Annotated in this window: 47 protein-coding genes and 1 tRNA gene; 25 read left to right on the top strand and 23 right to left on the bottom strand. The window is 70.7% G+C overall.

Features of this window, described 5'->3' with window-relative positions:
• Positions 1–484 precede the first annotated feature (484 nt).
• Together sigK and BIV01_RS04800 are read left to right on the top strand one after the other, a co-directional pair.
• Positions 485–1,084 (top strand): ECF RNA polymerase sigma factor SigK, encoded by a 600-nt coding sequence (gene sigK / locus BIV01_RS04805; protein WP_071302103.1) that lies wholly within the window; start codon positions 485–487, stop codon positions 1,082–1,084.
• A complete protein-coding gene (locus BIV01_RS04800; protein WP_071302102.1) occupies positions 1,081–1,962 on the top strand; it encodes an anti-sigma factor in 882 nt (293 codons plus the stop codon). The genes sigK and BIV01_RS04800 overlap by 4 nt, the downstream gene beginning before the upstream one ends.
• Before the next feature lie 374 nt (positions 1,963–2,336).
• On the opposite strand, the gene pstB is transcribed toward BIV01_RS04800, so the two are convergent.
• The 8 genes from pstB to BIV01_RS04760 form a co-directional block, all read right to left on the bottom strand.
• Positions 2,337–3,116 carry a phosphate ABC transporter ATP-binding protein PstB gene (pstB, locus tag BIV01_RS04795; RefSeq protein ID WP_070417788.1) on the bottom strand — a complete coding sequence of 260 codons (780 nt, stop codon included), beginning with the start codon at positions 3,114–3,116 and terminating at the stop codon, positions 2,337–2,339.
• A 31-nt stretch (positions 3,117–3,147) separates the two neighbouring features.
• Positions 3,148–4,233, bottom strand: coding sequence for a phosphate ABC transporter permease PstA (gene pstA / locus BIV01_RS04790; protein ID WP_070417789.1), 1,086 nt, complete (start codon positions 4,231–4,233; stop codon positions 3,148–3,150).
• A gap of 13 nt (positions 4,234–4,246) precedes the next feature.
• Entirely contained in the window at positions 4,247–5,194 is a 948-nt protein-coding gene (pstC, locus tag BIV01_RS04785) for a phosphate ABC transporter permease subunit PstC (RefSeq protein ID WP_071302101.1), read from the bottom strand.
• A 145-nt stretch (positions 5,195–5,339) separates the two neighbouring features.
• Positions 5,340–6,449: a phosphate ABC transporter substrate-binding protein PstS gene (locus tag BIV01_RS04780; protein ID WP_071302100.1), complete on the bottom strand. Its 1,110-nt coding sequence runs from the start codon at positions 6,447–6,449 to the stop codon at positions 5,340–5,342.
• A 267-nt stretch (positions 6,450–6,716) separates the two neighbouring features.
• Positions 6,717–7,664, bottom strand: coding sequence for an NUDIX hydrolase (locus tag BIV01_RS04775; protein ID WP_070417792.1), 948 nt, complete (start codon positions 7,662–7,664; stop codon positions 6,717–6,719).
• Positions 7,661–9,826, bottom strand: coding sequence for an RNA degradosome polyphosphate kinase (locus BIV01_RS04770; RefSeq protein WP_071295873.1), 2,166 nt, complete (start codon positions 9,824–9,826; stop codon positions 7,661–7,663). The genes BIV01_RS04775 and BIV01_RS04770 overlap by 4 nt, the downstream gene beginning before the upstream one ends.
• A 90-nt stretch (positions 9,827–9,916) precedes the next feature.
• Complete coding sequence (mshD, locus tag BIV01_RS04765; RefSeq protein WP_071295874.1) at positions 9,917–10,735, bottom strand: mycothiol synthase; 819 nt, start codon at positions 10,733–10,735, stop codon at positions 9,917–9,919.
• Positions 10,735–11,418, bottom strand: a complete 684-nt coding sequence (locus tag BIV01_RS04760) for a winged helix-turn-helix domain-containing protein (protein ID WP_022906634.1) — start codon at positions 11,416–11,418, stop codon at positions 10,735–10,737. The genes mshD and BIV01_RS04760 overlap by 1 nt, the downstream gene beginning before the upstream one ends.
• A gap of 127 nt (positions 11,419–11,545) precedes the next feature.
• On the opposite strand from BIV01_RS04760, the gene BIV01_RS04755 reads away from it, so the two are divergent.
• The 3 genes from BIV01_RS04755 to ygfZ all read left to right on the top strand — a co-directional run bounded on the left by BIV01_RS04755 (position 11,546) and on the right by ygfZ (position 13,678).
• A complete protein-coding gene (locus BIV01_RS04755) occupies positions 11,546–11,827 on the top strand; it encodes a hypothetical protein (RefSeq protein ID WP_083403399.1) in 282 nt (93 codons plus the stop codon).
• A 163-nt stretch (positions 11,828–11,990) separates the two neighbouring features.
• Positions 11,991–12,593 carry an FABP family protein gene (locus BIV01_RS04750; protein WP_071295875.1) on the top strand — a complete coding sequence of 201 codons (603 nt, stop codon included), beginning with the start codon at positions 11,991–11,993 and terminating at the stop codon, positions 12,591–12,593.
• Positions 12,593–13,678 (top strand): CAF17-like 4Fe-4S cluster assembly/insertion protein YgfZ, encoded by a 1,086-nt coding sequence (gene ygfZ / locus BIV01_RS04745; protein WP_071302099.1) that lies wholly within the window; start codon positions 12,593–12,595, stop codon positions 13,676–13,678. The genes BIV01_RS04750 and ygfZ overlap by 1 nt, the downstream gene beginning before the upstream one ends.
• A gap of 119 nt (positions 13,679–13,797) precedes the next feature.
• On the opposite strand, the gene BIV01_RS04740 is transcribed toward ygfZ, so the two are convergent.
• The gene (locus tag BIV01_RS04740) at positions 13,798–14,571 is read right to left on the bottom strand and encodes a methylase (protein WP_070417797.1); all 774 of its coding nucleotides are present in this window, start codon (positions 14,569–14,571) and stop codon (positions 13,798–13,800) included.
• A gap of 56 nt (positions 14,572–14,627) precedes the next feature.
• On the opposite strand from BIV01_RS04740, the gene BIV01_RS04735 reads away from it, so the two are divergent.
• Entirely contained in the window at positions 14,628–15,374 is a 747-nt protein-coding gene (locus BIV01_RS04735) for a phosphoglyceromutase (protein WP_070417798.1), read from the top strand.
• A gap of 66 nt (positions 15,375–15,440) precedes the next feature.
• Here BIV01_RS04735 and BIV01_RS04730 read toward each other — a convergent pair whose 3' ends face one another.
• Together BIV01_RS04730 and phoU are read right to left on the bottom strand one after the other, a co-directional pair.
• On the bottom strand, positions 15,441–15,989 hold the full coding sequence (locus tag BIV01_RS04730) for an AAA family ATPase (RefSeq protein ID WP_071302098.1): 549 nt from the start codon (positions 15,987–15,989) through the stop codon (positions 15,441–15,443).
• A gap of 49 nt (positions 15,990–16,038) precedes the next feature.
• Positions 16,039–16,710 (bottom strand): phosphate signaling complex protein PhoU, encoded by a 672-nt coding sequence (gene phoU / locus BIV01_RS04725; RefSeq protein ID WP_070417800.1) that lies wholly within the window; start codon positions 16,708–16,710, stop codon positions 16,039–16,041.
• A 146-nt stretch (positions 16,711–16,856) separates the two neighbouring features.
• On the opposite strand from phoU, the gene BIV01_RS04720 reads away from it, so the two are divergent.
• Positions 16,857–18,023 (top strand): sensor histidine kinase, encoded by a 1,167-nt coding sequence (locus tag BIV01_RS04720; RefSeq protein WP_070417801.1) that lies wholly within the window; start codon positions 16,857–16,859, stop codon positions 18,021–18,023.
• Entirely contained in the window at positions 18,020–18,700 is a 681-nt protein-coding gene (locus tag BIV01_RS04715; RefSeq protein WP_022906624.1) for a response regulator transcription factor, read from the top strand. The genes BIV01_RS04720 and BIV01_RS04715 overlap by 4 nt, the downstream gene beginning before the upstream one ends.
• Positions 18,701–18,794: 94 nt before the next feature.
• Here the strand turns inward: BIV01_RS04715 and BIV01_RS04710 are convergent, their stop codons facing one another.
• Positions 18,795–19,400, bottom strand: coding sequence for a hypothetical protein (locus BIV01_RS04710; RefSeq protein WP_071295879.1), 606 nt, complete (start codon positions 19,398–19,400; stop codon positions 18,795–18,797).
• 158 nt (positions 19,401–19,558) lie between these two features.
• Here BIV01_RS04710 and BIV01_RS04705 point away from each other — a divergent pair, with 158 nt between their 5' ends.
• Genes BIV01_RS04705 through rlmB form a run of 4 tightly spaced genes read left to right on the top strand, consistent with a single transcriptional unit; the run spans position 19,559 to position 23,732 of the window.
• Positions 19,559–20,041, top strand: a complete 483-nt coding sequence (locus BIV01_RS04705) for a CarD family transcriptional regulator (protein ID WP_017888066.1) — start codon at positions 19,559–19,561, stop codon at positions 20,039–20,041.
• A 49-nt stretch (positions 20,042–20,090) separates the two neighbouring features.
• Complete coding sequence (gene ispD, locus BIV01_RS04700) at positions 20,091–21,266, top strand: 2-C-methyl-D-erythritol 4-phosphate cytidylyltransferase (RefSeq protein WP_083413762.1); 1,176 nt, start codon at positions 20,091–20,093, stop codon at positions 21,264–21,266.
• A 17-nt stretch (positions 21,267–21,283) separates the two neighbouring features.
• The gene (gene cysS, locus BIV01_RS04695; RefSeq protein WP_071302096.1) at positions 21,284–22,693 is read left to right on the top strand and encodes a cysteine--tRNA ligase; all 1,410 of its coding nucleotides are present in this window, start codon (positions 21,284–21,286) and stop codon (positions 22,691–22,693) included.
• Between the two features lie 28 nt (positions 22,694–22,721).
• Positions 22,722–23,732: a 23S rRNA (guanosine(2251)-2'-O)-methyltransferase RlmB gene (rlmB, locus tag BIV01_RS04690; protein WP_070417805.1), complete on the top strand. Its 1,011-nt coding sequence runs from the start codon at positions 22,722–22,724 to the stop codon at positions 23,730–23,732.
• A gap of 124 nt (positions 23,733–23,856) precedes the next feature.
• Here rlmB and BIV01_RS04685 read toward each other — a convergent pair whose 3' ends face one another.
• Both BIV01_RS04685 and BIV01_RS04680 read right to left on the bottom strand, forming a co-directional pair.
• Positions 23,857–25,164 (bottom strand): DUF4032 domain-containing protein, encoded by a 1,308-nt coding sequence (locus BIV01_RS04685; protein ID WP_092385133.1) that lies wholly within the window; start codon positions 25,162–25,164, stop codon positions 23,857–23,859.
• 82 nt (positions 25,165–25,246) lie between these two features.
• Positions 25,247–26,347 carry an ABC transporter ATP-binding protein gene (locus BIV01_RS04680; RefSeq protein ID WP_070417806.1) on the bottom strand — a complete coding sequence of 367 codons (1,101 nt, stop codon included), beginning with the start codon at positions 26,345–26,347 and terminating at the stop codon, positions 25,247–25,249.
• A gap of 243 nt (positions 26,348–26,590) precedes the next feature.
• On the opposite strand from BIV01_RS04680, the gene BIV01_RS04675 reads away from it, so the two are divergent.
• Positions 26,591–27,529, top strand: a complete 939-nt coding sequence (locus BIV01_RS04675; protein ID WP_071302095.1) for a DsbA family protein — start codon at positions 26,591–26,593, stop codon at positions 27,527–27,529.
• Between the two features lie 19 nt (positions 27,530–27,548).
• Here the strand turns inward: BIV01_RS04675 and ypfJ are convergent, their stop codons facing one another.
• The gene (gene ypfJ, locus BIV01_RS04670; protein WP_071302094.1) at positions 27,549–28,448 is read right to left on the bottom strand and encodes a KPN_02809 family neutral zinc metallopeptidase; all 900 of its coding nucleotides are present in this window, start codon (positions 28,446–28,448) and stop codon (positions 27,549–27,551) included.
• Between ypfJ and BIV01_RS04665 the strand changes: the two genes are divergently transcribed.
• Positions 28,447–29,454: a 2-deoxy-5-keto-D-gluconate 6-phosphate aldolase domain-containing protein gene (locus tag BIV01_RS04665; RefSeq protein WP_083413761.1), complete on the top strand. Its 1,008-nt coding sequence runs from the start codon at positions 28,447–28,449 to the stop codon at positions 29,452–29,454. The two genes, ypfJ and BIV01_RS04665, sit on opposite strands and share 2 nt — an antisense overlap.
• 21 nt (positions 29,455–29,475) lie before the next feature.
• Here BIV01_RS04665 and BIV01_RS04660 read toward each other — a convergent pair whose 3' ends face one another.
• Entirely contained in the window at positions 29,476–30,237 is a 762-nt protein-coding gene (locus tag BIV01_RS04660) for an NAD(P)H-hydrate epimerase (RefSeq protein ID WP_139199211.1), read from the bottom strand.
• A 34-nt stretch (positions 30,238–30,271) separates the two neighbouring features.
• Here BIV01_RS04660 and BIV01_RS04655 point away from each other — a divergent pair, with 34 nt between their 5' ends.
• Both BIV01_RS04655 and BIV01_RS04650 read left to right on the top strand, forming a co-directional pair.
• Positions 30,272–31,072: an alpha/beta fold hydrolase gene (locus BIV01_RS04655; RefSeq protein ID WP_071302091.1), complete on the top strand. Its 801-nt coding sequence runs from the start codon at positions 30,272–30,274 to the stop codon at positions 31,070–31,072.
• A 53-nt stretch (positions 31,073–31,125) separates the two neighbouring features.
• Positions 31,126–32,157 (top strand): aldo/keto reductase, encoded by a 1,032-nt coding sequence (locus tag BIV01_RS04650; protein ID WP_071302090.1) that lies wholly within the window; start codon positions 31,126–31,128, stop codon positions 32,155–32,157.
• Positions 32,158–32,339: 182 nt separating this feature from the next.
• Here BIV01_RS04650 and BIV01_RS04645 read toward each other — a convergent pair.
• Positions 32,340–32,415: transfer RNA gene (locus BIV01_RS04645), tRNA-Thr, on the bottom strand.
• Between the two features lie 36 nt (positions 32,416–32,451).
• Entirely contained in the window at positions 32,452–32,856 is a 405-nt protein-coding gene (gene msrB, locus BIV01_RS04640; protein WP_070417813.1) for a peptide-methionine (R)-S-oxide reductase MsrB, read from the bottom strand.
• Between the two features lie 57 nt (positions 32,857–32,913).
• Here msrB and BIV01_RS04635 point away from each other — a divergent pair, with 57 nt between their 5' ends.
• The 7 genes from BIV01_RS04635 to BIV01_RS04605 all read left to right on the top strand — a co-directional run bounded on the left by BIV01_RS04635 (position 32,914) and on the right by BIV01_RS04605 (position 38,790).
• Positions 32,914–33,387 carry a GNAT family N-acetyltransferase gene (locus BIV01_RS04635; protein WP_071302089.1) on the top strand — a complete coding sequence of 158 codons (474 nt, stop codon included), beginning with the start codon at positions 32,914–32,916 and terminating at the stop codon, positions 33,385–33,387.
• Positions 33,387–34,388 carry a DUF2332 family protein gene (locus BIV01_RS04630; protein ID WP_071302088.1) on the top strand — a complete coding sequence of 334 codons (1,002 nt, stop codon included), beginning with the start codon at positions 33,387–33,389 and terminating at the stop codon, positions 34,386–34,388. The genes BIV01_RS04635 and BIV01_RS04630 overlap by 1 nt, the downstream gene beginning before the upstream one ends.
• A 96-nt stretch (positions 34,389–34,484) precedes the next feature.
• Entirely contained in the window at positions 34,485–34,781 is a 297-nt protein-coding gene (locus BIV01_RS04625; protein WP_229085283.1) for a DUF3263 domain-containing protein, read from the top strand.
• Positions 34,778–35,359 (top strand): LytR C-terminal domain-containing protein, encoded by a 582-nt coding sequence (locus tag BIV01_RS04620; protein WP_070417817.1) that lies wholly within the window; start codon positions 34,778–34,780, stop codon positions 35,357–35,359. Before BIV01_RS04625 ends, BIV01_RS04620 begins: the two co-directional genes overlap by 4 nt.
• 180 nt (positions 35,360–35,539) lie before the next feature.
• A complete protein-coding gene (locus tag BIV01_RS04615; protein ID WP_022903461.1) occupies positions 35,540–35,743 on the top strand; it encodes a cold-shock protein in 204 nt (67 codons plus the stop codon).
• Positions 35,744–36,002: 259 nt separating this feature from the next.
• On the top strand, positions 36,003–37,622 hold the full coding sequence (gene groL / locus BIV01_RS04610; protein WP_070417818.1) for a chaperonin GroEL: 1,620 nt from the start codon (positions 36,003–36,005) through the stop codon (positions 37,620–37,622).
• 280 nt (positions 37,623–37,902) lie between these two features.
• The gene (locus BIV01_RS04605) at positions 37,903–38,790 is read left to right on the top strand and encodes a hypothetical protein (RefSeq protein ID WP_071302087.1); all 888 of its coding nucleotides are present in this window, start codon (positions 37,903–37,905) and stop codon (positions 38,788–38,790) included.
• A gap of 130 nt (positions 38,791–38,920) precedes the next feature.
• On the opposite strand, the gene BIV01_RS04600 is transcribed toward BIV01_RS04605, so the two are convergent.
• From BIV01_RS04600 to BIV01_RS04580, 5 genes are all read right to left on the bottom strand, one after another.
• Positions 38,921–40,630: a sensor histidine kinase gene (locus BIV01_RS04600; protein ID WP_070417820.1), complete on the bottom strand. Its 1,710-nt coding sequence runs from the start codon at positions 40,628–40,630 to the stop codon at positions 38,921–38,923.
• Positions 40,631–40,710: 80 nt separating this feature from the next.
• Positions 40,711–41,406, bottom strand: a complete 696-nt coding sequence (locus BIV01_RS04595) for a response regulator transcription factor (protein WP_017888045.1) — start codon at positions 41,404–41,406, stop codon at positions 40,711–40,713.
• A 51-nt stretch (positions 41,407–41,457) separates the two neighbouring features.
• Positions 41,458–43,155 carry a DNA repair helicase XPB gene (locus tag BIV01_RS04590; protein WP_071302086.1) on the bottom strand — a complete coding sequence of 566 codons (1,698 nt, stop codon included), beginning with the start codon at positions 43,153–43,155 and terminating at the stop codon, positions 41,458–41,460.
• Between the two features lie 57 nt (positions 43,156–43,212).
• Positions 43,213–44,973 (bottom strand): helicase-associated domain-containing protein, encoded by a 1,761-nt coding sequence (locus BIV01_RS04585; RefSeq protein WP_071302085.1) that lies wholly within the window; start codon positions 44,971–44,973, stop codon positions 43,213–43,215.
• 28 nt (positions 44,974–45,001) lie between these two features.
• Positions 45,002–45,301 (bottom strand): hypothetical protein, encoded by a 300-nt coding sequence (locus tag BIV01_RS04580; protein WP_071302084.1) that lies wholly within the window; start codon positions 45,299–45,301, stop codon positions 45,002–45,004.
• A 56-nt stretch (positions 45,302–45,357) separates the two neighbouring features.
• Between BIV01_RS04580 and BIV01_RS04575 the strand changes: the two genes are divergently transcribed.
• Together BIV01_RS04575 and BIV01_RS04570 are read left to right on the top strand one after the other, a co-directional pair.
• Complete coding sequence (locus BIV01_RS04575; RefSeq protein WP_022906598.1) at positions 45,358–45,735, top strand: cold-shock protein; 378 nt, start codon at positions 45,358–45,360, stop codon at positions 45,733–45,735.
• Complete coding sequence (locus BIV01_RS04570; RefSeq protein WP_083413760.1) at positions 45,735–46,472, top strand: DUF3027 domain-containing protein; 738 nt, start codon at positions 45,735–45,737, stop codon at positions 46,470–46,472. Before BIV01_RS04575 ends, BIV01_RS04570 begins: the two co-directional genes overlap by 1 nt.
• Positions 46,473–46,514: the final 42 nt, after the last annotated feature.

Below are 46,514 nucleotides of genomic sequence, written 5' to 3'. Positions count from 1 at the left end.
CGCACGCAAGAAGCGGGCACGGAACGCGCACCCGAGAAGCGGGCACGGAACGCGCACGCACGAAGCGGGCAGAGAAGAACCGGGCCGCAGAAGCGCCTCTCGGCGCGAGGCCGCTCGAAGCGGCGAATTTTGGAGCCCGGGGCTTGCTGCGGCCCGGCGACATCGATTCTACGAGACCGCGGCCGCGCACACGACCCTGTTCACTCTCGGTGGACAGAACCGACGCCGGGCGTGCCCCAGCGACAAGCCGTGAGAACCGCTCCAATCCGGTTGGGCGAGGGTGCCGAATCATCACCGTGACAGGCGATGAGCCGGTCACGACAGCGAGGGTCCCGCGAGACCCGGTCCGCTCCCTGGCGGTCAATTCCCTGCGGGTCACGCGGGCCCTCGTGCTGTCCTGCACCACTGTCCCGACCACGAGACCCGAACGCGTGGTCGGACAGGACTCACAGCCAGATCGCAACCGAGAGGAGGGAAACCTGCAATGCTTGCCATCGTGGACAGTGACACCGAGAGCTGGAGCTCGACCGAGCCGGCTCAGGCGTCCCCAGACGACCTCCTCGCCCGCGTGGCGACCGGCGACCAGGCAGCCTTCTCTGACCTGTACGACGTGCTCTCGGGCCGCGTGCTCGGCCTCGTGACGAGGCTCCTCCGGGACCGCGCACAGTCGGAAGAGGTCACGCAAGAGGTCTTCCTCGAGGTCTGGCAGCAAGCCACCCGCTACGACCGCAAGCGCGGCACCGCAGCGAGCTGGATCCTCACCATGGCCCACCGCCGAGCGGTCGACCGGGTGCGGGCATCGCAGTCCTCGCACGACCGTGACACGAAGATCGGCATCCGCGACTTCGAGGCCGGCTTCGACCAGGTCTCCGAGTCGGTCGAGATCCGGATCGAGCACGAACGCGTCAGCCGGGCGCTCGCGAAGCTCACCGAGTTCCAGCGCCAGGCAGTCCAACTCGCGTACTACGGCGGCTACTCGCACAGCGAGATGGCCGACCACCTCGGTGTCCCGATCGGCACCGTCAAGACCCGTCTCCGTGACGGGATGATCAGACTCCGCGACGAGATGGGGGTGACATCATGACCGAACGACACGACGACCCGGCTCTGCTGACGGGTTCACACGCCCTCGACGCGCTGTCGGAGGACGAGCGGGCACTGCTCGACTCGGCGCTCTCCACCTCCCCGGAGCTGCAGGCCGAGACGGACTCGCTGCGCGAGACCGCGCTGCAGCTCGCCTACGCCGTCACCCCGATCGAGCCGCCCTCGTCGCTCAAGGCGTCGCTGATGGCCCAGATCGCATCGACCCCGCAGGCTGCTCCGGTGGCCTCGCGGTCCGAGCCGGCTGCCACGACCGCTCCGGTCGCCGACGCGCCGGTCGGCGATGCCGGCCAGGAGGCGCGGTTCGCCCCCGCCACGGACCTCGCGTCCGCCGGTGGTGCGGCTTCGGAGAAGGCTCGCCGTCGCTGGTTCCAGCGTCCGGCAGCAGCACTCTCCGCCGCAGCCGCCGTCGCCGTGGTCTTCCTCGGCGTCGGACTCGGCGTCGGCACGTCCTTCACGCCCTCGAACGAGCCCGGCCCGGGCACGACGCAGGCGTCCGGCGGACTCGACCGCATCTACGCCGCGTCGGACTTCCAGCGCAGCACCGCCAAGGTCGCGGGCGGCGGGACGGCCACGGTCGTCTGGTCGAACGAGGTCGGCAAGTCCGCGGTCATCCTCGACGGGGTCCCCGCGGCTCCGGAGGGCAAGACCTACGAACTCTGGTACATCGGCTCCGAGGGCACCGGCGGCAAGATCAACGCTGCCGGCCTGATGGACGGGGTGTCCTCCGGGGTGCACTCGGCGGTCCTCAAGGGGTCGCTGTCGCACGGTGCGACGATCGGCATGACGGTGGAGCCCGCCGGTGGCTCGGACCAGCCGACGACGACGCCGATCATGGCGGTTCCGACCACCTCGGCCTGACCCGGGCACTGGTTCGCACGTCTCCCCGCTCGCGTGGCACGGTCCGCGGGCGGGGAGTTCGTCGTGCCCGGCGGGTGGTGGTCGCGCGGCGGGGGCGGGGCGTGGGCGGGCGTGCGCGGGCGGTTCTTGCCCGTGCATCTTCCGACATCGCGCTCGTCGATCGACACGTGCAACGTCGACACATGCACCCGCACCGTCTGCGTGCGCATCGTTCGACGTTCCACCGGTCGATCGACTGGTGGAACGTCGGAACATGCCCGCGCACGAGTGGCCGGCGCCCCGCGCCCCGCGCACGACGGAAGGCCCGGTGCGCTTCCGTGGCGGACGTGCACCGGGCCTCCTGGTCGACCGTCAGCGCGACGGGCGGACGACGATCACCCGAAGCGGCCGGAGACGTAGTCCTCGGTGGCCTGCACGGACGGGTTCGAGAACATCGTCGCGGTGTCGTCGAACTCGATGAGCTTGCCGGGGGCACCGGTGCCGGCGATGTTGAAGAACGCCGTCTTGTCGCTGACGCGCGAGGCCTGCTGCATGTTGTGGGTCACGATGACGATCGTGTACTCCTTCTTCAGCTCCTCGATGAGGTCCTCGATCGCGAGGGTCGAGATCGGGTCGAGCGCCGAGCACGGCTCGTCCATGAGGAGCACGTCCGGCTGCACCGCGATCGCGCGGGCGATGCAGAGGCGCTGCTGCTGGCCGCCGGACAGCCCCATGCCGGGCTTGTCGAGGCGGTCCTTGACCTCGTTCCAGAGGTTCGCGCCCTGCAGGGACCGCTCGACGACGTCGTCCGACTCGGAGCGGGAGAGGCGCTTGTTGTTGAGCTTCACGCCCGCGAGCACGTTGTCCTTGATGGACATCGTCGGGAACGGGTTCGGACGCTGGAACACCATGCCGACCTGGCGACGGACGAGCACCGGGTCGACGCCCGCGCCGTACAGGTCGTCGCCGTCGATCTTGACCGAGCCCTCGACGTAGGCGCCCGGGATGACCTCGTGCATGCGGTTCAGCGTGCGGAGGAAGGTGGACTTGCCGCAGCCGGACGGACCGATGAACGCGGTCACGGTGCGGGGCTCGATCGTCATGTCGACGCCCTCGACCGCCTTGAACTTCGAGTAGTAGACGTTGAGGCCGTCGACCTCGATGCGCTTGGACACTGTGTTCCTTCGGGGTGGGTGGATCCGCGCGTCAGCGCGAGAGCTTGGGGGCGAAGAGGCGGGTGATGAAGCGGGCGAGCAGGTTCAGCAGCATCACGATGAGGATGAGCAGGAGCGCTGCCGTCCAGGCCCGGTCGACGAACGGCACCGGGTTGGCGCCCTGCTGCGAGTACTGCGTGTACGCGAACACCGGCAGGGTCATCATCGGGTTCTTGAACAGGTCGTAGTTCATGCTCGCGGTGAACCCGGCGGTGACCAGCAGCGGGGCGGTCTCGCCGATGACGCGGGCGATCGAGAGCATGACGCCGGTGGTGATGCCGGCGAGCGACGTGGGGAGCACGACCTTGAGGATGGTGAGGTACTTCGGGACGCCGAGGGCGTACGAGGCCTCACGGAGCTCCATCGGCACGATCTTCAGGACCTCTTCGGTGGAGCGCACGACGATCGGGATCATCAGCACCGACAGCGCCACCGAGCCGACCAGGCCGAAGCGGGCGCCCGGGCCGAGGAACAGCGCGAAGAGCGAGTACGCGAAGAGGCCGGCGACGATGGACGGGATGCCCGTCATGACGTCGACGAAGAACGTGATGCCCTTGGCGAGGGCGCCCGTGCCGTACTCGACGAGGTAGATCGACGTGAGCAGGCCGATCGGCACCGAGATCAGGGCCGCGAACAGCGTGATCTCGAGCGTGCCGATGAGGGCGTGCAGCGCGCCGCCGCCCTCGGAGATGACGCCGCGCATCGAGTACGAGAAGAACTCCACGTCGAAGCGGGCGAGGCCGTCCGCCAGCACCGTGTAGAGCAGGGAGACGAGCGGCAGGACCGCGATCACGAACGCCGTGATGACGAGCGAGGTGATGAGCCGGTCGACGGCCTTGCGACCACCCTCGACGATGCGCGAGACGACGACGATGAGGACGTCGAACAGGACCGTGCCGAGGAAGAGCGCCGCGACGACGTTGAAGTCCTTGACCGCGCCGCCGGCGTTGAGCAGGGCGAAGACCAGGATCAGCGCGACCCAGGAGCCGACGAGGAGCAGCCACGGCACGGACTTGTGCAGCTTGCCGTTGGCGTAGACGTTGCCGGCGACGCCGGACTGCCGGATGGCGAGGGACATCGGGTCGTACCTCTCAGCTCACTCGCTTGCGGACGATGTACCGCGCGAGCATGTTGATGACCAGGGTGATGACGAAGAGGATCAGACCCGACGCGATGAGCGCGTTCAGGGCCGTGCCGGACGCCTCGGCGAACTGCAGGGCGATGTTCGCCGCGATCGTCGAGGGGTTCAGCGACGTGAGCATCTGGAAGGTGACGTTCGTCGACACCGACAGCACCAGCGCGATCGCCATCGTCTCGCCGAGCGCACGACCGAGGCCGAGCATGATCGCGGACACGATGCCGGACTTGGCGAACGGCAGGACCGACAGGCGGATCATCTCCCAGCGGGTCGCGCCGAGGGCCAGGGCCGCTTCCTCGTTGAGGCGCGGTGCCTGCAGGAAGATCTCGCGCATGACCGCGGTCATGATCGGGATGGCCATGACGGCGAGGACGATCGACGCGGTGAGGATCGTGCGACCCGTGCCGGACACCTGCCCGGAGAACAGCGGGATCCAGCCGAGGTAGGTGTTCAGGAAGACGTAGAAAGGCTTCACGAACGGCGCCAGCACCACGATTCCCCAGAGGCCGTAGACGACCGACGGCACCGCGGCCAGCAGGTCGATCACGTAGCCGAGCACCGGGGCGAGTCGCCGCGGTGCGTAGTGCGAGATGAAGAGCGCGATCCCGAGGGCGAGCGGCACGGCGATCACGAGCGCGATGAGCGCGGACCAGACGGTACCGAAGACGAGGGGGCCGACGTAGTCCCAGAAGTTCGTGGCGCTGTTCGGCAGCTCGCCGACCTTCGCGGAGAACGCCGGGATGCTCTGCCAGACCAGGAAGGCGGCGACGAGCACCAGCACGAATAGGATGAGCCCGCCGGCGATGACCGACGCGGCGGAGAAGACGCGATCGCCGATGCGGACGACGGGCTTCGGCTTGGGGGTGACGGGGGCCACTGGCTGGGCCGGTGCGGTCGTCATGGGACTCCTGTCGGAGGAACGCCGGGGGAGGCGACGGGTCGGGGGTGTCCGGTGGTGCGCGGTCCGCTCGGAGCGTGGAGCGGACCGGCGAGGGCCCGGACGCCGGTCAGGTGGGTGGGACCGGCGTCCGGGCGCTCAGGGTGTCTTACTTGATGGAGGCGACGGCCTTCGCGGCCTTCTCGGCGAGGTCGGTCGAGAGGGCGGCCGACTTGGCCTCCTTCGCGGCGGCGTCCTGCGCGTCCTTCGAGACGACGTAGTCGAGGTAGCCCTTCACGAGCTTGCCCTTGTCGGCGTCCTTGTACTCCTGGCAGGCGATCGCGTAGGAGACGAGCACCAGCGGCCAGGCGTTCTCGGCCGTGTCGGTGCGGTTGATGTCGATCGCGAGGTCGTTGTCCGCGCGGCCGGAGACCGTCTCGGAGTCCGCGACGACCTTGGCAGCACCCTCGGCGGAGATCTCGGTGGCCTTGTCGCCGACCATGAGCTTCGCCTTGTCGAGGTCACCGGCGCCGGAGTCGTCGATGTAGGTGATGGCGTTCGAGGCGCTGGCCATGGCCGAGGCCACACCCGAGGTGCCCTTCGCGCTGTCGCCGACCTGGTACGGGAAGGTCTGGCTGGGGGCCTCGGTCCAGACGTCCTTGGCGTTCGCCGCGACGTACTCGGAGAAGTTCTGCGTGGTGCCCGAGTCGTCGGAGCGGTGCACGACCGTGATGTTCGCGTCCGGCAGGGTCGCGTCCTTGTTCAGGTCGGCGATCTGCGAGTCGTTCCACTTCGTGATCTTGCCCGAGAAGATGCCCGCGATGGTCTTCGCGTCGAGCGTGAGGTCCTTGACGCCGTCGACCTTGTAGGCGATGGCGATCGGGGAGATGTAGACCGGGATGTCGATGGCCTTCGAGTCCGCGGCACACAGGGCGAACGAGCCCGCGAGCTCCTCGTCCTTCAGCGCGGCGTCGGAGCCGGCGAAGTCGGCAGCACCCGAGGTGAAGTTCTTGCGGCCGGCGCCCGAACCGTCGGGCGAGTAGTTGACCGTCACGCCGGAGGCGACGTTCTGGAAACCAGCGGCCCAGGTGGCCTCGGCCGTCTGCTGGGCGGACGAACCCGAGCCGGTCAGCGTGCCCGAGAGCTTCGAGTAGTCGGTGCCGGAGCTCGAGCTGGACGAGGGCGTGTTGCCCGCGTCCTCGTTCGCCGCGCACGAGGAGAGCACGACCGCGCCGGCGATCGCGATTGCCGCGACCGTACCGATTCGCTTGATGTTCACAGGGGTCCCTTCGGGAATGTCAGTGCAGGTGGGACCGCTGCTGGTCCCGTGGGCCGGTGCTGACCCGGGAGCGACTGTAGGGACGCGAGGTGACGGGGATCACCCGCCCTGGTGAACGGGAGGTGAACGAGGGGTTGTCCTGGACGGGGCGCCGTGCGTCGGAGCGCGCGCGGGTGCAGGATCGGGAACGCCGCGCCGTGCGCGGGCGCATGCGTGTGCATGCACACCGCAGGGGCCTGGAGGCGCGGCTCGGCCCGGGCGCTCGGCCTACGCCGAGACGGGGTTGCGGTGCGTCTCGACGGCCACGAGCCTGCCGCCGGCGATGTGCAGCACCGAGAAGTCGCCGACCGAGAGCATCGCGGCACGGCGGAGGTCGAACCGTCCGGACTCGTCGGCCGTCGCGGTCGCGATGCGGGCGATGATGTCCGGCAGCACGGGCCCGTGCGAGCACAGGACCGTCGTCTTCGCCTTGTCGAGGCGCTTCTGCACGACGCCCTTGACGTCGGCGGCACCCCGGTCGTGGGCGTCCTGGCTGATGTCCGGCGTGCTCGAGACCCCGAGGTGCGTCCGGTCGGAGAGCGGCTCGACCGTCGCGAGGCACCGGGCGGCGGTGCTGCTGACGATCTTCTTCGGACCGAAGGCGGCCACCGGCGACGCGACCGACTTCGCCTGCGACCGGCCGACGGGCAGGAGCGGACGGGTGGCGTCCGGTCCGTTCCACTCCGAGCCGGGGACGGTCTTGGCGTGCCGGAGGGCGATGAGGGCGAAGGTGCGGTGTTCCCCGGCGGCGACGCGGTCGGCGAACCGGTCGAGGATCGCGACGTCGCGCTCGTACGTCAGTCGGTGCCGGGCGTCGTCGAGCGTGACCCACTCGACCGAGGCGACCTCGTCGTTCGGGCGGAACTTGCCGGCGCGCTCGTACTCCTTCGCGGGGACGCGGGCGGACCAGTAGTGCACCACCTTGTCGCGGCCGCTCGGCAGGACGTACTCGGCCGTGCCCAGCGGAGCGCCGAGGTGCACGCGGTAGCCGGTCTCCTCGTCGATCTCGCGCACGGCGGTCGTCGGGACGCTCTCGCCCGGGTCGACCTTGCCCTTCGGGAACGAGACGTCCTTGTGGTGGTCGCGGTGGATGAGCAGCACGAGCGGGACGCCGTCCTGTTCACGCCAGACGACGGCACCCGCAGCGACGACCGGCCCTGAGGAGCCGCCGCTCACCGAGTGGAGCGCTTCCGCGCCGAGATCTTCCGCATGAGGACATTCTGCACGTCATCGAGCGGTCGGCCGTCCTCGTCCGTCGAGTGGCGCGTCCACTCGCCGTCCGACTCGAGGTGCCACGAGCTCGTCGTGTCCGCCATGGCGAGGTCGAACATCTCGTGGACCTCGTTCACGTGGCCGGGGTCGGACAGCCGGACGAGCGCCTCGACGCGGCGGTCGAGGTTGCGGTGCATCATGTCCGCCGAGCCGATGAACACGGCCGGGTCGCCGTCGTTGTGGAACGCGAACGCCCGCGAGTGCTCGAGGTACCGGCCGACGACGCTGCGCACCCGGATGGTGTCGCTGACGCCTTCCATGCCGGGCTTGAGCGAGCAGATGCCGCGGACCCACACATCGATCGGCACACCGGCCTGGCTCGCCAGGTACAGCGCGTCGATGATCTGCTCGTCCACCATCGAGTTGACCTTGATGCGGATCCCCGAGGGCTTGCCGGCGCGGGCGTTGTCCGCCTCGGTCGTGATGCGCTTGAGCAGGCCCTTCCGCAGGTGCAGCGGCGCGACGAGCAGGCGCTTGAACTTCTTCTCGATCGCGTAGCCCGACAGCTCGTTGAACAGGCGCGTGAGGTCCTTGCCCACGGTGTCGTCCGACGTGAAGAGCCCCATGTCCTCGTAGATGCGCGAGGTCTTCGGGTTGTAGTTGCCCGTCCCGATGTGGCTGTAGTGCTTGAGCGTCCCGCCCTCCTGCCGGATGACGAGCACGAGCTTCGAGTGCGTCTTCAGCCCGACCAGGCCGTAGACCACGTGCACGCCGGCCTTCTCGAGCTTGCGGGCCCACGTGATGTTGTTCTGCTCGTCGAAGCGCGCCTTGATCTCGACGAGTGCGAGCACCTGCTTGCCCGCGGCCGCGGCGTCGATGAGCGCCTCGACGATGGGGCTGTCGCCCGAGGTGCGGTAGAGCGTCTGCTTGATCGCGAGCACGTTCGGGTCGGCCGCGGCCTGCTCGAGGAACGCCTGCACACTGGTCGCGAAGGACTCGTACGGGTGGTGCACGAGGACGTCCTTCGCCGCGATCGCGCGGAAGAGGTCCGGCTTCGTGTTCGGTTCGCCCGGCTGGAACTGCACCGGGGTCGTCGGCACGTGCTTCGGGTAGTGCAGGTCCGGGCGGCCGATCTTGGCGATCTCGAACAGGCCGCCGAGGTCGAGCGGCGACGGCAGGCGGAACACCTCCTGCTCGGTGATGTCGAGTTCGCGCACGAGCAGGTCGAGCGTCACCGGGTCCATGTCCTCGGTGATCTCGAGACGGATGGGCGGCCCGAACCGACGACGGAGCAGCTCGCGCTCGAGGGCCTGGATGAGGTTCTCGGCCTCGTCCTCCTCGATCTCGACGTCCTCGTTCCGGGTGACCCGGAACACGTGGTGCTCGAGGACCTCCATCCCGGGGAAGAGGTCGTCGAGGTGGTTCGCGATGAGGTCTTCGAGCGGGATGAAGCGGAGCAGCCCGGAGTCGTCGTCCGGCAGCTTGATGAACCGCGAGAAGTTCTGCGGGACCTTGAGGCGCGCGAACTCCTGCCGCTGCGACTTCGGGTTGCGCACGCGCACCGCGAGGTTGAGCGACAACCCGGAGATGTACGGGAAGGGGTGCGCCGGGTCGACCGCGAGCGGCATGAGCACCGGGAAGATCTGCTCGTTGAAGTACTCGCGCATCCGGAGCCGGTCGGCCTCATCGAGGTCGGACCAGTGCTCGATGTGGATTCCAGCGGCGTCGAGGTCCGGCTTGAGCGACCCGATGAACGCCTGCGCGTGGCGGTCCTGCAGCTCGTGCGCCTTCGTCGCGATGTCGCGCAGCACGTCGCTCGGTGCGCGACCGACGTTGGTCGGCACGGCGATGCCGGTGTCGATGCGGCGCTTCAGGCCGGCGACCCGGACCATGAAGAACTCGTCGAGGTTGGACGCGAAGATCGCCAGGAAGTTCGCCCGCTCGAGGAGCGGCTGCGTGCGGTCCTCGCCGAGTTCGAGCACGCGCTGGTTGAACCGGAGCCAGCTGAGTTCACGGTCGAAGTAGCGGTCGGTGGGCAGCGACTCGTGCTCGATCTCGACGACCTCGTCGAAGTCGTCGAGGTCCGGTGCGACGGAGTCGCCGTCGAGCTGCGGTTCGGTGTCCATGCCCACATCCTGCCACCCGCCCCCTGCGCCAGGAGGGCCGCACGTGGACGCTGTGGAAACGGGCGGTGAACGACGCCGTGTGGAGGAGCGTCAGCCGGCCGCGTACTGGACGTCGATCGCGTGCTGCTCGAACCCGGATCGGCGGTACAGGGCCAGCGCCGGGGCGTTGTCGCCCTCGACGTAGAGCGCCGCGGCGGAGAGGCCCCGGCCGGTCAGGCGTGCCGTCCCCGCGCGCATCAGGACGCCGCCGAGTCCCCGGCCCTGCAGGTCGGGTCGGACGGCCACGGCGTAGAACTCGCCGGTGTCGCCCTCGACCTTGAGCCAGCACGACCCGGCGAGGTCCCCGGAGTCGTCGCGGAGCAGGAGCAGGTCGTCGCCGGAGAACCAGTCGTCGGCCTCGCGGGCGCGCAGGTCGTCGAGCGTCATCCGGCCCTGTTCCGGGTGGTGCGCGAAGGCGGCGGCGTTGAGCGCCAGCCAGTCGGCCTCGTCGGCGGGGTCGCCCGTCCGGAACGACGACAGGGACCAGCCGGCCGGCACCGCGGGGTCGGGGGCGACGGACGCGATCGGGGCGCGGAGCTGCAGGAGCGTGCGGACCGCCGTCCAGCCGAAGCGAGCCGCGAGTGCTCGGGCAGCGGGGTGGTCCCCGTGCGCCCACGCGAGCCGAGGGGCCGGCCCGTCCACGGGAGCGGCCCCGCCGCCCGGGGTGAGCGCCTGCCGGGCGAGGGCGGTGCCGAGACCGTGGCCCCGCGCCTCCTGGGCGACCACGAGTTCCAGCTCGCCGTCACGGACCACGGCGACCCCGCGCTCGTCGCCGAGCACCGTCGCGCGGCCGGCGCGCACGTCGACCAGGGTCTGGTCGGAGAACGGCGGTGCTTCGCCCGGGACGACGAAGCGCGACAGGTCGACCACTACTGGCCCGCGAGCCGGTCGGCCTCGTCGTCGTAGACGTTGAAGCGGTACCCGACGTTGCGGACCGTGCCGATGAGGGACTCGAGGTCGCCGAGCTTCGCGCGGAGGCGCCGCACGTGCACGTCGACCGTGCGGGTGCCGCCGAAGTAGTCGTAGCCCCACACCTCGCTGAGGAGCTGCTCGCGGGTGAAGACCCGCGAGGGGTGCGTGGCGAAGAAGCGGAGGAGCTCGAACTCCTTGAAGGTGAGGTCGAGCGGCCGACCGCGGACCTTCGCCGAGTAGCTGGCCTCGTCGATGACGACACCGGACGCCTGGATCTTCGACCCGGTCTGGTTCTTCGACGCGCGACCGGCCGTGAGCCGGATGCGGGCGTCGACCTCGGCCGGGCCGGCGGTCTCGAGCACGACGTCGTCGACGTTCCACTCGCTGTTGACCGCGGTCAGACCACCCTCGGTGACGACCAGGATGATCGGCGTCGTCGAGCCGCTCGTCGCGAGGATCTTGCACAGGGCCTTGGCGCTCGCGAGGTCCGTCCGGGCGTCCACGAACATGAGGTCGCTCTGCGGGGCGTTGACCAGCTGTGCGGCCTCGGCGGGGACGTGGCGGATCCGGTGGCTCAGCAGTCCGAGGCTCGGCAGGACGTCGCCGGGCGCGGCTGAGGTGAGTACCAGGAGCTGGGCCACAGGACCTCCAGGGCGTGGGGGAGTCGTGCACACATCCTAGTGATGCTCGGGAAGCATCCCTCCCGGCCGGACGGTCGGGGACGCGTTCCGGGCACCTTCGGCACGCGGCCCTGTCATGATGGGGCGCGTGACCGAGCCTGTGCAGCCCACCGACCAGCGCCGCCTCCGGCTGACGTCCGTGCTGCCGGTCTGGCTGCTCGCGGTCGTCGGCGCCGTGCTCGTCCTCACCCTCACCGACAAGGACTCGTTCGCGTGGCTGCTCCTCGTGTTCGTGCTCTGCGTGCTGGTCAGCTTCGTGCTGCAGCTCATCACCGCGACGAAGGACGGGCTGGTCGAGCGGATCAGCATCGCGTCGTCCGGGGCGTTCGTCGTCGTGCTCGTCACCGCGGTGGTCCTGCTGGTGCGTTGACGCGCCGCCGTCCGCCTGGCGTCGTCAGGCGTGACGCGTAGACTCCAGCCATGGATTCGCTGCTTGCGCTCGAGCTCTTCTACGTGGGCCTGCTCGGCCTCGCGTCGCTCGCGATCGCGTTCGTCTCGGTGACCGTCGTCGTGAAGCTGTTCAAGGGTCAGCGTTGATCGAACTGCCGGAGGGCCTCGCGCCCGAACTCGTCCCGCTGTCGTGGCTCGTCGGCGTCTGGGAGGGCACCGGCGTGGTCGAGTACCCCGTCGGTGACGAGGACGAACCCCGGAAGTACGAGTTCGGCCAGCGCGTGAGCTTCAGCCACGACGGTCTGCCCTACCTCAACTACTCCTCCACGACGTGGCTGCTCGACGACGAGCACACCCCGCTCGCGGCCGAGATGGGCTACTGGCGGATCGACCGACCGTCCGAGCCCGGTGACCGCGGCCCGGCAATGCTCCTCGGCGAGGGGCCGACGCCGTTCGGCACCGTCGAGAGCGTCGAGGCGCTGCGGAACACCACGGACGGCTTCGACGTCGAAGCCGCGATCATCCACCCCACCGGCGTCAACGAGCTCTACGTCGGGCGGGTCCGCAAGGGCCGCATCGACCTCGCGACCGACGCCGTGATGCGCTCGCCGAACGCCAAGGACTACTCCGCGGCCACCCGGCTCTACGGCCTGGTCGAGGGCAAGCTCTTCTGGGCGTGGGACATCGCCGCGCTCGGCAAGGAGCTGACCTCGCACGCGTCGGGGCAGCTCGCGAAGGTCGACTGATGTCCGCGTTCGCCGGCCGCGCCGGCTTCGTGGCGACGGACGCCGGCCCCGCCGCGCACTTCGGCAACCCGCTCGGCGAGCAGCGTCTGCTCGCCCGCGGCCACGCCGTCGTCGAGCTCGGCCTCGGTGTCGTCACCGCCACCGGCCCGGACCGGCTGTCGTGGCTCAACTCGATCACCTCGCAGCTCCTCACCGGGCTCGCCGCCGGCGTGAGCACCGAGACGCTCGTGCTCGACCAGTCCGGTCGCGTCGAGCACGCGGCGCGCGTCGTCGACGACGGGTCGGTGGCGTGGCTGCTGACCGTGCCCGCCGACGCGGCACCGCTCGCTGCCTGGCTCGACTCGATGCGGTTCATGCTGCGCGTCGAGGTCGCCGACCGTTCGGCGGACTTCGCGACGATCGGCTGGTTCGGCGAGTCCGCACCGTTCGCGTCGACCGACCTGCCCGAGACCCCGGTCGCCGAGTGGGTCGACCCGTGGGCGTCCGTCACGCCCGGCGGGTGGGGCTACGCCGACCAGGAGGCGCACCCCGCCTCCGACTGGACCCTCCGCATCGCCGTGGTCACCCCCGGCACCGCGGGCGCGATCGCCGCGTCGGACGAACCCGTCGCGGGACTCCTCGCGTACGAGGCCCTGCGCATCGCCGCCTGGCGCCCCTCGCTGTCCGACGTCGACGAGCGCACGATCCCGCACGAGCTCGACTGGCTCCGGTCCGCCGTGCACCTGTCGAAGGGCTGCTACCGGGGGCAGGAGACCGTCGCCAAGGTCCACAACCTCGGGCACCCGCCGCGCCGGGTCGTCATGCTGCACCTCGACGGGTCGGACGGCGTGCTGCCGGCTCCGGGGACGCCGGTCGTGTCCGGCGAGAAGGAGGTCGGGCGTCTGACGGCGTCGGGCATCCACCACGAGCTCGGGCCGATCGGGCTCGCGGTCGTGAAACGTTCCCTCGACCCCGCCGCCACGCTGACGCTCAGCGCCGACGACGTGGTCGTGTCCGCCACGCAAGAGGTCATCGTGCCGCCAGGGGCCGGCGCCACCGCCGACGTCCCGCGCCTGCCCCGCCTCGGCGCCGTCCGCCGCTCCTAGCCCGCCCAGGCCCCCGGCCGCTGGCGCCCGGCCCCGAGTCTCGGCTCCGCGGACACGTTCGCGCCATCAGGGCCACGAAACTGTCCGCCCGGCCGAGTCTCGAGGTCCCGCGGCGCCGGTCAGGCCGGGGCCACCGCGGCCCACGGGACGCTGAGCTCGCCGAGCCGCCACCGCGTCACCCCGTGCAGCACCGGCCAGCCCCGGTCCCGCATGCCCCGGACCGTCGCGATCCACCGCTGCCGGGGGCCGTACGTGCCGAGCGGCGCGGCGACCGCCCACGCCAGGTCGAGGTCGCCGAGGAACGCGTGCACCCGCTCGCCGGGCACGTTCCGGTGGATGAGGGCCTTCGGCAGCCGTTCGGCCACGACCGAGGGGACGTCGAGCCCCGCCAGCCGGAGCGACACCGTGAAGGTGCGTGGCGCGACGTCGTCGAGCGTCACCCACGAGGCCACCCGCCCGACCTCGTTGCACGTCCCCTCGACGAGCGCGCCGCCCGGTTGCAGGCGGTCCTGCATGATCCGCCAGGACTCCACCACCGCGGACTCGTCGTACTGCCGCAGCACGTTGAAGGCGCGGATCACGGCGGGCCGGCGGTTCCCCGGTGTCGGTGTCTCGAACCCGCCGAGCCGGAACGTCACCCCGTCTCGAGTGCCGGCGTTCGCGAGGGCCACCCGGGCCGGCTCGATCTCGATGCCGGTGACCTCGACGTCGGGGCGGACGGCGGCCAGGCGGTCCCGGAGTTCGAGGGTCGTCGTCGGCGAGGCCCCGTACCCGACGTCGGCGACGAGCGGGTCGGCGCTCCGGCGGAGGGCCGGCAGCGTGGCGATCCACCGGTCGACGCGGCGGAGCCGGTTGTACCCGGTCGTCCCGCGCGTCACGTTCCCGATGGGCATGCCGACCAGGGTACGGGTCCGGGGACCGGCTGCACGGCGCTCGGTAGACTCGGGGCATGACCTCCACGCTCGTCCTGCTCCGTCACGGCAACAGTGACTGGAACCAGAAGAACCTGTTCACCGGTTGGGTCGACGTCCGGCTCAGCGAGCTGGGCGAGAAGGAGGCGAAGCGCGCCGGCGACCTCATCGCCGAGTCCGGCATCGTCCCCGACGTCCTGTACACCTCGCTCCTCACCCGTGCGATCCAGACGGCCGACATCGCGCTGCTCCAGGCCGACCTGGCGTGGCTGCCGGTGAAGCGCGACTGGCGCCTCAACGAGCGCCACTACGGCGACCTGCAGGGCAAGGACAAGGCCCAGACGCTCGAGCAGTACGGCGAGCAGCAGTTCATGGAGTGGCGCCGGTCGTTCGACGTGCCGCCGCCCCCCATCGCCGACGACGCCGAGTGGTCGCAGTTCGGGGACCGCCGCTACGCCGACCTCGGCGACCAGCTGCCCCGCACCGAGTCGCTCAAGCTCGTGATCGACCGCCTGCTGCCCTACTGGGAGTCCGACATCACGAAGGACCTCGGTGCGGGCAAGACCGTCCTCGTCACGGCGCACGGCAACTCGCTCCGGGCGCTCGTGAAGCACCTCGACGGCATCTCCGACGAGGACATCGCCGGCCTGAACATCCCGACCGGCATCCCGCTGGTGTACGAGCTCGACGACGACTTCCGTCCGACGAAGCCGGCGTACTACCTCGACCCCGAGGCCGCCGCGGCCGGAGCCGCCGCCGTGGCCGCCCAGGGCGCCAAGAAGTAGCAGCGCTGCACACACGAACGCCCCGCCCGGACTGACCGGGCGGGGCGTTCTGCGCGTTCTGCGCGTTCACACGAAGTGGGAGGCGATCTCCTGCACCAGGGCGCCGACGTCGTACGGCTTCGTCGTGTCGACGCGGACCACCGGGACGCCCGGCAGGCCGACCGGCTGGGCGGCGTCGCCGTGCTCGTCCCAGAACGCGAGCACGTCGGCCAGGTCCCCGTGCACCTCGTGGCGCACCGGCACGGTGCCCGGGTCGTACCGGTCGCGCAGCCGCTCCTCGGCGGTGGCCCGGTCCGTGTCGCACCACACCTCGACAGCGCGCGGCGACCCGGCGGAGGCGAGCCGCGCCTCCAGGAGTCCGCGGTCCCGCGACGGCAGCCAGACGGCGTCGAGGACGACGCCGTTCTCGACGGCCTGCGCCATCGACCACATGGTGTCCATCGCGATGCCGCCGAGCGGACGCGACGCGATCATCGGGCCGACGAGGTCGGCGAGGGGCTCCTTGATCCGGTCCTTCGACAGGAACGGGCAGCCGAGCACCTCGGCGAGGGCGGCACCGATGGTGCTCTTGCCGGAACCGGGCATGCCGTTGACGATGATCGCGACCTGGGCCATGCCACGATCCTGTCAGAACCCAGCGAGCCGAGCGGAACGCAGCGTCGGGTCAGGCGGGCGACACCGTCACCGAGGACGCGCCGGCCCAGTCACCCGTCGCCAGGTACTCGACCTTCTTGGCGATCGAGACCGCGTGGTCCGCGAAGCGCTCGTGGTAGCGCGATGCCAGGGTCGCGTCCACCGTGTCGATCGGCGCACCCTTCCAGGTCTCGCCGAGCACGAAGTCGAAGACGCTCGCGTGCAGCTCGTCGATGGCGTCGTCCTCGTCGCGGATCTCCCCGGCGAGGGCGATGTCCTCGGTGGCGAGCAATCGCGTGAGCTTCTGCGCCATCGCGACGTCGAGCTGGCCCATCTTCTTGAAGGTGCCGCGGAGGCCCTTCGGCACGACCTTCTCGGGGAAGCGCTGCCGGGTGAGCTGGGCGATGTGCTCGGCCATGTCGCCCATGCGCTCGAGCGACGAGCTGACGCGCAGGGCGGTGACCACGACGCGGAGGTCACGGGCGACGGGGGCCTGACGCGCGAGGATGTCGATCGCGATCTCGTCGAGGCTGTTCGCCGCCTCGTCGATCTTGACGTCGTCGGCGATCACCTCCTCGGCGAGGGACACGTCGGACTCGCTGAACGACTGCGTGGCTCGGGTGATGGCGGACTCGACGAGCCCGGCGATCTCGGTCAGTCGCTCCTGGACGTCCTGGAGTTCCTGCTGGAAGACTTCGCGCATGGGGGAGTACCTCTCTCTGCGTACCGGTCGAGTGTCGTCACGTCAGGTGAACGAACGGTGACGTGCGGTTGAACGCTTCGCGATCCGGCCTTCCGCAGACGGTGAACGGTACCGGAACCCCGCATGACCATCCCTACACTGACGGCATGGACAACGCGTGGCTCGTGCCACTGTCGATGCTCCTCGGCGGGGTGTTCGGAGCAGGCGTCGTGGTGCTGATCATCACCGCCGAGCGCACGGCTCGTGCTGCCGACGTGGCGGAACGCACCCTGCCCGACGGCGTCGCCGCGGTCATCGCCACGATGCACAACCCGGCCGTGGTGGTCGACCCCTCGAACACGGTCGTCGCCGCCTCGCCGCAGGCACTGACGGTCGGGCTGGTGGTGCGGCGGAAGCTCGTGCACCGCGAGCTCGTCGACCTCGTCGACCGCGTGCGCAAGAGCGGGGAGATGGGCGCCGAGGACCTCGAGCTGCCCCGTGGCCGGGGCAGCGACCAGATCGGCTACCTGAGCTTCCGCGCCGCGCAGCTCGGCAACCGGTACGTGCTCGTCACGGCCGACGACCTGACCGAGACCCGGCGCATCGACGAGGTCCGGCGGGACTTCGTCGCGAACATCTCGCACGAGCTGAAGACCCCGATCGGCGCGATCGGCCTGCTCTCCGAGACCCTCGTCGCCGCCGCGGACGAACCCCAGCACGTGCGGAAGTTCGCCGCGCAGCTCGTCACCGAGTCGGAGCGGCTGGCCGCCCTGACGAAGGACATCATCGAACTCTCGCGGTTGCAGTCCGTCGACACGCTGGAGAACAGCGAGGAGACGTCGATCGACCGCATCGTGCAGGCCGCCGTCGACGCGAACGAGATCGTCGCCCGCGCCCGGGACATCGAACTCGTGCGGGCGAAGAAGTCGAAGCTGCGGGTGATGGGCGACCCCGCCCTGCTGCAGATCGCCGTGTCGAACCTCATCGCCAACGCGGTCAAGTACTCCCCGGACAACACCCGCGTCGGCGTGGGCGTCCGGTCCGCGAAGGGCTTCGTCGAGATCGCGGTGACCGACCAGGGCGTCGGCATCCCCGAGGCCGACCTCGACCGGGTGTTCGAGCGGTTCTACCGCGTCGACCCCGCCCGGTCGCGCGCCACGGGCGGCACCGGCCTCGGCCTCGCCATCGTGAAGCACGTCGTCGGCAACCACGGCGGGGACGTGCGCGTCTGGTCGCAGCCCGGCAAGGGCTCGACCTTCACCATCCGCCTGCCCGAGGCGGACCCGGAACTGACCACAGCACTCGAAGAGCAACTGGAAGAGCAGCCATCGTGACCAAGATCCTCATCGTCGACGACGAGCCGGCCCTGAGCGAGCCCCTGGAGTTCCTGCTGCAGCGCGAGGGGTACGACACCTCCGTCGCTGCGGACGGCGTGACCGCGCTGTCGAAGTTCGACGCGGAGAACCCCGACCTGGTGCTGCTCGACCTGATGCTGCCGGGACTCTCCGGCACCGAGGTCTGCCGACAGATCCGGACCCGCTCGAACATCCCGATCATCATGCTCACCGCGAAGGACTCCGAGGTGGACATCGTCGTCGGGCTGGAGCTCGGCGCGGACGACTACGTGACGAAGCCGTACTCGACCCGCGAGCTCCTCGCCCGCATCCGTGCGGTCCTGCGTCGCCGGACCGAGGACGACCCCGCGGACAGCGGGATCCTGCAGGTCGGTGGCATCCGGATGGACGTCGAGCGGCACACCGTGGCGGTGGACGGCTCGGAGACGCCGATGCCGCTCAAGGAGTTCGAGCTCCTCGAGCTGCTGCTCCGCAACGCCGGGCGCGTGCTCACCCGGGGGCAGCTCATCGACCGGGTGTGGGGCTCCGACTACTTCGGCGACACGAAGACCCTCGACGTGCACATCAAGCGCATCCGCTCGAAGATCGAGCGCGTGCCGAGCGCCCCGGAGATCCTGGTGACGGTCCGCGGGCTCGGCTACCGCATCGAGGGCTGACGCGAGGTCGGCTGACGCGAGTTCGGCTGACGCACAGGAGGCGCGGTGCCGGTCCCAGGGGCCGGCGCCGCGCCTCCTGTGCGTGCGTCTGTTGCTAGTTGCCGGCGTCCTGCGTCGCGTCGTCCGTCGGCGTGGCCGCGGGCGTCTCGACCGGGAGGGTGATCTCGCTGGTGGGCTCCGGCGAGGAGGTCGGCGCGAGCGTCGCGTACTCCTCCTGCTGGCTGGTCAGCACCGGGACGCTCGCCGAGACGCCCTCGGCGCCCGAGTACGAGAAGTAGACCTTGACCAGCGAGCCGGGCTTGGTGTCGGCGTCGTCGAACACGACCTCGCGCGAGTCGCCGGCGGCCGTGCCCTGCGTGGTGCCGTCGCCCTCTTCCGTCGAGGCGGTGGCCTGCTCGGAGGGCTCCGCGGCGCCGCCGAGGTCGATGTGCGTGTTCGCCGGGACCGTGACGGTCTGCGTGTCCCCGCCGACCTCGATCGAGAGGGTGATGTCGTCCCGCTCGGCGTTGTTCACGATCGTGCCCACGAACCGGGCGCCGTCGGCGTCGTCCGCGATGAGGAGCGCGTTGCGGATGTCCACCTTGCCGGTCGACACGTTCACGCCGTCGGTGATCTGCTTGATCTCCGTCGTCTGTGCGGGCGACATGAACTCGCAGCCGGTGGCGCCGAGCGCGATGGTTGCCGCAACGGCGACGGACACGAGTACCCGAGCTCGCAAGAGATTCCTCCGGAAGATCACGATTGTGGACCGGACGGTCCGGCACCATCCTACCGATCAGCGGGGGTGCCAGTTGTTAGGCGCCCCTTACCCGAACAACGCTTGTGGTAAACTGGGCGTCTCGGAACGGAGCCTGATACATGCAATTCGAGGTCGGCGAGACCGTCGTCTACCCCCATCACGGGGCGGCAACCATCTCTGAAGTCAAGACGCGCGTCATCAAGGGTGAGGAAAAGGTCTACCTGAAGCTGCGGGTCACCCAGGGTGACCTCACGATCGAGGTCCCGGCGGACAACGTCGACCTGGTCGGAGTCCGTGACGTGATCGGCAAGGAAGGCCTCGACAAGGTGTTCGAGGTCCTGCGTGCCCCCTTCACCGAAGAGCCCACGAACTGGTCGCGTCGCTACAAGGCGAACCTCGAGAAGCTCGCTTCCGGTGACGTCATCAAGGTGTCCGAGGTCGTCCGCGACCTCTGGCGCCGCGACCAGGACCGCGGCCTGTCCGCGGGGGAGAAGCGGATGCTCGCCAAGGCGCGGCAGATCCTGATCTCCGAGCTGGCGCTGGCCGAGAAGACCGACGAGGACAAGGCATCGACCGTCCTCGACGAGGTCCTCGCCTCCTGAGCGCACCGAACCACTGAACACGTCCTCGACCGTTCTGTTCCCCCACGGGGTGGACAGGGCGGTCGTCGTCGTTGCGGCCGGTTCCGGCACGCGGCTCGGCATCGGGACGGCCAAGGCGTTCGTCCCGGTGGCCGGCACGCTGATGCTCGCGCGGGCGCTCGAGCCGCTGTTCGCCCTGCCGTCGCCGACGCTCGTCGTGGTCGTCGCGCCGGCGGCGCTCCTCGACGACTGCCGACAGGTGGTCGCGTCCGTCGCCGGGGCTGCGGTCGCGTACACGGCCGTCGTCCCCGGAGGCGCGGATCGCCATGCCTCGGTCGAGGCCGGCCTGGCCGTGCTGCCGGACTCCGTCACCGCGGTGCTGGTGCACGACGCGGCGCGCTGTCTGACGCCACCGGCCCAGTTCGAGCGGGTGTTCGACGCCGTCGCCGGTTCGCTGCACGACGGGGCGGGTGCCGGGTTCGTCCCCGCACTGCCCGTCACGGACACGATCAAGCGCGTCGACGGGGACGTCGTCGTCGAGACCGTCGACCGCGCAGCACTCGTCGGGGTGCAGACGCCGCAGGGCTTCCCGCTCGCCGCGCTCCGGCAGGCGTACGCGGTGTCGCAGCAGGCCGAGACCGACGACGCCGGGGTGTTCCAGGCAGCGGGCGGCACCGTGCGGTTCGTCCCCGGCGACGCCGACGCCTTCAAGATCACCACCCCGTGGGACCTCGGTCGCGCCGAGTCGATCGTGCGTGCCCGCGCCGCCACCCCCGAGGACACCCGGGTCGGCCTCGGGGTGGACGTGCACGCGTTCGACGCGGTGTCCCCGTGCCGGGTCGGGCTGCTCGACTTCCCCGGTGAAGCGGGGCTCTCCGGCCACAGCGACGGCGACGCGGTCGCGCACGCGGTCTGCGACGCCCTGCTCTCGGCGGGCGGGCTCGGCGACATCGGCGGGACGTTCGGCACGTCGGACCCCGCCTACGCCGGGGCGGCGGGTGACGTCTTCGTCCGGGGTGCGGTCGCGATGCTGGCCGCCGCCGGTCTGGCGCCCGTGTCCGTCACCGTGCAGGTCATCGGGAACCGACCGCGCATCGGCGCGCGTCGGACCGAGATGCAGGACGCCCTCGGCGCCGTCGTCGGGGCCCCGGTCGCGGTCTCCGGCACGACGACGGACGGTCTCGGGTTCACCGGCCGCGGCGAGGGGCTCGCCGCCATCGCGACAGCCGTCGTCCGACCGGTCTGACGTCCTAGGCTGGACGCGTGACCGTTCGCCTCTACGACTCCCGCGCCGCTGCCGTCGTCGACCTCGTCCCGCTGGTCGACGGACAGGTGAGCATGTACGTGTGCGGTCCGACCGTGCAGTCGTCGCCGCACATCGGGCATCTCCGCTCCGCGCTCGTCTACGACATCTGGCGCCGCTGGCTCACCCACCGCGGCCTCCGGGTCACGCTCGTGCGGAACGTCACGGACATCGACGACAAGGTGCTCGACCTCGCGCACGGCACCGACGAGGCCTGGTTCGCCCGGGCGTACCGCGTCGAGCTCGAGTTCACGGCCGCGTACAACGCCCTCGGCATCCTGCCCCCGACGTACGAGCCCCGAGCCACCGCGAGCGTGCCGCAGATGCACGACATCATCACCAAGCTCATCGACCGCGGGCACGCCTACGCGGCGGCGGACGGCTCCGGCGACGTCTACTTCGACACCGGCAGCTGGGCGTCCTACGGGGCGCTCACCCGGCAGCGGCGCGAGGACATGGTCGAGGCCACCGACGCCGACCCCCGCGGCAAGCGCGACCCCCGCGACTTCGCGCTCTGGAAGGGCGCCAAGGCCGGGGAGCCGTCGACGGCGAACTGGGACTCGCCCTGGGGCCCCGGCCGCCCGGGCTGGCACATCGAGTGCTCGGCGATGTCCCGGCGCTACCTCGGCCCGGCGTTCGACATCCACGGCGGCGGGCTCGACCTGCGCTTCCCGCACCACGAGAACGAACTCGCGCAGTCCACGGCGGCCGGAGACGCCTTCGCCTCCTACTGGCTGCACAACGGCCTGGTCTCCGTCGACGGGCAGAAGATGTCGAAGTCGCTCGGCAACTCGATCTTCGCCGCGGACTTCCTCGGGTCCGCGCGTCCCGTGGTCGTCCGGTACTTCCTCGGCGCCGCGCACTACCGCTCGTCGATCGACCACCACGACGGCTCCCTGGCCGAGGCCGAGGCGGCGCTCGACCGGATCGAGGGCTTCCTGACCCGGGCCGCACCGCGGCTCGAGGGCGTCCGGCTGGCCGATGCCCCGGGGGTGCCCGAGGCCTTCGCCGCGGCGATGGACGACGACCTCTCGGTGCCCCAGGCCCTCGCCGTGCTGCACGAGACCGTCCGCTCCGGGAACGCCGCCCTCGACGCGGACGATGCGGAAGCGCTCGGAACCGCGTACCATCAGGTGGCTGCGATGGTGGAAGTGCTCGGCATCGATCCGCGAGCCGCCCACTGGTCGGGTGGTGGCCACGATGCATCGGCCGCACCGCTCGCAGCACTCGTCGAACGCCTCGTGCAGGAACGCGCCGACGCCAGGGCCGCACGCGACTTCGCCACGGCCGACCGCGTGCGCGACGACCTCGCATCCGCGGGCATCACGATCGAGGACACCGCAGCAGGTACACGCTGGAGCATCGCCTGACAACGGCAGTGCCGGACAGGAGAGAGCAATGAAGAACGTCTCGGGCAGCAAGAAGGGACGGCCGGGCGCCGTCCGGACCGGCCGCAAGGGCAACAAGCAGGTCGGCTCCGGCGGCCAGGGCGCGCAGGCGCTCGAGGGCCGCAAGCCCACGCCGAAGGCCGAGGACCGTCCGTACCACCCCGCCGGCAAGCGCAAGGCTGCGAAGGAGCGCTTCGAGGCCGCTCGCGGGCGCCACGGTGCGTCGAGCTCGCCGCAGCAGCGCACCGGTCGTCCGCCGCAGCGGAAGACCGACGACTCCGAGCTGGTCACCGGCCGCAACTCGGTGCTCGAGGCCCTGCGCACGAAGACCCCCTCGACGACGCTGTACATCGCCTCCCGCATCGAGGTCGACGACCGCGTCAAGGAGATCCTCGCGCTCGCCAACCACCGCGGCGTCCCGATCATGGAGATCATGCGTCCGGAGCTCGACCGCATCACGGGGCACGACAGCGTGCACCAGGGTGTCGCGCTCAAGGTCCCGGCGTACGAGTACGCCGTGGCCGAGGACGTGGTCGAGCGGGCGTTCGCCAAGGACGAGGTCCCGCTGCTGGTCGCCCTCGACGGCATCACCGACCCGCGCAACCTCGGTGCGATCATCCGCTCCACCGCGGCCTTCGGCGGCCACGGTGTCGTCGTCCCGCAGCGGCGTTCGGTCGGTGTGACCGCGTCCGCGTGGAAGACCTCGGCCGGTGCGGCCGCCCGGACCCCCGTCGCGATGGCCCCGAACCTCACGCAGACCCTCAAGTCGCTCAAGTCGATGGGCCTGTTCGTTCTCGGCCTCGACGGTGACGGCGACGTGGAGCTCGACGGCCTCGAGCTCGCCGACCGTCCGATCGTGATCGTCGTCGGCTCCGAGGGCAAGGGCCTCTCGCGCCTCGTCACCGAGACCTGCGACGCGATCGTCTCGATCCCGATCTCGAGCGCGACGGAGTCCCTGAACGCGGGCATCGCCGCGAGCGTCACCCTGTGGGAGGTCGCCCGGCGCCGTCGCGCCGAGTAGTCGCGCACTTCGTGAGCAGGAATGGTCGCCTCCCGGTTCGGGAGGCGACCATTTCTGCTCACCATGCGAGGCGCGGGCGCGGGCGCGCGGGCGCGCGGGCGTGCCCGGGGCGACCCCGCGCCCGTCAGACCCCGGCGCGCCAGTCCTCGACGTCGTCGGGCGACGCCGGCACCGCGTCGTCGACGACCGGGATCGGCAGCGTCATCGACGAGGTCGGCGGGTTGATCAGCAGCCGCTCGTCGCGACGGTGCCGGAGCACGTCGTTGATGTACGCGGTCGTCGCCTCGGGGAGCGACACCGAGCGCTCTTCTTCCTGCGACATGAACCAGCGGTGCTCGAGCAGCTCGTGGAAGACCTCGGCCGGCTCGAGCCGCCCGCGCAGGTCCCGTGGGATCGAGCGGATCACCGGCTCGAACACCCGCGAGACCCACTCGTGCGCCACCATCTCCTCGTCGAGCAGGTCGCGGCCGTTGCGCGCCCGGTACGAGTCGAGGTCGTTGAGGAGCCGCCGCGCCTGGTTCTCGCCGGCGTCGATCCCGGTGAGGCGCAGGAGCCGTCGCTGGTGGTGTCCGGCGTCGACGACCTTCGGCTGGATGCGCACCTGCGACCCGCCCTCGGTCGTGTGGATCGAGAGCTCCTCGATGTCGAAGCCGAGCGCGTTGAGCCGTTCGACGCGGTCGTTGATGCGCCAGCGTTCCTTCACGTCGAACTGCTCGGTACCGGTGAGTTCCTTCCAGAGCGTCCGGTACTGCGCGACGATCCGGTTCGAGACGTCCACGGCGTCGGCGTTCTCGTCGAGTCGACCGCCGGCCTCGAGGTCGAGGAGCTCGCCGGCGATGTTCACGCGCGCGACCTCGAGGTCGTTCTCACGCTGCCCGTTCGACAGGCCGCCGGGGTAGAGCTTGCCGGTCTCGGCGTCCACCAGGTACGCCGCGAAGGCACCGGCGTCACGTCGGAACAGCGTGTTCGAGAGCGAGACGTCGCCCCAGTAGAAGCCGATGACGTGCAGGCGCACGAGCAGGAGCGCGAGGGCGTCGACCAGGCGGGTGGCCGTCTCGGGCCGCAGTGTCTGCGAGTACAGGGCGCGGTACGGCAGCGAGAAGCGCAGGTGCCGGGTGACGAGCACCGGGTGCAGGGCCTCGCCGTCGGCGCTCACCCGGTTCGTGATCACCGCGACGGGGTCGACGCACGGCACGTCCATGCGCTGCAGGGTGCGGAGCATCTCGTACTCCGAGCGGGCGACCTCTTCGCCGGTCTCCTTCACGGCGACGACGTACCCGCCGAGCTGCACGAACCGCACGAGGTGCCGCGAGATGCCCTTCGGGAGCGCGACGATCGTCTCGTCCGGCCAGTCCGCCAGTGGGAGGTCCCACGGCAGGTCGAGGAGTCCGGGGTCGACGGTGGCGGCGGTGATGGACATCGAGTCGGGCACGGTTGGTTCCTCTGGTACGTGTGCGACGGACGGGAGGCGCGGTGCCAGCTGGCACCGCGCCTCCTGTGGGGACCTTCCAGCGTTACGCGCTGACGACGGCCTTGTCGTCGAGCCGCTCGCCCGACTCGGTGTCGAAGGCGTGCACGTGGCCCTGCTTCGGCGTGACGACGATCGTGTCACCGATCGACGGGTGCGAACGCCCGTCGACGCGGGCGACGATGTCGACGCGCGAACCCTTGACGTCGGCGTGACCGTACAGGTAGCCGTCGGCGCCGAGCTCCTCGACCACGTCGACCGTGACCGGCAGGCCCTCGCCCGACTGCGCCACGATGACGTCCTCGGGGCGGATGCCGACCGTGATGTTCCCGGAACGCGCGTTGGAGAGCGTGTCGCGGTCGATGGGGTGGTTGAGCGAACCGAACTTGATGCCGCCCTCGACCACGTCGGCCGGGAGGAGGTTCATCGCCGGCGAGCCGATGAAGCCCGCGACGAAGACGTTGTTCGGCTTCTCGTAGAGGTCGCGCGGCGAGCCGACCTGCTGCAGGATGCCGTCCTTGAGCACCGCGATGCGGTCACCCATGGTGAGCGCCTCGGTCTGGTCGTGCGTGACGTAGACCGTGGTGACGCCGAGACGACGCTGCAGCGAGGCGATCTGGGTGCGGGTCTGGACGCGGAGCTTGGCGTCGAGGTTCGACAGCGGCTCGTCCATGAGGAACACCTGCGGCTGACGGACGATCGCGCGGCCCATCGCGACGCGCTGACGCTGACCACCGGAGAGCGCCTTCGGCTTGCGGCCGAGGTACTGCTCGAGGTCGAGGAGCTTCGCGGCTTCCTGCACGCGGGTGGCGCGCTCGTCCTTGCCGACGCCGGCGATCTTGAGCGCGAAGCCCATGTTCTCGGCGACGGTCATGTGCGGGTACAGCGCGTAGTTCTGGAACACCATCGCGATGTCGCGGTCCTTCGGCGGGACGTCCGTGACGTCGCGGTCGCCGATGCGGATCGAGCCGGAGTTGACCTCTTCGAGGCCGGCCAGCATGCGCAGGGACGTGGACTTGCCACAGCCCGAGGGGCCGACGAGGACGAGGAACTCGCCGTCGGCGACGTCCAGGTCGAGGGAGTCGACCGCGGGACGGTTGCCTCCGGGGTAGAGACGGGTTGCCTTGTCATAGGTGACGGACGCCATGAGCGTTCGGTCCTTCCTTCACCGGCAGGTACGTGCCGGACGATCCGAGTGAAGCGGTTGCCCGTGGGGGCCCCGGATGGTCGCCGTCGACCATCGAGGTTCATACAACACGATCTGCCCCGGGAGCGCCAGTGCTCACACCGGGTTGGGTGGTTCCCATCGGGTCCCGGTACGATCGGCGGGTCCGTCCGGCCTGCCGGGGGAAGCCGTACGGACGACGACCAACGTGAGGACACTCGACGCATGACCAACCGCCCCGAGGGTGACGCCCGCGCCGCGCGGAACGAACGACGCGAAGCCGCACGACAGCGCGCCCAGCGTGCCCGCACCCAGCAGAAGCGCCGCCAGCGCGGACTCCGACTCGGCCTGCAGATCGGCATCGGCGTCGTCCTGCTCGCCGCAGCGACCGTCGTGACACTCGTCCTCGTCGACTCCGTGCAGCCCGCGGGCCCGGGCCCGGCGAACACCTCGCAGGGCGGCATCACGATCGGGCAGGACCTCAAGGCGGTCACGGCGTCCTCGCAGTCGCCCTCACCGACCTCGACGGACGCCGCCGGCTCGGTGCGCATCACGATGTACGTCGACTACCTCTGCCCGATCTGCGGCCAGTTCGAGGACGCGAACGGCGAGTACATCCAGAACCTCGTCGACTCCGGTGCGGCGACGGTGGACATCCACCCGATCGCGATCCTCTCGAACCGGTCGCAGGGCACGAAGTACTCGCTCCGTGCCGCGAACGCCGCCGCCTGCGTCGCGGACAGCTCGCCGGACCAGTTCTTCGCCGTCAACCAGGCGCTGTTCGCGAAGCAGCCGGAGGAGGGCACCGCCGGGTTGACCGACGCGCAGCTGACCAAGGTCGTCACGGGCGTGGACGGGCTGCAGAAGCGGTCGACGATCACGAAGTGCATCGAGGACCAGACCTACAGCAAGTGGATCGACGAGCGGACCACCGCGGTGACCGGCGGCGACATCCCCGGGTCGACGCTCAAGGAGTTCCCCGGCACGCCCCTCGTGCTCGTGAACGGGCAGCGCTACGAGCTCACGTCGCCGATCACGAACGACGACTTCCGGACCTTCGTGGTGACGGCTGCCGGTGCGAGCGACGCCACCCCGACGCCGACGCCCACGCCGAGTGCCACCCCGACCCGGTCCGCGACGCCGAGCGCCTCGCCGTCGGACTGACCCGGGCTGCTGACCCGGACTACAGGGACGAACCCGGCACGCTGAACGTGTCGCACGACGTCGCGCCGCGCTGGTAGCCCCGCAGGAACCAGTTCTGGCGCTGCTCGCTCGACCCGTGGGTGAACGAGTCCGGGTCGACCCGACCGCTCGAGCGCTCCTGGATGCTGTCGTCGCCGACGGCGCTCGCGGCGGACAGTGCGTCCTCGATCTCGGCACGCGTGATCGGCTCGAAGAAGGTCTCGCCGTTCGCGTCCTTCGTGGTCGCGGCGTCGCCGACCCAGGCGCCCGCGTAGCAGTCCGCCTGCAGCTCGACGCGGACGCTGCCGGACGACGCGCCGGTCCCGGAGCGGTCGGTGTTCGCGAAGGCACCCTGGAGCTGCTGGATGTGGTGGCCCCACTCGTGCGCGACGACGTACATCTGCGCGAGCGGCCCTCCGGAGGAGCCGTACTTCGACTGCAGGTCGTCGTAGAACGCGGTGTCGAGGTAGATCGCCCGGTCCGGCGGGCAGTAGAACGGGCCGGTCGCCGCCGACGCCTGGCCGCACGAGGTGCTCGTCGAGCCGTCGAACAGGTAGAAGTCCGGCGACGTGTACGTGATGCCGAGCTTCCTGGCCTCGGCCGTCCAGTAGCCGTCCAGCGACTCGGCCGCGCCCTCCATCCGGCAGTCGATGTTGAGGTTGGCGTCACGACCGGTCCGGCACTCGGCGGCTGCATCGACCGACTCGCCCTGCTGCTGGATCTGCGTCGTCCCGCCGTCGCCGAGGAGCGCGCCGAGGTCGAGGTCGCCGCCGGTGAAGACGTTGATGAGCAGCACCACGATCGCACCGACACCGACGACACCGCCGCCCGCGACTGCCGCAGTGCGCCCGCGCCGCTTGACCTTCCCGCCCGTGAGCTGCGAGTCGTCGTTGAACGTCATGCCCCGAATGTACGGGTGGGCGGTGCTCGGTGCCCGCATCGGCGGGAGGAGTAGACCGGACGGCATGCCCGTCCTCGACGAAACGCACCCCCTGTTCCTCTTCGCGATGGACCAGCGGTCCTCGCTCCTCGAGCACACCTACGACGAGTCCGGCGGGGAGCCGCTCGACGAAGCCGAGGCCGAGCGCGTGCGCGCCGGGAAGCAGCTCGTCTACCGCGGTGTCCTCACGGCGCTCGCGGCCGGAGCGTCCCGCGAGCGGACCGGCGTCCTCGTCGACGAGCGCTACGGCGCCGACGTCGCCCGGCTCGTCAAGGAGGCCGGCCTCCAGCTCGCGATGCCGATCGAGCGGTCGGGCCGGGAATGGTTCGAGCTCGAGTACGGCGAGGACTGGGTCGCGCACGTGGACGCCTTCGACCCGGACTGGGTGAAGGTGCTCGTGCGCGACAACCCCGACTTCGACGCGGAGCGCCGCGAGCGGCAGGCATCGGAGCTCGCCGACATCGCGGGCGTGCTGCACGGCGCCGGTCGGCCGTTCCTGGTCGAACTGCTCGTCCCGGCGACCGACGAGCAGCGGGCATCGGTCGAGGACTACGACCGCGACCTCCGACCGGACCTCGTCGTGCAGGTCATCGAGTACCTGCAGGACCACGGGGTCGAGGCGGACGTGTGGAAGCTCGAGGGCCTCGACGAGCGCGCGGACGCGGAACGGGTCGTCCGGGCCGTGCGTCGCGGTGGCCGGGACGCGGTGCAGTGCATCGTCCTCGGACGGGACGCCCCCGAGGAGCAGCTCGACCACTGGCTGCGCACCGCCGCCGGGGTGGACGGGTTCGTCGGGTTCGCCATCGGTCGCAGCAACTGGGAGGAACCGCTCGAGGACGTCGTCCGCGAACACCTCGACACCGAGGCCGCCGAGGGACTCATCGCGGCGAACTACCGCCACTTCGTCGACACCTGGCTCGAGGCCCGCCCGGGCATCGAGCACGGCGTGGACGCCGGCGCGGTCTGACCCCGGGTCCGAGCCCGGGTCTCAGGTGCGGACCAGCGGCTCCACGCCCGCCAGGTCCGCACCGATCCCGACGTCGACGAGCTCGATCCGCCCGGCGAGGCTCGCGCCCGGTCCGCGGAGCAGCCCGGCCTTCACCCCGCCGAACGTCACCGTGACGTCCGCCTGCAGCACGTGGTCGTCCGCGATCGCGCCGGTGTCGACGTCGATGCCGCTCGGCACGTCGACCGCCACGACGAACGGTGCACGCTGGTCGCGTGCGAGCTGACGGATCGCCGCGACGACCTCGCGCGCCGGAGCGCGGAGCGCGGACGCGCCGTGCACGCCGATGCCGAGGATCCCGTCGAGCACCAAGTCCGCCTCGAGCGCCGCGTCGGTCGCGACGGCGGCCAGACGCGCAGCGTCATCCCGGGAGGCCGCTGCGAGGAGGTCCGCGGCCGGACGGACCGACCCGGTGTCGGACGGGCGGTCCAGGAGGCGCGCCCCGGCGTCCAGCGCCGCTGCCAGGCCCGCCCCGTGGACGCGTGCGCCGACGCGCAGCACCGTCACGCGCCTCCCGTCCGCCGCCAGGCGTGCCCCCGCGAACAGCGCGTCACCACCGTTGTCGCCGCTGCCCACCAGCAGCAGGACCGATCCCGGTCCGTCAGCCGGACGCACGGCCGGGTCGTCGAGCAGTCCGCCGACGATCCGCGCCAGCCCGTCCGCCGCACGCTGCATGAGCGGTTCGCCCGCGTCGAGGTGCGGCCGCTCCGCCGCCCGGATCTGATCGCCGCCGTAGCCGTCCATGGCGACCACAGTGCCCCGGTAGCCTGGAGGGGACATGTCACTCGTCCCCGAAGCACCCCGTCCCCGCGTCGTGATGTCCCCGGACGGGCTGAAGATCGCCACCTACGACTTCGGCGACCCCGAGGCGCCGGCGGTCGTCGCCGTGCACGGGTTCGCCTCCGGCGCGCTGCTGAACTGGCACGCCTCGGGGTGGACGCGCGACCTCGTCCGCGCCGGGTACCGCGTCGTCGCGCTCGACCAGCGCGGGCACGGCGCCTCGTCGAAGCCGCACGACCCGTCCGCGTACTCGATGGAGCTCCTCGTCGCGGACGTCGTCAGCGTGATCGACACCTACTTGCTCGACGACGTCGCGTACCTCGGGTACTCGCTCGGCGCCCGCGTCGGCTGGCACACCGCCGAGCAGCTCCCCGACCGGATCACCCGTGCGGTGTTCGGTGGCATCCCCGACGCGGACCCGATGCGGCGCGTGCGGGTCGACCAGGCGAAGGCACACCTCGCCCACGGCACCCCGATCGAGGACCGCGTGACGAACGGCTACCTGACGATGGCCGCCGGCGTCGAGGGGAACGACCTCGGCGCGCTCGTGGCGATGGTCGAGGGGATGCGGGGCAGCATCGAGCCGACGCCGTCGAACGCGCCCGCCCAGCCCGTGCTGATGGCCGCGGGCAGCGAGGACGGCATCAAGGACAGTGCCGTGCGGCTCGCGGCGGCGGCCCCGGACGCCTCGTTCTTCGAGATCCCGGGCCGGAACCACTTCAACGCGCCGACGTCGCGCGACTTCCGCCAGGCCGCGATCGCCTTCCTGACCGAGACCGCCGTGTCCGACCAGCGCTGACGGGTACTGCCAGGTCCTCGTTGTCCCCGGTGGTCGCGCGTACCGTCCCGGCCATGGACTACAGACTCCTCGGCAACAGCGGGACATCGGTGTCGACGCTGACCCTCGGCACCATGACCTTCGGCAGCGAAGCCGACGAACCCACCTCGCACACCATCATCGACACGTTCGTCGCCGCCGGCGGCACGCTCATCGACACGGCGGACGTCTACTCCGGCAACGAGTCCGAGCGCATCATCGGCCGCTGGCTCGCCGCGCACCCGACCGAGGCGCAGCAGGTCGTCCTCGCCACCAAAGGGCGCTTCCCGCAGGGCGACGGGCCGAACGACCTCGGGCTGTCCCGTCGGCACCTCCGGGTCGCCCTCGACGCCTCGCTCGAGCGGCTCGGCGTCGAGCACATCGACCTGTACCAGATGCACGCGTGGGACGCCCTCACCCCGATCGAGGAGACCCTGCGCTTCCTCGACGACGCCGTGTCCGCGGGCAAGATCGGCTCCTACGGGTTCTCGAACTACCTCGGGTACCAGATCACGAAGGCCGTGTACGAGGCGAAGGGCCACGGGTGGGCGCCGCCCGTGACGCTGCAGCCGCAGTACAACCTGCTCGTCCGCGACATCGAGCACGAGATCGTCCCCGCCTGCCTCGACGCCGGCATCGGCCTGCTGCCCTGGTCGCCCCTCGCCGGCGGCTGGCTCTCCGGCAAGTACCAGCGCGACGAGGCCCCCAGCGGCGCGACCCGGCTCGGCGAGAACCCGGCGCGCGGGATGGAGGCGTGGGAGGCGCGGAACGGCGACGAGCGCACCTGGGCCGTCCTCGACGCGGTGTCGGACATCGCCGACGCGCACGGTGCCTCGCGGTCGCAGGTCTCCCTGGCGTGGCTCCTCGCCCGACCGGCCGTGACGAGCGTCATCCTCGGTGCCCGGACGGTCTCGCAGCTCGAGGACAACCTCGGTGCCGCCGACCTCGTCCTCGACGACGCCGAGCTCGCACGGCTCACCGAGATCAGCGCGCCGCGCATCGACGACTACCCCTACGGCACGGCGGGCGTCGCGCAGCGCGAGCGGAAGATCACCGGGGGTCGCTGAGCGTTCGCTGTCCGACGGGTGCGGCTTTCCGCGAGCTTGACCAGGGATGTGGACACCGTGTTCGGTGCGGTGTCACCATCACTGCACGACCGGCTGGTTACCGCGTCGAGCGCTCGGAACGCCCCTGATCCGTGTTCCACGCGCCGAAGGCCCCGGGTGTTCCCACCCGGGGCCTTCGCATGTGGGGCCGGCAGCGGGACTCGAACCCGCAACCCCCGTATTACAAGTACGGTGCGCTACCAATTGCGCCATGCCGGCTGACGCGCCCATCCTAGCGGCGGACGCGCCGGGGCCTCACTCGCTCTTCTCGGAGAAGTTCAGCGAGATCGAGTTCATGCAGTAGCGGTCACCCGTCGGGGTGCCGAACCCGTCGGGGAACACGTGGCCGAGGTGCGAGCCGCAGTTCGCGCAGCGGACCTCGGTGCGTGCCATGCCGAGGGAGTTGTCCTCGAGCAGCTGCACCGCGTCGGGGTCGACCGACTCGTAGAACGACGGCCAACCGCAGCCGGAGTCGAACTTCGTGCCGCTCTTGAACAGCTCCGCGCCGCACGCCGCACAGGTGTAGACACCGGCGCGCTCCTCGTCGAGGAGGTCACCCGTCCACGGGCGCTCCGTACCGGCCTGCCGGAGGACGGCGTACTGGTCCGGGGAGAGCTCCTCGCGCCACTGGGCGTCGGACTTGTCGACGTTGTATGCCATTGTTTCCTCCTGCTCCTGTCGCCGTTGCTGGACGACCACTTCGGTAAACTCGCGACGATGTCCGAACATTCCGTGCACCACGCCCGTTGGGACCGTCTGACGACGGACGAACTGTACGGCATCGTGGTGCTCCGGAACCGCGTGTTCGCACTGGAACAACGCGTCACGGCCGAGGACTTCGACGGCCGTGACCGTGAACCGGACACCGAGCACTGGTGGTTCGGCACCGACGACCGAGCGGTTGGGTACCTGCGGCTCATCCGACCCGCACCGGACGAGGTCCACCCGGACGGTTCGGCAGCACCCGCCTGGGTGATCGGCCGGGTCGCCACCGACCCGGGACACCGCGGGAGCGGGATCGCCAGTCGCCTCGTGGCCGCGGTGCTCGGTGCGCACGGGCACGAGCCGTTCGTCCTGCACGCCCAGGAGTACGTCGCCGGACTCTACGAGCGCCACGGCTTCGTCCGCTTCGGAGCGCCCTACGACGAGGCCGGCATCCGTCACGTCGGCATGCACCGTCCCGGTTGCTGATGGACACGCGGGAGCGGTACGCCGCCTACGCGGAGCGCATCGCGGGCGTCTCGCCGTCCTACGCCGCGTGGGCGCGGTTGCTGGACGACGGGGCGGTGTCTTTGCTCGACGAGGTCCCGGAATCGAAGCGGCAGCCGGAACTCCTCTTCGCGGTCGCCCGTCGCCTGGGCGCCGATCCGGCGGACCCCGGTGCGCTGCGCGCGCTCGTCCAGGAGGCGCGACCCGCCCTGGTCGCCGCCCTCGCCTCCGCCACGGTGCAGGCCAACGACCCCAGACGCCTCGCCCCGGTGGTCCCGCTGTTCGCGGCGCTCGCCGCGCGGGTCGGGCGGCCGCTCGGTCTCGTCGACGCGGGGGCAGCGGCGGGGCTGTGCTCGATCCCGGACCGGGTGACGCTCGACTACGTCGTCGGGGCGCGGTCCGAGGTCGTCCGCATGCACACGGCCCCCGTCGAGCCCGGCGTGCACCTCGTCGCGGCGGCCAGCGGCGCGGTGCCGGCACCGGCAGCGTGCCCGATCGACGTCCGGGCGCGGGTGGCCCTCGACCCGAACCCGATCGACCTCGCCGGGCCCGAGGCGTTCGACCGGCTCGTCGAGGCCGTCCCGCCCGAGGCGACGGACCGCACCGCCCTGATGCGCGAGGCTGCGCGTGCGACGCTCGCCGCGCCTCCCGTCCGCATCCGGGGCACCCTGCCTGGTGACCTCGACCGCGCACTGGAGGCCCTGCCGGACGACGTCGTGCCCGTCGTCCTGACCACCGGGACCCTCGTGTACGTCCCCGGCGCGGACCGCCAGCGGTTCGTCGACCGGGTGCGCGAGCGGGGCGTGCACTGGATCGCGCTGGAACGCACGGGGATCCTCAGCGGGGTCGCCGCGACCCTGCCGGACGACGTCGAAGCCGCTGATCCGGAGGCGTTCGCGACCGCATCGCTCGACGGTGTGGCCCTGGCCGTCTCGGACCCGTTCGGGGTCCGCGTCCGGTGGTTGGCCGATCCGAACCTGTGACCGGTCTTCGCGACAGTCCAGCGGCGTGCCAGGGTGCGGATGACCTCCACCCCTACGATGTGCGAGACCCGTTCCCCCACCGTGATCGGAACCGCAGTGACCGCCACACCCGTCGAGCTCGACGAGCTCGCCAAGCACGTGCTCGCGTTCGAGCACGACCGGGCACGGCACGACCGCACGAAGGAAGCGGAGATCCGGGTCGAGTTCGACATGTCGCCCGCTCGGTACTACCAGGTGCTGAACCGTGTGATCGACTCGCCCGCGGCGCTCGCGTACGACCCGCAGCTGGTCTCCCGGCTGCAGCGGCTCCGGTACGCGCGCACCAGTGCCCGGGCGGCGCGCAGCTTCGTCGCGCCCGGTGCAGCTCCCGAAGGACGTGAAGAGGAACGATGACGACGAGATACCCCCGAGACCGGTTCGACGACGTCGCCGACGGCCCCCGGGTCGGGGCGCACCGCGGTGCGCAGCGGCGTGGGCGCGGGTGGATCGCGTTCGCGTGGGCGGCGCTCGCCACCGGTGTCATCGTGGGGGTCTGCGTCGTCGCGCTCGCGCTCCTGAACGGCAGCTACTCGTTCACCGGCTCGGCATCGCCGTCGGCTTCGGCCTCGGCGTCGGCGTCCGCATCGGCGGCGCCGTCGTCGTCCGCGTCCTCGTCGGCGTCGCAGGCACCGGCCGCGGGGACCCCGGCCGACCAGGGTGCGACGACGCTCGTCGTGCTGAACGGCACGTCGACGACCGGCCTCGCGGCGAAGGGCAGCGCGGCGCTGACCTCGGCCGGGTGGAAGGTGACGTCGACGGGGGACGCCGGCACGACCGGGGCGACCTCGACGATCGTGTACTACCAGCAGGCCGCCCAGGCCGCCGTCGCGCAGGGCATCGCGAAGTCGCTGGGCACGACCGCGGTGCAGCAGTCGGCGGCGTTCCCGAACGCGGACATCAGCGTCGTGCTCGGCGCGGACTACGCCGGCTGATCGTTCCCGGCGCATTCCTGCGTGCATTTGTGACGGCCGTGTTTCGAGCACGTTGATTCTTGTCGGAATCGACGTGAAACAACGTCACACCTCTTGCCCTGTCGGCATTGTTCGGTAAGAGTCTCCCCAAGACGGCGACTACGCCGTCCGCACCAGCACCACCGCAGGGAGCAAGAGATCATGGCCAACGGAACCGTGAAGTGGTTCAACGCCGAGAAGGGCTTCGGCTTCATCACCGTCGATGGAGGGGGCCAGGACGTGTTCGTGCACTACTCGGCAATCGACATGTCGGGGTACAAGGTCCTCGAGGAGGGCCAGGCAGTGACGTTCGACGTCGGCACCGGGTCGAAGGGGCCGCAGGCCGAATCGGTCCGTCCCGCCTGACCCGGCAACCACCTCGCGAACGCGCCGTCCCGTCCGGGGCGGCGCGTTCGTCCGTGTGCGGCGACCGGCGTTCGTCGCTTCGGTCCCTCGTGTCGGTGCGTTCGTCGCTCGTGTCGGTGCGTGTCCTGGGAACTCGACCCGCGCCTCCTGGCGGTGTTGCACTCGACCCCTGCGAGTGCCAGAATCGGCGTTGGCACTCGCTCACGCTGAGTGCCAGCACGACCCCCATGACGACGTCCGGGAGGGACGAGAAACTCACATGGCTAAGATCATTGCTTTCGACGAGGAGGCCCGCCGTGGCCTCGAGCGCGGCCTGAACATCCTGGCTGACGCCGTGAAGGTGACGCTCGGCCCGCGCGGCCGCAACGTCGTCCTCGAGAAGAAGTGGGGCGCCCCCACGATCACGAACGACGGTGTCTCCATCGCCAAGGAGATCGAGCTCGACGACCCGTACGAGAAGATCGGTGCGGAGCTCGTCAAGGAGGTCGCCAAGAAGACCGACGACGTCGCCGGTGACGGCACGACCACTGCGACCGTCCTCGCCCAGGCCCTCGTCCGCGAAGGCCTCCGCAACGTCGCCGCCGGTGCCGACCCCGTGTCGCTCAAGCGCGGCATCGAGAAGGCCGTCGCCGCCGTCTCCGACCAGCTCCTCGCCAACGCGAAGGACATCGAGACCAAGGACCAGATCGCCGCGACCGCGTCGATCTCGGCCGCTGACCCGACCATCGGCGCGCTCATCGCCGAGGCCATCGACAAGGTCGGCAAGGAAGGTGTCGTCACCGTCGAGGAGTCGAACACCTTCGGCACCGAGCTCGAGCTCACCGAGGGCATGCGCTTCGACAAGGGCTACCTGTCGCAGTACTTCGTGACCGACCCCGAGCGTCAGGAAGCCGTCTTCGAGGACGCCTACATCCTGATCGTCAACTCGAAGATCTCGAACATCAAGGACCTCCTGCCGGTCGTCGACAAGGTGATCCAGGCGGGCAAGCAGCTCCTGATCATCGCCGAGGACGTCGACGGCGAGGCCCTGGCCACGCTCGTCGTGAACAAGATCCGCGGCATCTTCAAGTCCGTCGCCGTCAAGGCCCCGGGCTTCGGCGACCGTCGCAAGGCCATGCTGCAGGACATCGCGATCCTCACCGGGGGCCAGGTCATCTCGGAAGAGGTCGGCCTCAAGCTCGAGAACGCGACGCTCGACCTGCTCGGCAAGGCTCGCAAGGTCATCATCACCAAGGACGAGACGACCATCGTCGAGGGTGCCGGCGACGAAGAGCAGATCGCGGGCCGCGTCCGCCAGATCCGCTCCGAGATCGAGGCGACCGACTCCGACTACGACCGCGAGAAGCTCCAGGAGCGCCTCGCGAAGCTCGCCGGTGGCGTGGCCGTCATCAAGGCCGGTGCCGCGACCGAGGTCGAGCTCAAGGAGCGCAAGCACCGCATCGAGGACGCCGTCCGCAACGCGAAGGCCGCTGTCGAAGAGGGCATCGTCGCCGGTGGTGGCGTCGCCCTCATCCAGGCGTCCGTCGTGCTCGACACCCTCGAGCTCGAGGGTGACGAGGCGACCGGTGCGAACATCGTCCGCGTCGCGATCGACGCGCCGCTCAAGCAGATCGCGCTGAACGCCGGTCTCGAGCCGGGTGTCGTCGCCGCCAAGGTCCGCGAGCTCGAGTCGGGTCACGGCCTCAACGCCGCGACCGGTGAGTACGTCGACCTCGTCGCCGCGGGCATCATCGACCCGGCCAAGGTCACGCGCTCGGCGCTGCAGAACGCTGCGTCGATCGCCGGTCTGTTCCTCACGACCGAGGCCGTCGTCGCCGACAAGCCCGAGCGCACCCCTGCTGCTCCGGCCGGCGACCCGACGGGTGGCATGGACTTCTAAGCAGTCCCGACGGAAGGGCCTCGCACGCTGCGCGTGCGGGGCCCTTCCGCGTGCGTGGGGCCCGACGGGCGGGCGGCGGGGGCGGGCGGGGGCGGGGCGCCGAGGTCGCACGAACTGCCGCTCGAGAGCGCGACGGGCGGCAGTTCGTGCGACCTCAACGGCCCGCCCACGGCGTGTTGTGCGACCAGCGCACACCGCACAGGAGGCGCGGGTCGTCACGTTCTCCACAGTTCGGCTCGAAGGATGGTCGCGGCTCGCACCGCACCGCCACACTCTCGCCATGGCCCGGCCGTCTCCGCTCCCCGACGAACTCGATCCGAACGGCTTCCGGGTCTGCGACGCACTCGCGGCCGGGGTCGATCCGGGTCGACTCCGCCGGCGGGACCTCGCCCGCCCGGTGCACGGCGTCCGGTCGGCAGCTGCATTGATGTCGCCCGTCGCCGCGCTCGCGCTCGTGATGCGCCCAGATCAACACTTCAGTCACACGACCGCTGTCGAGCTCTGGGGTGCTCCGCTCCCGCGACAGTTCGAGGGCAGCCTGCACGTCACGACGATCGGCTCCGGCCCGCTCATGCGTCGGCCCGGTGTCGTCGGACACCGACGTCGATCCGCGGTGGCCGTGGTGATGTGGGACGGTCTGCGCGTCAGCGGGCCGGAACATGCGTGGCGCGAATGCGCTGGGCTGCTGAGCGTTCGACAGCTCGTGGCGGTCGGAGACTTCCTCGTCGGACCGCGGGGCCGGACGACGGTCGACGCCCTGGCCGCCACGATCCTTCCCGGGGCGCGCTTCGTCGCCGTTGCACGTGCGGCCGTCGAACTCATCCGCGTCGGGGCTGAGTCAGCGATGGAGACGTGGCTGCGTCTTGCGGTCGTGGACGCGGGGTTCCCTGAACCGGAACTCCAGATCGAGGTGTTCGACCGTGCAGGGCGGTTCCTGGCGCGAGTGGACATGGGCTGGCCGGAGCTCCGGATCGCACTGGAGTACGACGGGGACCACCACCGCGAGCGTGCGACGTTCGAGCACGATCAGCGCCGGGACAACTCCATGACCGTGGAGGGATGGCTCGTCCTCCACGCGAATCGAGGGGACGTCGACCGTCCTGCGGTCCTCTTCGAGCGGCTTCGTCAGGCGTTCGTCGCGCGATCGTCGGCTCGACCACGGGCATGACCTGGTCGAGGTCGCGCGACATGCCGCGCGTGGGGCGACCGGGTCGCACGAACTGCCGCCGGGCGCGTGGGTGGGCGGCAGGTATTGCGACCTCGGGCCAGCGGGCCAGCGGGCGGCACGCCCGCGGGCGTCAAGCGCCGGCGGGCGCGGGGGCGGCGTAGTCGCGGGGGAGCAAGGGGAGCCACACGCGGAAGGTCGCGCCGCCGCCCTCGGTGTCGAACACCTCGACCGACCCGTGGTGCGCCGCGACGATGCCCGAGACGATCGCGAGCCCGAGGCCCGAGCCGCCGGTGTCCCGTGCGCGCGAGGTGTCGGCACGCCAGAAGCGCTGGAAGATCTTGTCGCGCAGCTGCGGCGGGATGCCCTCGCCGTGGTCGATCACGTCGATGTGCGCCATCCCACGCTCGTCGTCCACGCCGATGCCGATCTCGATCGGGTCGTCGTGCTCCGTGAAGCGCATGGCGTTGCCCATGAGGTTCGTCACGATCTGGCGGATCTTGTTCTCCTCCGCCAAGACGATCGGCGGCCGCTTCGGCAGCACGACGGTGGGCAGCGGGGTGGTCTCGTCGGTGGGGGCAGCCGTGCCGTCGACACCCATCGCGCGGGTGCGGCGGGCGCGGAGTCGCGCGATCGTCTGGCGCGAGAACGCGATCGGGCCGGTCGTGTTCGCGGACGTCGGCGATGCCGGGGGCCCGTCGCCGGAACCGGGGGCCGAGGCGGGTGCCGACGCCGGACGGACCGCGTGCGGCACGCTCTCGCCGGTCACCGAGTCCTCGACGAGCACCTGGATCTCGCGGTCGGGGTTCGACGCCATCGTGTCGAGCGCGGAGTCACGGGCGATGGCGACGAGGTCGACCGGGCCGAGCTCGAGCGGCTTCGACTCGTCGATGCGGGCGAGCTGCAGCAGGTCCTGCACGAGGAGGCCCATGCGCTGGGCTTCCTTCTCGATGCGCTCCATCGCCTGGGCGACGTCCTCTTCCTTGCGGAGCGCGCCCATCCGGTAGAGCTCGGCGTACCCGCGGAGCGACACGAGGGGCGTGCGGAGCTCGTGGGAGGCGTCCCCGACGAACCGACGCATCTGGTCGATGGTGCGCTGCCGGTCCTCGAACGCGGAGTCGATGCGCTCGAGCATGGAGTTGAGGGACCGGTTCAGTCGACCGACCTCGGTGTTGGGGGTGTCGGCTTCGAGGCGCTGGTTGAAGTCACCGGCGGCGAACCGGGCAGCGGTGTCCTCGACGTCGCGCAGGGGGTCGAACGTCGCCGTCACGAGGAGCCGCGTGAGCATGGCGCCGAGCAGGATCACCGAGGCACCGAAGCTCAGGAAGATGGCGGTGAAGCGCAGGACGGTCTGGTCGGTGTCGGCGCTCGACACCGCGACCAGGACGTACCCGGCCTGCGTGGTGCCGGTCGACTGGTCCTGCAGCGATGCCGGGATGACCTGAGCACGCCACTCGTGGTTGTGCTGGCTGTCGTACAGCGAGAAGCGCGAACTGGTCTGCGCCGCGGAGGAGAAGTCGAGCTCGTGGATGTCGGGGCGGCTCGACGCCGGGGTCTGGCAGATCTGCTTGCCTGCGGAGTCGTAGGCGGCGACGTACGCGCTCTGCGAGAGGACGACGGAGAGCTTGCAGTACTGCTCGCCGTCGCTGATGTTCTGACCCTCGAGCTGTTCCGTCGTCTGACGGACGTTGTTGTCCAGCTGCGCCATGAGGTACGTCGACAGCACCGTCATCGTGCCGAGCCCCGCGACGAGCAGTCCGAGCGCCACCAGGAGCACCGTGATCCCGGTGATCTTGGTGCGCAGGGAGATCCCGTCCCACCAGCGGCTCATTCGCGTGTGCATGCTGCCCCAACGATAGACAGCGGTCGCCCGGTGAAACCGGACGACCGCCGTGAAGACGAACCCCGAGGGGTCCGGACGACCTACGAGGCCTTGGACGCCTTGAGCATGTAGCCGAACCCGCGCTTGGTCTGGATGATCGGCTCGGCCGAGTACTGGTCGAGCTTGCGGCGCAGGTAGGAGATGTAGGACTCGACGATGCCGGCGTCGCCGTTGAAGTCGTACTCCCACACGTGGTCGAGGATCTGCGCCTTCGACAGCACGCGGTTCGGGTTGAGCATGAGGTAGCGGAGCAGCTTGAACTCGGTCGGGGAGAGCTCGATCTGCGCGTCGCCGATCGTGACCTCGTGCGTGTCCTGGTCCATCGTGAGCTCGCCGGCGCGGATGATCGCGTCTTCCTCGTCGTTCATCGTGCGACGGAGGATCGCCTTGATGCGGGCGACGATCTCGTCGAGCGAGAACGGCTTCGTGACGTAGTCGTCGCCGCCGACGGTGAGCCCGGTGATCTTGTCCTCGGTGTCGTCCTTGGCGGTGAGGAACAGGATCGGGGAGGTGTAGCCCGACGACCGCAGGCGCTTGGTGACGCCGAAGCCGTTCATGTCGGGCAGCATGACGTCGAGGATGATCAGGTCCGGCTCTTCCTCGAGCACGGCGGAGATCGCCTGTGCTCCGTTCCCCACCGCGCGCACGGCGAAGCCGGCGAAACGCAGCGAGGTCGTCAGGAGGTCGCGGATGTTCGGCTCGTCGTCGACGATCAGGATCTTGGGGCCATCGCTCATGGTCCTATCTTCTGACCGTTCCCTAGTGGTTTCCTGAGAGCGGTTGGTGCGTCAGCCCACGACCGCCTGGACCTGGTCGGCGTCGAGGATCGTGTAGGAGTACCCCTGCTCCGCGAGGAACCGCTGCCGGTTCTGCGCGAAGTCCTGGTCGACGGTGTCCCGCGTGACGAGCGTGTAGAACGACGCGGGCAGCCCGTCCTTGTTCGGGCGGAGGAGTCGGCCGAGTCGTTGGGCCTCTTCCTGACGGGATCCGAACGAGCCGGACACCTGGATCGCCACCGTCGCGTCGGGCAGGTCGACCGAGAAGTTCGCGACCTTCGAGACGACGAGCACGTCGATCGACCCCTCGCGGAAGGCCTGGTAGAGCCGCTCCCGCTCGTCGACGGGGGTTGAACCGGTGATCTCGGCGGCGTCCAGGGACTCGGCGAGCGAGTCGAGCTGGTCGATGTACTGCCCGATCACGAGGATCTGCTCGCCGCGGTGCTTCTCGATGAGCTCGCGCACCACCGGGGTCTTCGCCGGCGAGGTCGCCGCGAGCCGGTACCGCTCGTCGTCGCTGGACGCCGCGTACTCGAGGCGGTCCTGGTGCGGCAGGTCGATGCGTACCTCGTAGCAGGCGGCGGGGGAGATGTATCCCTGCGCCTCGATCTCCTTCCACGGGGCGTCGTAGCGCTTCGGCCCGATGAGCGAGAAGACGTCGCCCTCGCGCCCGTCCTCGCGCACGAGGGTCGCCGTGAGCCCGAGTCGGCGCCGGGCCTGGAGGTCGGCGGTGAGCTTGAACACCGGCGCCGGCAGCAGGTGCACCTCGTCGTAGACGATGAGTCCCCAGTCGAGGGCGTCGAGGAGCGACAGGTGCGTGTACTCGCCCTTCCGACGGGCGGTGAGGATCTGGTACGTCGCGATCGTGACCGGACGGATCTCCTTCACGCTGCCCGAGTACTCGCCGATCTCGTCCTCGGTGAGGGTGGTCCGGCGCAGCAGCTCGGACCGCCACTGCCGGGCCGAGACGGTGTTCGTCACGAGGATGAGCGTCGTCGCCTTGACCGTCGCCATCGCCCCGGCGCCCACGAGCGTCTTGCCGGCACCACAGGGCAGCACGACGACGCCGGAGCCCTGCGCGAAGAACGTGTCGACCGCCTGTTCCTGGTAGGGACGCAGGTGCCAGTCGTCGGTGTCGAGGTCGATCGGGTGCGGCTGCCCGGGCGTGTACCCGGCGAGGTCTTCGGCCGGCCAGCCGAGCTTCACGAGCTCCTGCTTGATCTGCCCGCGTGCCCACGGGAGCAGCTCGACCTCTTCCGGGGAGCGCATGTCGCCCAGCAGCGGCTTGATCCGCTTCGAGCGGATGACCTCGGCGAGGACCGTGGGTTCGGACGCGGTGAGGAGCAGGACCGGCTGGCGCTCGAGCGCTTCGGCCGGGGAGTTCGCGATCGCCGGCGCGTCCGGACGCTCTTCGCGCCGGATGACGAGTCGGCCGTACCGTGCCACGGTGTCGCGGATGTCCACCGTGACGCTCTGCGGGACGGGGAACTTCGCGAAGTGCTCGAGCGTGTGGATCATGCTCTCGGCGTCGTGCCCGGCCGCCCGCGCGTTCCACAGGCCGAGTCGGGTGATGCGGTACGTGTGCACGTGTTCCGGCGCGCGTTCGAGCTCGGCGAACACCGCGAGGTCGTGCCGTGCGTCCTCGGCGTCGGGGTGCGCCACCTCGAGGAGCACGGTGCGGTCGCTCTGCACGATCAGCGGTCCGTTCATGACGGATCAGCCTAGGCCGCTCGGCTGCGAACCAGCGCGGATCGGCTCACCTGTGGATCAGGCGTCGCTCTCCACAGCCACCACGAGGGAGAGCGGGAGCGTCCGCTCGACGTCGACGGCCGTGTCGCGTCCCCGCACGCGTCCGGCGGCGACCGAGGTCGGCACGATCGAGAACGGCCGCTCGGAGCCGTCCGGCATGCGCACCGTCAGGCGGATCGGCGTGCGACCCCGGACGGCCAGGTCGATCTGCCGCCCCAGCCACTCCTGCTCGGGCTCGGCCTCGCCGCGCTCGGTGGTGACGCGGAGCCGTTCCACGAGTGCGTGCGCCGCCTGCTCCGGGTTGCGTCCGGTGGTGCGTCGACGGCCTGGAGGAACGGATCCCGTCGCCGGGCGGGCTGCGGCCGTCAGGACGGCCGGGTAGCGCTGGTCCTCGAGCGCCGTGTGGACGACGTGCGGCGGGTAGCGGGTCAGCAGGGTGGTCAGGTGGCTGCGCTCCCACGCCAGCTGCCGGAGCTCGGCGTCCACCCCGATGAGGTCGAGCTGGTCCGGCGTGCCGTGCACGCGGGCGCCGACCCCGTCGGCGCCGACGTCGACCACGATGCTGCCGTCCCGCGAGGACACCTGGTCGACGAGGTAGGAGAGCGGCTGCGGCAGGCCCGTCGCGGACAGCCGTTCCAGCAGCGCGACGACGTCCTGCCGGGTGTGGCCGGCCCGGAACGCGCGGCGGAGCGAGTCCTCGGAGATGCGGTACCGGGCGGCGAGACCCGGTGCCTCGAGCACGGCGACGGTCCGGAGCGCGGCGTCGTCGACCGGCGCGAGCGGCCCCGGTGCGATGACCGTGAGGTCGTGCTGCAGGTACACGGCGTCGACCGTGCGGGGGAGGTCCTCCGCAGCGGGGGCCGGGTCCCCGTCCAGCAGTGCACGGCCGGTGCTCGTCACGCGGCCGTCGACCGTGAGCCCGAGTGCGGCCGCGGTGCCCGCGACGTCGAGCAGCACCGCGTCGAGCCAGCGCGAGCCCGCCGGGTACGCCCACCGGCCGGCCGACACGAGGTCGCGCAGGTCGTCGCCGGCCACGTCGAGCACGCTCCGGACGGCGGGGTCGAGTGCGTCCCGCCATGCCGACACCAGCGTCGACCAGCGGTCCGGCCAGCTCGCGACGAGCCAGGCGTCGCCCGCCGCCGTGGTCGCCCACGTCCCGTTGCCCGTGTCCGCGAACCCGATCCGTTCGAGCAGCGCCAGGCGGCCGGGGACCACGACGGGGTCCGCGCCGGCACGCTCGCCGAGCGTCTTCGCGAGCGGGGTGCCGATGCCGCCCTTCACGAGCTCGCGCACCGCGCCCTCGGACACCGCCCGCAGGAGTTCGGCGAGCACGGTCATCGTCGCGAAGGCGTGCTCCGCGCCGGTCGTCCGGGCGCGCTCGTCGTCGCCCGTCTCGTCCACCGGAGCGACGGGGCGGGGGTGATCCGCGCCCCCTGGGAGACCGGCGATCTCGTCGTGGGCGGCCAGCCGGGCCGACACCGCGTCGTCGACGCCGCCGTCCTCGTCCGCCAGACCGAGCGCGACCGCCGGGGCGAGGTCGTCGGCGGAGCCCGCGCCGTCACGCAGCGCGAGCAGCGTCCGACGGGGCAGGTGCTCGATCGCGGCGTCGACCGCGTCGTCGGTACGGAGCGCCTCGGCGAGGTCGAAGAAGTCCGAGATGCGCAGCGGGCCGGTCTCGGCGAGGACCGCCGCGGGGAGCCGGCGCGCCACGACGAGCCGTTCGAGGGCGTCGTCCGGCATCGCCCGGAGCCGGGCGGCGAGGTCTGCGGTGGTCGTCATCGTCCGCCGCGCTCGTCCGACGCGGTCCTCAGCGCGCCGTCCGGTTCGCTCGGGCCCGACGGGTCCAGGTGATGCCGAGGAGGGTGAACACGAGCACCATGCCGATCGGGAAGCCGACCAGCGGGATCGCCATGATCACGGGCCACGGCATCGATCCCTGGGCGCTGGGGACGGTCAGCCACATCACGATCATGGCGGCCATGCAGAGGAAGGCGGCGATGAAGATCCCGCCGACGATGAACGCGAGGGCGCGTTCGGTACGATTGAACGTCACCGGGGGTTCCGCGGAGTCCTGCGTGTTCCCGGTGGACCGGGTCGGGTTGGCCATCGACCCAGGATATCCGACGCACCACGGCCGTTCCACGATCACGAGGAGACCGACGAATGCCCACCGGCAAGGTCAAGTTCTACGACGACCAGAAGGGGTTCGGGTTCATCACCGGCGACGACGGCGAACCCGTCTTCCTGCACGCGTCCTCGCTCCCCGACGGCGTCACGTCGGTGAAGGCCGGTTCGCGGCTCGAGTACGGCGTCGTCCAAGGGAAGAAGGGGTCGCAGGCGCTGTCCGTGCGGCTCCTCGACCCGCAGCCGTCCCTCGCGAAGATGTCGCGACGATCGGCGGACGACATGGCCGTGATCGTCGAGGACCTCGTGAAGGAGCTCGACCGGATCAGCGGGGACTTCCGGCACGGCCGGTACCCGAAGAACGGCACCCGAATCGCTGCGATCCTGCGGCACGTCGCTGACCAGTTGGACGCGTGATGACCGATACCTCCCCTGTTGCTCCTGCCCCTTCCGAGGACCTCACCGCGCTCGCCCGCACGGCGCTGCTCGAGGTGACCCCCGAGTCGACCGTCGGCGCGTTCGCCGGGACCGTCGACGAGGGCGACGGCGTCGTCTCGGTGCTGTTCGCCAACCGCATGGCCGGGTACCCCGGCTGGCGCTGGACCGTCTCGATCGCCCAGGTGTCCGGTGACGAGCCGACCGTGCTCGAGGTCGAGCTCATGCCTGGTGACGGCTCGCTGCTGGCGCCCGACTGGGTGCCGTGGTCCGAGCGGCTCGCCGAGTACCGGGCCGGCCAGGACACCGACGGTGCCGAGGGCGAGCACGACGACGAGTCCGACGAGGACTTCGACGGCGACGAGGACGACGCGGACGAGGACGCCGACTACGACGACTCGGACGACGACGAGTCCGACGACGACGAAGCGGACGACGAGGACGACTTCGACGCCGACGAGGACGACCTCGACGAGCCGGACGACGACGACATCGACGGTGTGGACGTCGACGAGCTGGACGGGTCCGAGGACGACACCGACGACACCGACGACACCGACGACGCGGACACCGACGACACAGACCAGCAGGTCGCACCGGCCGAGCCGGCCCGGGGCCGCCGTCGCACCCAGCGGGTGCGCCCGGTCGACCCGGACGCCGACCTCGAGGTCGACCGGCTGGACGCCGGCGAGGTCGACCCGGAGCACCACCGCGCCTGACGGGCGACCGACCGGTCCCCGGACGGACAGGAGGCGCGGTGC

The organism is Curtobacterium sp. MCBA15_013 (genome assembly GCF_001865095.1).
In the GTDB taxonomy this organism is placed as follows: Bacteria; Actinomycetota; Actinomycetes; order Actinomycetales; family Microbacteriaceae; genus Curtobacterium.
The sequence above is the reverse complement of the archived record's forward strand: the minus strand, read 5'-3'. Positions and strand labels throughout refer to the sequence as shown.

Coding starts and splice junctions, on each gene's coding strand:
- BIV01_RS04615 (WP_022903461.1), top strand. CDS start 35,540: ATGGCCAACGGAACCGTGAAGTGGTTCAACGCCGAGAAGGGCTTCGGC.
- BIV01_RS04720 (WP_070417801.1), top strand. CDS start 16,857: ATGGACAACGCGTGGCTCGTGCCACTGTCGATGCTCCTCGGCGGGGTG.
- BIV01_RS04800 (WP_071302102.1), top strand. CDS start 1,081: ATGACCGAACGACACGACGACCCGGCTCTGCTGACGGGTTCACACGCC.
- pstA (WP_070417789.1), bottom strand. CDS start 4,233: ATGTCCCTCGCCATCCGGCAGTCCGGCGTCGCCGGCAACGTCTACGCC.
- BIV01_RS04590 (WP_071302086.1), bottom strand. CDS start 43,155: ATGAACGGACCGCTGATCGTGCAGAGCGACCGCACCGTGCTCCTCGAG.
- phoU (WP_070417800.1), bottom strand. CDS start 16,710: ATGCGCGAAGTCTTCCAGCAGGAACTCCAGGACGTCCAGGAGCGACTG.
- BIV01_RS04570 (WP_083413760.1), top strand. CDS start 45,735: ATGACCGATACCTCCCCTGTTGCTCCTGCCCCTTCCGAGGACCTCACC.
- BIV01_RS04770 (WP_071295873.1), bottom strand. CDS start 9,826: ATGGACACCGAACCGCAGCTCGACGGCGACTCCGTCGCACCGGACCTC.
- BIV01_RS04575 (WP_022906598.1), top strand. CDS start 45,358: ATGCCCACCGGCAAGGTCAAGTTCTACGACGACCAGAAGGGGTTCGGG.
- sigK (WP_071302103.1), top strand. CDS start 485: ATGCTTGCCATCGTGGACAGTGACACCGAGAGCTGGAGCTCGACCGAG.
- BIV01_RS04600 (WP_070417820.1), bottom strand. CDS start 40,630: ATGCACACGCGAATGAGCCGCTGGTGGGACGGGATCTCCCTGCGCACC.
- groL (WP_070417818.1), top strand. CDS start 36,003: ATGGCTAAGATCATTGCTTTCGACGAGGAGGCCCGCCGTGGCCTCGAG.
- BIV01_RS04580 (WP_071302084.1), bottom strand. CDS start 45,301: ATGGCCAACCCGACCCGGTCCACCGGGAACACGCAGGACTCCGCGGAA.
- rlmB (WP_070417805.1), top strand. CDS start 22,722: ATGAAGAACGTCTCGGGCAGCAAGAAGGGACGGCCGGGCGCCGTCCGG.
- ygfZ (WP_071302099.1), top strand. CDS start 12,593: ATGTCCGCGTTCGCCGGCCGCGCCGGCTTCGTGGCGACGGACGCCGGC.
- BIV01_RS04650 (WP_071302090.1), top strand. CDS start 31,126: ATGGACTACAGACTCCTCGGCAACAGCGGGACATCGGTGTCGACGCTG.
- BIV01_RS04705 (WP_017888066.1), top strand. CDS start 19,559: ATGCAATTCGAGGTCGGCGAGACCGTCGTCTACCCCCATCACGGGGCG.
- BIV01_RS04660 (WP_139199211.1), bottom strand. CDS start 30,237: ATGGACGGCTACGGCGGCGATCAGATCCGGGCGGCGGAGCGGCCGCAC.
- BIV01_RS04680 (WP_070417806.1), bottom strand. CDS start 26,347: ATGGCGTCCGTCACCTATGACAAGGCAACCCGTCTCTACCCCGGAGGC.
- BIV01_RS04665 (WP_083413761.1), top strand. CDS start 28,447: ATGCCCCGAATGTACGGGTGGGCGGTGCTCGGTGCCCGCATCGGCGGG.
- pstC (WP_071302101.1), bottom strand. CDS start 5,194: ATGACGACCGCACCGGCCCAGCCAGTGGCCCCCGTCACCCCCAAGCCG.
- msrB (WP_070417813.1), bottom strand. CDS start 32,856: ATGGCATACAACGTCGACAAGTCCGACGCCCAGTGGCGCGAGGAGCTC.
- BIV01_RS04595 (WP_017888045.1), bottom strand. CDS start 41,406: ATGAGCGATGGCCCCAAGATCCTGATCGTCGACGACGAGCCGAACATC.
- BIV01_RS04675 (WP_071302095.1), top strand. CDS start 26,591: ATGACCAACCGCCCCGAGGGTGACGCCCGCGCCGCGCGGAACGAACGA.
- BIV01_RS04655 (WP_071302091.1), top strand. CDS start 30,272: ATGTCACTCGTCCCCGAAGCACCCCGTCCCCGCGTCGTGATGTCCCCG.
- BIV01_RS04620 (WP_070417817.1), top strand. CDS start 34,778: ATGACGACGAGATACCCCCGAGACCGGTTCGACGACGTCGCCGACGGC.
- BIV01_RS04740 (WP_070417797.1), bottom strand. CDS start 14,571: ATGCCCATCGGGAACGTGACGCGCGGGACGACCGGGTACAACCGGCTC.
- BIV01_RS04630 (WP_071302088.1), top strand. CDS start 33,387: ATGGACACGCGGGAGCGGTACGCCGCCTACGCGGAGCGCATCGCGGGC.
- ypfJ (WP_071302094.1), bottom strand. CDS start 28,448: ATGACGTTCAACGACGACTCGCAGCTCACGGGCGGGAAGGTCAAGCGG.
- BIV01_RS04585 (WP_071302085.1), bottom strand. CDS start 44,973: ATGACGACCACCGCAGACCTCGCCGCCCGGCTCCGGGCGATGCCGGAC.
- BIV01_RS04735 (WP_070417798.1), top strand. CDS start 14,628: ATGACCTCCACGCTCGTCCTGCTCCGTCACGGCAACAGTGACTGGAAC.
- BIV01_RS04635 (WP_071302089.1), top strand. CDS start 32,914: ATGTCCGAACATTCCGTGCACCACGCCCGTTGGGACCGTCTGACGACG.
- BIV01_RS04605 (WP_071302087.1), top strand. CDS start 37,903: ATGGCCCGGCCGTCTCCGCTCCCCGACGAACTCGATCCGAACGGCTTC.
- BIV01_RS04730 (WP_071302098.1), bottom strand. CDS start 15,989: ATGGCCCAGGTCGCGATCATCGTCAACGGCATGCCCGGTTCCGGCAAG.